This is a genomic window from Xylophilus rhododendri (assembly GCF_009906855.1).
Lineage (GTDB): Bacteria > Pseudomonadota > Gammaproteobacteria > Burkholderiales > Burkholderiaceae_C > Xylophilus > Xylophilus rhododendri.
Genome location: NZ_CP047650.1, coordinates 1,744,395 through 1,799,532 on the forward strand (window position 1 = coordinate 1,744,395; position 55,138 = coordinate 1,799,532).

Genomic DNA, 55,138 nt, shown 5'->3' on the forward strand with positions numbered 1-55,138 from the left:
ATTCATCATGCGATACCCCTAAAGGTGGGTTTCCCCATTCGGAAATCTCCGGATCAAAGCTAATTTGCCAGCTCCCCGAAGCTTATCGCAGGCTATCACGTCCTTCGTCGCCTATCATCGCCAAGGCATCCACCACATGCTCTTATTCACTTGACCCTATAACTTTGACGTCTCTCATCGAAACATCGCCGCACTATCAAGGAATTGTCAGGTCTTTCACCTGACGCGTTATGCCGTATGACCCTTGCGGATCGATACTTTGAATTTCCAGACTTAGTCTGAATATTCGTTTTGACGCAATCAAAAATTCATGTCACCGGCGGCACGGTGAGGGATAACCCTCTTTCCGCCGGCAACACTGATTAGACTCTATGAATTTTTAAAGAACAGCCGATCAATCGCACTATCACGATCAACAACAAAACAGCCTCTTGCAAAGCTGCTTTGGTATTGAACCCAGAATTTCATTCCAGAATCATAAGTATCTATTGTTGACTTCGAAGAAGAATGGTGGAGGATGACGGGATCGAACCGACGACCCCCTGCTTGCAAAGCAGGTGCTCTCCCAGCTGAGCTAATCCCCCAAGTGGCCTCACGCCATATCTCTTCTATCCAGTCACCCGAAATGGTGGGTCTAGTTGGGCTCGAACCAACGACCCCTGCGTTATCAACACAGTGCTCTAACCAGCTGAGCTACAGACCCATTCGCCGAGTGACTCGACTTCTTCCAACAACCGATAAGTGTGGGCGTTCAATAACGCTAAACCTGCTAGTTTTTCCAGAAAGGAGGTGATCCAGCCGCACCTTCCGATACGGCTACCTTGTTACGACTTCACCCCAGTCACGAACCCTGCCGTGGTAATCGCCCTCCTTACGGTTAGGCTAACTACTTCTGGCAGAACCCGCTCCCATGGTGTGACGGGCGGTGTGTACAAGACCCGGGAACGTATTCACCGCGACATTCTGATCCGCGATTACTAGCGATTCCGACTTCACGCAGTCGAGTTGCAGACTGCGATCCGGACTACGACTGGCTTTATGGGATTAGCTCCCCCTCGCGGGTTGGCAACCCTCTGTACCAGCCATTGTATGACGTGTGTAGCCCCACCTATAAGGGCCATGAGGACTTGACGTCATCCCCACCTTCCTCCGGTTTATCACCGGCAGTCTCATTAGAGTGCCCAACTAAATGTAGCAACTAATGACAAGGGTTGCGCTCGTTGCGGGACTTAACCCAACATCTCACGACACGAGCTGACGACAGCCATGCAGCACCTGTGTTACGGTTCTCTTTCGAGCACCAAGCCATCTCTGGCGAGTTCCGTACATGTCAAAGGTGGGTAAGGTTTTTCGCGTTGCATCGAATTAAACCACATCATCCACCGCTTGTGCGGGTCCCCGTCAATTCCTTTGAGTTTCAACCTTGCGGCCGTACTCCCCAGGCGGTCAACTTCACGCGTTAGCTTCGTTACTGAGTCAATGAAGACCCAACAACCAGTTGACATCGTTTAGGGCGTGGACTACCAGGGTATCTAATCCTGTTTGCTCCCCACGCTTTCGTGCATGAGCGTCAGTGCAGGCCCAGGGGATTGCCTTCGCCATCGGTGTTCCTCCGCATATCTACGCATTTCACTGCTACACGCGGAATTCCATCCCCCTCTGCCGCACTCCAGCAATGCAGTCACAAATGCAGTTCCCAGGTTGAGCCCGGGGATTTCACATCTGTCTTACATTACCGCCTGCGCACGCTTTACGCCCAGTAATTCCGATTAACGCTTGCACCCTACGTATTACCGCGGCTGCTGGCACGTAGTTAGCCGGTGCTTATTCTTACGGTACCGTCATCGACCCATCGTATTAGGACAAGTCTTTTCGTTCCGTACAAAAGCAGTTTACAACCCGAAGGCCTTCATCCTGCACGCGGCATTGCTGGATCAGGCTTGCGCCCATTGTCCAAAATTCCCCACTGCTGCCTCCCGTAGGAGTCTGGGCCGTGTCTCAGTCCCAGTGTGGCTGGTCGTCCTCTCAGACCAGCTACAGATCGCAGGCTTGGTAGGCCTTTACCCCACCAACTACCTAATCTGCCATCGGCCGCTCCGTCCGCGCGAGGTCTTGCGATCCCCCGCTTTCATCCGTAGATCGTATGCGGTATTAGCACAGCTTTCGCTGCGTTATCCCCCACGATCGGGCACGTTCCGATGTATTACTCACCCGTTCGCCACTCGTCAGCATCCGAAGACCTGTTACCGTTCGACTTGCATGTGTAAGGCATGCCGCCAGCGTTCAATCTGAGCCAGGATCAAACTCTACAGTTCGATCTTGATTGTTTTACTCATAAAAACGGAATTGAAGTGACTTCACTTCTATTCTCATGAGCGTTTGATGAGAGTCAGTTAAGACTCTCTGGTTCTGTGAACCTTGGCAAGTCGCCTCTCAAACGCCCACGCTTATCGGCTGTAAGTTTTTAAAGATTTCCCGCAAAACCCGGCAGCGTTTGCTACCCTGTTTTGCCTGCTAGCTGCGATCAGCTGAGCCTTAAATTCTACACCGTTTTTGAAGTTCGTGTCAAACTTTTTTTCACTCGCTTCGAACAACTCGCTGAATTTCTTCTAACTCGCCGTTTTCTGCTGAGCCTCGAATTCTATACTGCTTTTTCGACTTTCGTCAAACAACCGTAAAAAACTTTTCGACCCGCTCAGCGCAACCAACTTGCTGCAAAAGCAGCGCACTGTGTTGTGCTGAGCCAGCGACTATAGCACAGGAAATTCAGCCCGCAAGCGCTTTGGACCGGATAATGTCCCCATGGCTCTTCTTACGCTGCTTGATGCACAACTGGCCTTCGGCCATGTCCCCCTCCTCGATCACGCCGACTTTGCCCTGGAGTCCGCCGAACGCGTCGGCCTCATCGGGCGCAATGGTGCGGGCAAGTCGTCCCTCCTCAAGATACTGGGCGGCCTGGAGAAGGCCGACGACGGCAACTTCCAGGTGCAAAGGGGGATTCGCACTTCCTATGTGACGCAGGAGCCGGTCCTCGATCCGGAGTCCACCATCTTCGAGGCGGTGTCCCAGGGCATCGCGCCGGCCATCGCCGCGCGCGATCGTTATCTATCAGGCGATCCGGAGGCCGACCTGGATTTGCTGCAGCAGGAGATCGAGGCCTACGACGCCTGGAACTGGGAACAGCGGGTGGAAGAAACCCTGCACCGCCTGCGCCTCTCGCCCGAAGCGCGCATCGCGACCCTTTCTGGCGGCATGCGCAAGCGTGTGGCCCTGGCCCAGGCGCTGGTGGCGCGGCCCGACGTGCTGCTGCTCGACGAACCCACCAACCACCTGGACCTCGATGCGATCGAATGGCTGGAGAACCTGCTGATCGACTTCAAGGGCAGCATCATCACCATCACCCATGACCGCTCCTTCCTGGACCGTGTCGCCACCCGCATCGTGGAACTGGACCGTGGCCAGCTGCGTTCCTACCCCGGCAACTTCGCCGCCTACGTGACGCAGAAGGCCGACCAGCTCGCCCAGGAAGCGGTGATCAACGCCAAGGCCGACAAGCTGCTGGCCCAGGAAGAGATCTGGATCCGCAAGGGCGTCGAGGCCCGCCGCACCCGCAGCCAGAGCCGCATCGAGCGCCTCAAGGACATGCGCAGCCAGCGCGCCGTGCGGCGGGACGCGGTCGGCCGCGTCAACATGGATGTGGCCTCCGGCCAGTCCTCCGGCAAGATCGTCGCGGAGCTGACCGACGTCAGCAAGCGTTACGGCGACCGCGACATCGTGCGCGGCTTCAGCGGCACCATCCTGCGTGGCGACAAGATCGGCCTGGTGGGCTCCAACGGCGCGGGCAAGACCACGCTGCTCAAGATGATCCTGGGCGAACTCGCGCCCGACAGCGGCAAGATCCGCCAGGGCTCCAACCTGGAAGTGGCCTATTTCGACCAGATGCGCGACAAGCTCGACCTCGACGCCACGCTGGAGGACTTCATCAGCCCCGGCAGCGAATGGATCGAGATCGGCAACCAGCGCAAGCACGTCAAGAGCTACCTGAGCGACTTCCTCTTCGCGCCCGCACGCGCCAACTCGCCGGTGCGCTCGCTCTCGGGCGGTGAACGCAACCGGCTGCTGCTGGCGCGCCTCTTCGCGCGTCCGGTCAATGTGCTGGTGCTCGACGAGCCGACCAACGACCTGGACATCGACACCCTCGAACTGCTGGAAGACCTGCTGCAGAACTACGAGGGCACGGTGTTCCTGGTCAGCCATGACAGGACCTTTCTGGACAACGTGGTGACCAGCCTGGTCGTGGCCGAGGGCAACGGGCTCTGGCGCGAATATGAAGGCGGCATCGAGGACTGGCTGCTCCAGTCGCGCCGTGCGCGCGAGATCGCCCAGCGCCAGACCAGCGCGCCGACGCCGCCGGCCGCCGCGCCCAAGGCGGCACCTGCCCCCGCACCGGCCCCGGCGCCCGCCGCGTCCAAACGCAAGCTCAGCTTCAAGGAGCAGCGCGAGTTGACCGAGCTGCCGCAGACCATCGCCACGCTGGAAGCCGAGCAGAAGGAGATCGCCGATGTCCTGGCGGACGGCTCCATCTATGCCAAGGATGCGGCACGCGCCACCACGCTGGCGCAGCGCACGGCCGAGATCGACGAACTGCTGCTGGGCGCGCTGGAACGCTGGGACCAGCTGTCGGCCTGAGGCCCGGGGGCGGCTGGCGCATCGTCCGACAGACCGGGCGGCCGGCCGTCCCTACAGTCGGCGGACCGCTCCGGCCAGCTCCCCTCGCCTCCCATGCCCGTCGCTTCCGTTCTCTCCCCGCACCTGCGCCGGGCCTCCTGTTCTGCTCTTGCCGCCCTCGGGTTCGCAGCCCTCCTGTCGGGTTGCGCCGGGCTGCCGGCCAACGAGGGCCGCGTCGAATCCAAGGCCCTGCAGGATCCGTCGGCGACCACGCTGGCGACCCGCATCGCGGCCGACGCCCCCACCGACACCCAGGCCCGCCACCGCGCGGGCTTTCGTTTGCTGGGCGATGTCGAAAGCGCCTACGGTGCGCGGCTGGCCCTGATCGACACGGCCGAGAAGACCATCGACCTGCAGTACTACAGCATCCACTACGACCGCTCCACCGAAGCGCTGCTGCAGCGCGTGCGCGCGGCCGCCGCGCGAGGCGTGCGGGTGCGCATGCTGATCGACGACTTCAACGCCGGCGGCGAGAACGCCAGGGTGCTGCGCATGGACGAGGTGCCGGGCATCGAGGTGCGCCTGTTCAACCCGGTGCAGGGCCCGCGCAACTGGCAGCCCGGGCGCCTTTTCACGGCCCTGTTCGACTTCCAGCGCATCCAGCAGCGCATGCACAACAAGGCCCTCATCGCCGACAACGTGCTGGCCGTCACCGGCGGCCGCAACCTGGGCGACGAGTACTTCGGGCAGGACAGCAAGAGCAACTTCCTCGACCTCGACGTGCTGGTCGCGGGCGCACTGGTGCGCCAGATCTCCGGCACCTTCGACGCCTACTGGAACAATCCGCTGGCCTATCCCGCCGCGACGCTGCTCACGCAGCAGGAACGCCAGTCGCTGGACCGCAAACGCAAGCCGCAACCCGACGCCGCACCGGCGCAAGGCGGCGAGAGCCATCCGGCAGACACATCCGCCGCCGCCGCCCCCGCGGAACCGGACTCCGCACGCCCGGTACCCGGCTCGGCCGGCATCGCCCAGGACATCGAAAAAGGCACGCTGAAACTGAACTGGGCGCCGGCGACCTACGTGGCCGACCACCCCGAAAAGATCAGCGGCGACGAACCGGACGACGAAGACGAAACCGTGGTCGACGGCATGATCAACCTGATCCAGCGGGCGAAGTCCGACCTGCTGATCGTCTCGCCCTACTTCGTGCCCGGCGCCGAGATGATGAAGGCCTTCGAAGGCATACGCGCCCGTGGCGTGCGCATCCGGGTGCTCACCAACTCGCTTGCGTCCAACGACGCGCCGCTGGCCCATGTGGGGTATGCCCGCTACCGCAAGGCGCTGCTGGCCCTGGGCATCGAACTCTACGAACTGAAGGCCATGGGCGAGACCGAGCGCCGCTTCCTCGGCTCCACGCCGCAGTCGCGCTCCAGCCTGCATGCCAAGACGCTGGTGATGGATGGGCGGCTGCTGGTCGTCGGCACCATGAACCTGGACCTGCGCTCGGCGCTGCAGAACACCGAGCAGGCCATCGTCATCCGCAGCCGCAGCCTGTCGGGGGAACTCACGCCGGCGATCGAGCAGGCGCTGCAGGACAGTTACCGCCCGGCCATGCAGGACGGAAGACTCGTCTGGCATGTGCCCGCATCGGACAAGGAGCGCGCCGGCCAGGTGCTCACTTCCGAGCCCGATGCCAGCACCAGCCTCAAGCTGATGGTGGATATCGCCGGCCCCTTCGCGCCGGAAGAAATGCTCTAGCCCGCGGCGGGCGCAACAGGCGGCACGCTCAGACGCGGTGCCGAACCTCGTTGCCCGAGCGCAGCTTCAGGATCAGCGCCGCCGCGATCTGGTCCAGCGGCAGCACCTCGTTGGCGGCTCCATGGGCGATCGCCTCGCGCGGCATGCCGAAGACGATGCAGCTGGCCTCGTCCTGCACGTAGTTGTAGCTGCCGGCGTCCTTCATCTCGCGCATGGCCTTGGCGCCGTCGGCGCCCATGCCGGTCAGCATGATGCCGTAGGCATTGCGGCCCGCCACCCGCGCCGCCGACTGGAACAGCACCTCGACCGAGGGCTTGTGGCGGTTGACCGGCTCGGTGTCCTGCACCACCGCCACATAGTTGGCGCCACTGCGACCGATGCTGAACTGCCGGCCGCCCGGTGCGATGTAGGCATGGCCGGGCAGGATGCGCTCGCCGTCGACGGCTTCCTTCACCGAGATCCTGCACTGCGAGTCCAGCCGCTGCGCGAAGCTGGCGGTGAAACCCGGTGGCATGTGCTGGGTGATGGCGATGGCCGGGCAGTCGGCCGGCAGCGCCACCAGGATGTGGCGGATCGCCTCGGTGCCGCCGGTCGAGGCACCGATGAAGATGAGTTTCTCGGTCGAGACCCGGCCCAGCAGCGCCGCGCTCGAAGGCGGCGCCGCTACCGGCGCCGCACCCGGTGCCGCGGCCGCAGGCGTTGCCGCCACCGGTGCACGCCGCACCTTGGCCTTGGCGGCGATGCGGATCTTCTCCACGATCTGCTCGGACAGGTCCTTCAGCCCCGAGGCCACGCCGACACGCGGCTTGGCCACGAAATCGACCGCGCCCAGCTCCAGCGCCCGCATCGTCACTTCGGCGCCGCGGTCGGTCAGGGTGGAGATCATCACCACCGGCATCGGCCGCAGCCGCATCAGCCGGCCCAGGAAGTCGATGCCGTCCATGCGCGGCATCTCCACGTCGAGGGTGATCACATCCGGATTGCGTTCGCGGATCATCTCGCGCGCCACCAGCGGATCATTGGCCGTGCCTATGCAGCTCATGTCAGGCTGGCGGTTGATGATTTCCGACAGCAGGCTGCGCACCAGGGCCGAGTCGTCCACGACGATGACACTGATCTTGTTCATGGGAATTCGTTATTTTTAGAACAGGTCGACCGAGCCACCCGAGGTGGTCTGCGCGACCGTCGCCGCGTTGCCGCGCCGTTCCTGGCTGAGCAGGGATTCGGGATGGGCATGCGCCAGGCGCTTGACCATGGCCTTGCCGGTCGTCGGAAAGAAGCAGACCTTGCGCGGGCAGATGTCCAGCACATCCTCGGCCAGCAGCGGAATGCGTTCGGTGCGCAGGTACTCCTGCACGAAGGCGGTGTTGCGCTCGCCCACGTTCATGGTGGTGAAGCCGGCCATCACCTGCGCGCCGCCGAAGATCTTGGCCTGCAGGCTCTCGCGCCTCGCGCCGGCCTTCATCATCTCGTTGATCAGCAACTCCATCGCATAGGAGCCGTAGCGGCCGGACACGTCCGACGCATCGCTCTCGGGCAGCATGAAGTGGTTCATGCCGCCGACCCCGGCGCGGCTGTCCCACAGGCAGGCGGCGATGCAGGAACCGAGCACGGTCATGATGACCACCTGCTCGTTGGAGACGAAGTACTCGCCCGGCAGCACCTTCACCGCGTTGTGCTGGAAGTGGTGGTCGAAGTAGAAGAAGGAGGCCTCGCCGGCCTTGCGCCGGGTCGACTTCAAAACCTCCAGCGAAGAGCCGGGCGCGCGCGATCCGGGACGTTGGGCCAGTGCCTCAGCGGCGTTCATAGACGGTCTTTCCGCGCAGGGTGAACAGGTCACGCGAGTCGCTGAAGTTCTCGGCATGGCCGACGAAAAGCATGGCGCCGGGTTTCATCACACGGTGGATGCGTTCGAGCACGCTGCGCTGGGTGGGTCCGTCGAAATAGATCATCACGTTCCGGCAGAACACCACGTCGAACGGGTCCTTGAAGGGCCAGTCGTCGCGGATCAGGTTGACACTCAGGAAGTCGATGGCCGAGCGCAGCTCGGGCCGCATGCGCACCAAGCCCGCATTGCCGTTCTTGCCGCGCAGGCAGAAGCGCTGCAGCTGCGCCTGCGAAAGGCCCTTGATCGCATCGGCCCGATACACGCCGTTGGCGGCCGTGGCCAGCACCTTGGAATCGATGTCGCTGGCGCTGAGCTTGAACTTGCCGCCGTTGCCCAGCGCCTCGGCCGCCGTCATCACGATGGAATAAGGCTCCTCGCCGGTCGAGGCCGCGTTGCACCACATGTTCCATGGTCCGGCAGGCCGCTGCCTGAGCAGGTCGGCCAGGATCTCGAAATGGTGCTGCTCGCGGAAGAAGGAGGTCAGGTTGGTGGTGAGCGCGTTGACGAACTCCTGCCACTCCGGCCCGTCGGTGCGCTCCAGCCAGGTGAGGTATTCGGCGAAGCTCGAATGCCCCGTCTCGCGCAGCCGGCGCGACAGCCGGCTGTAGACCATCGCATGCTTGCCCGCCTGCAGGTCGATGCCGGCGCGCTGGTAGATGAGTTCGCGGACGCGGTCGAAGTCCCGGTCGGTCCAGGTGAACTCACGGTTCTGGGTGGGCACCGATCCGCCGGTGGAGGGAGCAGAGCGTTCGCGCACGGCGGCCATGGGTGACGGGGCTCGGAAAGATCCGGCCTTCAGGCTTCGGCCGGCACGAGGCCCATGTCGACGCTCGACATGAGTTTCTCGATGTCCAGCAGGATCAGCATGCGTTCGCCGACCGAGCCCAGGCCCAGGATGCAGCCGTTGTCGATCACGCTTTCGATCTCGGGCGCGGCCTTGATGTTGTCCGGGCTCAGCTCCAGCACGTCGCTCACCGAGTCCACCACGATGCCGACCACGCGGTTGCGCAGGTTCAGGATGATGACCACGGTGAAGCTGTTGTAGTCGGCCTGCTCGCAGTTGAACTTCAGGCGCATGTCCACGATCGGCACGATGGTGCCGCGCAGGTTGACCACGCCCTTGATGAAGGCCGGCGCATTGGCGATGCGGGTCGGCGGCTCGTAGCCGCGGATCTCCTGCACCTTCAGGATGTCGATGCCGTACTCTTCCTTGTCCAGGCGGAAGGTCAGGTACTCCCTGGTGCCCTTGGCCGCGCCTTCGTCCATTTTTCCGTTCAAGCTCATCTGATCTTCCTTTCTTGCGCTATGGGGTCGTCGGCGCTCAGTGGCGCGCGCGGCGGACCAGGCCGCCGGTATCCAGGATCAGCGCCACCTTGCCATCGCCCAGGATGGTCGCGCCCGAGATGTTCGACACCCGCCGGTAATTGGTTTCCAGGTTCTTCACCACCACCTGGTGCTGGCCCAGCAGTTCGTCCACCGCCAGCGCCACTCGGCTGCCGTCGGCCTCGATCACCACCATGATGGTGCTGTCCGCAGCGCCGGCCGGGCGCGGCACCTGGAACAAACGTTCCAGCGCCACCACCGGCATGTAGTCGGAGCGCACCTTCACCAGCTGCGAGCCCTGGGCGATGGTGCTGACCGTCTCGGGTTCGACCTGGAAGGATTCGATCACCGAGGACAGCGGCAGGATGTAGACCTCCTCGCCGACACGCACCGACATGCCGTCCATGATGGCCAGCGTCAGCGGCAGCCGCACCGAGACCTTCATGCCGTAGCCGTCCACCGAGTCGATGTCGACCGAGCCGCCCAGCGAGTGGATGTTCTTCTTCACCACGTCCATGCCGACACCGCGGCCGGACACGTCGGTGACCTGCTCGGCCGTCGAGAAGCCGGGCGCGAAGATCAGGTTCCAGACATCGCTGTCGGACATCTGGTCCGACACCTCGATGCCGCGCTCCTGCGCCTTCTGCAGGATCTTCTGGCGCGACAGGCCGCGGCCGTCGTCGCGCACCTCGATCACGATGGAGCCGCCCTGGTGGGAGGCCGACAGGGTGATGGTGCCGGTCTCGGACTTGCCGTTGGCCAGCCGCACTTCCGGCAGTTCGATGCCGTGGTCGCAGCTGTTGCGCACCAGGTGGGTCAGCGGATCGGTGATCTTCTCGACCAGGCTCTTGTCCAGCTCGGTGGCTTCGCCCTGCGTGACCAGGTCCACCTTCTTGCCCAGCTTGTTGGCCAGGTCGCGCAGCATGCGCGGGAAGCGGCTGAACACGGTGGACATCGGGATCATGCGGATCGACATGACCGATTCCTGCAGATCGCGGGTGTTGCGGTCCAGGTCGGCCAGGCCGCTCATCAGCTGCTGGTACTGCGCAGGATCCAGGCCCTGGCTGTTCTGCGCCAGCATGGCCTGGGTGATCACCAGTTCGCCGACCAGGTTGATCAGCTGGTCGACCTTGCTCACCGCCACGCGGATGCTGCTGGCTTCGAGCTGCGTCTGGTTCGACTTGGCAGTGGCGGCGGCGGCGCGCGGCGCGGCCACGGCGGTGGAGCTGGTCGGCTCGCCCTCGGGCACGCCGGGCGCGCCCTCGAACAGGCCGAAGGAAGCGATCGGCGAGCCGGGCGCGTCGTGGAAGAAGCCGAAGGGGCGCTTGGCCGCGGCCTCCGCCTCGACCACATCCGGGTCCACCGGCTCGGCGGGCTCCGCCGGATTCTCCGAAGCCACCGGCTCCTGCGGCGCGCGCGGCAGGATGCGCACCTGCTCCTTGGCCACGTGAAAGACGAACAGGTCGAGCAGGTCGGCGTCGGAAGAGGCGGTCTCGACCGCGAAGGAGCGCATGTCCGGCTCCACCGAAGGCAGCGCCTCGATGGTGCCCAGGCCCGGGATGTCGCGGAACAGTTCGCGGATCGCATCGGCCTGGTCGGGCCGCTCCAGCGGGCCGACGTGGATCTCGATCGAACGCTGGCCGCTGGCCGCGGCGGGGGCCGGTGCAGCAGCTGCGGGCGCTGGCGCGGGCGCCGGAGCGGCTGCCACCGGTGCCGGTGCCGGCGCGGGCGCCGCCACTGGCGCGGGTGCCGGCGCGGCGGCGGCTTGCGGCGCCTGGCCGGCGGCCAGGCCGGCGATGCGGCGGACCAGGTCCGAGGTGTCGGGCGATTCGCCTTCATCGCCCGACTGGTGGCGCGCCAGCAGGCTGCGCGATGCGTCGGCCGATTCCAGCAGCACATCCACCATCGCCGGCACCGGCTGCAGCTCGTGGCGCCGCAGCTTGTCCAGCAGCGACTCCATGTGGTGGGTCAGCTCGGCCACATCGGAGAAACCGAAGGTCGCCGCACCGCCCTTGATCGAATGCGCGCAACGGAAGATGCCGTTGAGCTCCTCGTCGTCCGCATGGGCGAGGTCCAGGTTGAGCAGCATCTGCTCCATCTGGTCGAGGTTCTCGCCGGCTTCCTCGAAAAAGATTTCGTAGAACTGGCTCAGGTCGAAATCGGCCCCGCCGCCAGCACTTTGCACGTCAGCCATTGAAGGCTCCCAAGTTCTTCATCTTCTACGCTCCCGGCGCCGCGCTCAGCGGATGACTTTCTGGATGACTTCGATCAGGCGGTTCGGATCGAAAGGCTTGACCAGCCAGCCGGTGGCACCGGCGGCGCGGCCGGCCTGCTTCATCTGGTCGCTGGACTCGGTGGTCAGGATCAGGATGGGCGTGGTCTTGAATTTCGGGTTCTCGCGCAGCAGGCGGGTCAGGCCGATGCCGTCGAGGCGCGGCATGTTCTGGTCGGCCAGCACCAGGTCGATCTTCTCGGTCTGGGCCTTCTCGAAGGCGTCCTGGCCGTCCACCGCCTCCACCACGTGGTAGCCGGCGCCGCTCAGGGTGAAAGAAACCATTTTTCGCATGGATGGTGAGTCATCAACAGCGAGGATCGAAAACATGTATTTGGCTCCAGCTAACGTATGGGCGATGCGTGAGGGCGGTCAGAACAGCTCGATGGAACCGGCGTCCATCTCGCTCTGCGTGACCGGATTGGGGCGTTCGGGCTGGATGTCGGTGAAGGGGCTCGCCTCCTCGCCCTCTTCCTGCCCCATCGATTCGGCTGCCAGGCGGAAGGCACAGCCCTGCAGCACCCGGGTGGTATGGACGATGAGCTGCGAGGCCATGTCCTGGAACTGCAGCTCGGTGATGGCGGCGCGCAGCGAATCCAGCGCGCCGGGCACGCCGTCGGCCTGCGTCTGGATCGGCGCCAGATGCGTGTTGGCCTCGCCGAAGCGGTCCATCAGGTTGTCGCAGGCGTGGGACAGAAGCCCTTGCAGGCGTTGCAGGTCGTGCATGACGACCAACAGCGAATCCTGCACTTCGGCGACCACCATCAGCGGTATTTGCACGGCAGGACCGCCATCGGGGGCGAGCGGTGTTTGCATCGAATCTCCATCCTTGCGGGACGCCTTGCAGCGGGGCTGCGACTGCGTCCTGAGCAAATGCCACGGGTGTCGGTGGGTCGAGGCAGACCGGTTACGGATGCCTCTATCTTACGCATACATATCGGCACAATTAAGGCAGACTTCACGCATTTTTATATGGTTTGTTGTAATCACCCACTAGCAACCATGCGCATGAATGCGCCTTCGTGAAATGATGGCCTCGCGTCAGGAAACTTCATGCATGGCAGATGACCCCCTCTCCCCCTGCGCATCCTGCACCTGGAGGATTCGCCGACCGACCATGCGCTGGTGCGCATGACGCTGCAGCGCGCCGGCCGGCCTTTCGAGCTGAAGCGGGTGGAGACCCTGGAGGCCCTGCTGCAGGCGCTGGACGAGCACAGCTTCGACGTGCTGATCGCCGACTACAACCTGGCCGGCTTCACCGCCCTGGATGCCTGGAACGCCATCGGCACCAGCCAGCGCGACACCCCGCCCTTCGTGGTGCTGTCGGGCGCCATCGGCGAGGCGGCCGCGGTCAATGCGATCCGCCGCGGCATCAGCGACTACCTGCTCAAGGACGACATCGCCAAGCTGCCCCACGTGATCGCCCGGGCCATCGATTTCCGCAGCGCGCAGCGCGCCCGGGAGCAGGCCGACCGCGAACTGGCGGTGTCGGAGCGCCGCCTGGCCGAACTCACCGAACACCTGCAGCAGAGCATCGAGCAGGAGCGCGCCGCCATCTCGCGCGAGATCCACGACGACATCGGCGGATCGCTGGCGGCTGTCAAGTTCGACCTGGCCTGGATCGTGCGCCATGCCGAGAACGAGGAGATGCAGCGCCATGCCCAGGCCGGCGTCGACATGCTGCGCCACGCCATGGACGCCAGCCAGCGCATCATGATGAACCTGCGCCCGCCGGTGCTGGAGCAGGGCATAGGCGCCGCCATCCAGTGGCTGGCCGACAATTTCACCCGCCGCACCGCCACGCCGGTGCGCATCCTGGCGCCTGCCGAACGCATCGCCCTGCCCCCCACGGTCGAACTGGCCGCCTACCGCACCGCGCAAGAAGCCCTGACCAACATCATCAAACACGCACCCGAGAGCACCGAAGTCCGCATCGAACTGACCGACGGAGAAGGCGTGCTGACCCTGGAGATCGCCGACAACGGCGCCGGCCTGCCCGCGCAGATGCTCGACAAGCCGCGCGCCTTCGGCCTGCGCGGCCTGCAGGAACGCGCCCGCACCGTGGGCGGCTGGATGGACGTCAGCGCCCGCCCGGGCGGCGGCACCTCCATCATCCTGTCGGTGCCGCTCGATCCCGCCTCCGCTGCCGCCGCCACCGAAGGAGAAGCGCCATGATCCGCGTCATGCTGTGCGACGACCATGCGCTGGTGCGCCGCGGCATCCGCGACACCCTGGCCGACGCGGTCGACGTGACCGTCACCGCCGACGTCGGCAGCTATGCCGAGCTGCGCGAAGCCCTGCGCACCCAGCCCTGCGACGTGCTGCTGCTGGACCTCAGCATGCCCGGCCGCGGCGGCCTGGAAGTGCTGGCCACGCTGAAGGAAACCGACGTCACGATCCGCGTGCTGGTGGTCTCCATGTACCCGGAAGACCAATACGCCATCCGCTGCCTGCGCGCCGGCGCCTTCGGCTACATCAACAAGGCCGGCGACCCGGCCGAGCTGGTCGCCGCGGTGCGCACCGTGGCCTCGGGCCGCAAGTACCTGACGCCCGAGGTGGCGCAGATGCTGGCCGAGAGCGTGGCCAAGCCGGTGGCCGAATCGCCGCACTCCACCCTGTCGGAGCGCGAGCTGCAGACCCTGCTGAAGATCGCCTCCGGCCGGCGCCTGTCGGACATCGCCGAGGAGCTGATGCTCAGCCCCAAGACGGTCAGCGTCTACCGCAGCCGGGTGATGGAGAAGCTGGGCCTGTCGAACAATGCCGAGCTGACGGTCTACGCGATCCGCAACGGGCTGGTCTGAGGGCTAGCGGATGAAGAGGTCGATGACCTTTTCCATCAAAGCCAGCAAGGGCGTGTCCAGCATCGGCAGGGTCGCGGCGATGCCCACCATGCCCACGCTCAGCGTGATCGGAAAACCGATCGCATAGATGTTCATCTGCGGCGCCACCCGCGAGATGATGCCCAGCGCCAGGCTGGTGAACACCAGCAGCGCGATCATCGGCAAGGCGATCCACAGCGCGCTGGCGAACAGCTCGGTGCCCAGCTGGTAGAGCTGGATCTTGGCCAGCACTTCCAGGATGTTGCCGTCGGCCGGAAAGGTGCGGAAGCTGCGCACCACCGCCATCACCAGCGTCAGGTGGCCGTTGACCACGATGAAGAGCAACAGCGAGATCTGGCCGAAGAAGGCCGAGACCGCGCTGGCCTGCCCGCCCGAGGCCGGGTTGAAGAAGGAGGCGAAGTTCAGGCCCATCTGCAGGCCGATCAGCTCGCCCGCCAGCTCCACCGCTGAAAACACCAGCCGCACCGCGAAGCCGATCGCCATGCCCACGCCGACCTGCTGCACCACCGCGCCCATCGCGCCGGGGCTGTTCACGTCGATGATGGGTTGGCCGGTCAGGCTGGGCTGGGCCGCGATGGCGATCAGCAGCGCCAGGCCCACCTTGGCCCGCACCGGGATCGAACGCATCGAGAAGATGGGCGCCACCGAGAACATGCCCAGCACCCGCAGGAAGGGCCAGAGAATGGGCGACAGCCAGGCCGCGATCTGGGCTTCCGAGAAGGAGATCACCGCGGATCAGGCCACGTAGCTGGGGATCGCCTCGATCATGCGGCGCAGGTAATCGACCAGGGTGGTCAGCATCCAGGGGCCGATCATGGCGAACACCGCGATCGCCGCGATCAGCTTGGGCACGAAGGACAGCGTGGCTTCGCTGATCTGGGTGATGGCCTGGAAGATGCTCACCACCAGGCCCACCACCATCACCACGCCGAGCAGCGGCATGGAGACCGTCAGCAGCATGACCAGGGCGTCCTGCCCCGTCGTCAGGACCATTTGCGGATTCATTGGGCGAAGCTCGCGGCGAGCGAGCCGATCAGGAGGTTCCAGCCGTCCGCCAGCACGAACAGCATCAGCTTGAAGGGCAGCGCCACCAGCACCGGCGACAGCATCATCATGCCCAGCGACATCAGCACGCTGGCCACCACCAGGTCGATGACCAGGAAGGGGATGAAGATCATGAAGCCGATCTGGAAGGCCGACTTCAGCTCGCTGGTGACGAAGGACGGCACCAGCACGCGGAAAGGCGCGTCCTCGATCTTCACGCCGGCCTCCAGCCGCGCCAGGCGGGCGAAGAGCGCGTAGTCGGACTGGCGGGTCTGCCGGGTCATGAACAGGCGCAGCGGCGCTTCGCCGCGGTCCAGCGCCTGGTCGAAAGTGATCTGCTGGGCGGTGTAGGGGGCGTAGGCCTCGCGGTAGACGCGGTCGAGCGTCGGCCCCATGACGAAGAAGGTCAGGAAGAGCGACAGCCCGATGACGATCTGGTTGGGCGGCGCCGACTGCGTGCCCATGGCCTGCCGCAGCAGCGAGAGCACGATGACGATGCGGGTGAAGGACGTCATCATCAGCAGCACTGCCGGCAGGAAGGACAGCGCGGTGAAGAACAACAGCGTCTGGATCGGCACCGAGAAGCTGGTGCCGCTGGCGCCGGTGCCCAGCAGCAGCGGCAGCTGGCCGTTGGGCGGCACGGTCTGCGGCCAGGCCAGCGCCGGCAGGCCGGCCAGCAGCAGGGCCGCGAGGGCGAAATAGCCCTTACGCATGGCCCGGGTTCCGGTAATCGTGGGCAGCGGCGGCCGCGGGAGTGGTGGCCTCGACCAGGCGGGCGGCCTGCGCGAAGCCCGGTGCCGGCATGTTGTGCAGCGGCGTGATCGATTGCTGGGTCACGCCCAGCACCAGCCAGACACGTGCCTCGGGCGGGCCGACCTCCACCGTCACCACCCGCTGCGTCGGGCCCACGCCCAGGGCCGACACCACCCGCGAGCCGCTGCCGGCCATGCCGCCGAGCGTCCCGCCGTTGCGCAGTTTCAGCTTGCGCAAGCCCCAGGGGATCATCGCCAGCACGGCGATGAAGACGGCGACGGACAGCAGGGACTGGGTCATGGAACTCATCGGCCGGACTGTAGCGCCTGTTTCAGTTCTTGCTGACGCGGCGCAGGCGTTCTGACGGGGTGACCACGTCGGTCAGGCGGATACCGAACTTGTCGTTCACCACCACCACTTCGCCCTGGGCGATCAGGTAGCCGTTGACCAGCACGTCCATCGGCTCGCCGGCCAGCGCGTCGAGCTCGACCACCGAGCCCTGCGCCAGCTGCAGGATGTACTTGATCGGCACCTTCACCCGGCCGAGCTCCACCGACAGCTGCACGGGAATGTCCAGCACGCGGTTGATGTCGCCGAGCGCCGCATCGGCCGTGGCCGAGGCCGAGACGCTGGATTCGGGGAACAGCGGGCCGCCGTTGTCGGAGCCGTCCGGCCGGGCCGGCGCGGACTTGGCCTCTTCCAGCGCCTCCGCCCAGGCCGACATGTCGTCGTCGCTATTGCTGGTGGGATCTTCAGCCATTGTTTTCTCCAATCCAGGTGCTGTCGTTGTTGCGCAGGTGTTCGTCCACGCGGATGGCGTACTTGCTGTTGTGGGTGCCGTAGCTGCAGCTGAACATCGGCACGCCGCCGATGGTGGCCTCGATGCGCGGCGCCCGGTCCAGTTCGATGAAATCGCCGACCTTCATGGCCAGCAACTGCTCGACGGTGGCCTGGGCCTGGGCCAGCTCGGCCACCAGCGTCACCTCGGCGGCCTGGATCTCGCGCGAGAGCAGCTTGACCCAGCGCCGGTCCACCTCGATCGAGTCGCCCTGCGTCGAGGAGAACAGCACATCGCGGATCGGCTCCAGCGTGGCGTAAGGCATGCAGATGTGGATCATGCCGACGATGTCGCCGATCTCCAGCTGGAAGGCACTCGACACCACGATCTCGCTCGGCGTGGCGATGTTGGCGAACTGCGGCTGCATCTCCGAGCGCTGGTACTCCAGCTCCAGCGGATAGATGCCGCTCCAGGCCTTCTTGTATTCCTCGCAGACCACATCGACCAGGCGGTTGATCACACGCTGCTCGGTGGGCGAGAAGTCGCGGCCCTCGATGCGGGTCTGGAACTTGCCGATGCCGCCGTAGAGCGTGTCGATCACGCCGAACAGCAGCGCGGGTTCGCACACGATCAAGCCGCTGCCGCGCAGCGGGCGGATGGCCACGATGTTGAAGTTGGTCGGCACGGCCAGCTCGCGCAGGAAGGCGCTGTAGCGCTGCACGGTGACGGTGCCCACCGAGATCTCGGGATTGCGGCGGGTGAAGTTGAACAGGCCGACGCGCAGGTTGCGGGCGAAACGCTCGTTGACGATTTCCATCGTCGGCATGCGCCCGCGGACGATGCGTTCCTGGCTCGACAGGTCGTAGTCGCGGATGCCGCCGGCATCGGTGGCCTCCTCGACCGTCTTCTGGCTCTCGCCGGTGACGCCTTCGAGAAGGGCATCGACTTCTTCCTGGGAAAGAAAGGCTTCACTCATGCGGAATCTCCGACTGTGCGAGAAGGGAAAGTCTGAGGGCTGCCAGCGTCACTGGACGATGAAGCTGGAAAAGAGCACACCCTGGACGGGGCTTTCGGGGGCGGCCTTGCGTTTCTTCTTTTTCTTCTTGGGCGCGGCGTCTTCGTCCTCGTCCTCGTCTTCCGGCTCGATGCCGAAGGTGCGCGAGGCTTCGTCGGCGATGTTCTTGGCCAGCTTTTCCTTGCCTTCGCGCGAGAGCAACTCGGCCGAGGTGCGCTGCGAGGTCATCATCAGGATGGCGCTGCGCACCCGCGGCATATTGGTCTTGAGCGCATCGGCGCTGTGGCCGTCGGCCATCTGGAAGGTGATGCCGACCTGGGCGAAACGCTCGCCGCCGGGGTCGGCCAGGTTCACCACCAGGTTGTCGATCGGCAGGAAGGTCGGCGGGTTCTTGTCGTCATGCTTGGCATGGGCGGCGGGCGCCGCGGCGGCGCCCTCCTCGCCGTCCTCGTCGCCGCCGGACTTCTTCTTCATCATGAACATGGCGCCGGCACCGGCGATGGCCAGCACCACGACGGCCGCGATCACGATGACCATCAGCTTCTTCTTGGACTTGGGCTTGGGCGCAGCGGCATCGGACACGGGGGGATTCCTCAAGTGGCGGTATCGGACGCTGGCGGAAGATCCGCAGCGGATACGCGATTATTGAGGAGCCGGCCCCGGACGGTCCCGCGAATAGCCGGCAAAAATGCCTGCTATCGATTCGAAGGCTAGGCGTAGAGGTCCAGCGCACCCCGGCCGGCGCTGGGGCGCGGCGTGCCGGTGGCGGCAGCGGCGACTTCGATGGAGGGCTTGTCGGCGCGCTGCGAACGGCGCGATTCGCCGCGGCTGCCGCCCTCGCCCGTCGCCTGGCCATTGGCCTGGGCGCCGGAATCGCCCACGGTGACGTTGGACAGCACCAGGCCTTCGCGCTGCAGCAGGTTCTGCAGTTCGGAGACCGCGCCGCCCAGCATGGCGCGGGTGTCGGCCTGGTCGCTCTGGAAGGCCACCTGGGCCTCGGAACCCTGCAGCGAGATGCGCACATCGACCGGCGCGCCGAAGGCGTCCACCGTGAGTTCGGCGTTCTGCACCTCGCGCGAATGCAGCGAGGGGGTGGTGGCGGCCAGCAATTCGTCGGTGGACATGGCGCCGTCGCCGGGCACGCCCTGGGCGCCGGCCGCCGAGGCGGTCGACTGGAAGCCGTTGTCGCCCGCGCTGGCGGTGGGGGCGAAGCCGATGGCGGCGGAAGCCAGGCCATCGCTGCCCTGCGATTGCGCGCCACCGCCCTGGCCGGAACGGGAACCGCCGCCAGAGAAACCGCCCGCGCCGGCCTCGGCCTGCGGACGCGCGATCTCCGACAGCACGCTGGCCCAGCGGGCGGCATTGCCGTCGGCCAGGGACATGGTGGAGGCGGCGCCGCGCACGCCCTGGTCGGCGGCCACCGGTGTCGTCGAGGTGCTGAGCGCGACCGCGCCGAGCGCCGAGGCATCGGCCGCGGCACCCGCGGCGCCGGTGCCGACCGCTGCCTGCGCCCGGTCGGTGGCGGCCTGGGTGGCGAGCTGGTTCACCCGCAGCTGCTGGGCGCCAGCCAGGGTGGCGCGGGCATTGCCATCGGCCAGCAGGGCCGCGGCGGCGCCCTTGCCGGCCTGGTTGGCGGCGGCGGTGGGATCGGCCGGGACGGCGGTCTGGGCGCCCAGGTCGGCGGGGGTCTGGGATGTCGGCTTGCCGGCCTTCAGGCCCTGGAGCTTGTTGCGTGCCTGTGCCAGACCAGTCAGGCCATTGGCATCGGTGCCGCCGGCGGCCGGCGGGGCATGCAAGGCGAAACGGCCACCCAGCACGGCGCCGGCGGTGGCGAGTGCCGCGGCGTCCGCATCGCTGGTGGCGGTACCGGCACCGGTGGCCACCGCGGCGGGCGGGTCCACCGGCGTCTTCGGCATGGCGCCCCAGGCGGCCAGGGCCGCCGCATCGGCGGGCGCGGCACCGTCGGCGCCGGCCTGGGCGGCGCGCCGGCTGCGGCTGGCGCGTTTGGTGTCGTCATCGCTGTCGTCGCCGGATTCACGGTCGGCGCTGTTGTCCGGCGCGGTGGGCTCGGGCTCCGGCGCCTCGGCGGCGGCGCCGAGCAGGGCCGAGAAGCCGGTGGCGGGTGTGTCGCTATCGGCCGGCGTGGACGGATTGCGGGCCATGCGCTCGGTATGGGCCGCGCGGCTGCGCGGCGCGGCGACGGCGGTGCTGGTTTCGATGCTCATCTGGAACTCCCCTCGATTGCGGCGGCCGCTGTCCTGCGGAACAGGTTCGCGGCCATTTCGTCAGTCTGTTTCTGCTCGCGCTTCTGCATCAGGCGCTCGGCCTCCAGGCGCTGGCGGTCTATCACCATCTGCAGGCTGCACAGGCGCAGCTCGGCCTCGCGCACGCGGGCGGTCAGCAGCTCGATCTGCCGGCCATGCTGCTGCAGCACGTCGCGCTGCAGGTGGATGGCATGGTGCAGCCGGGTCATGAACTGGTAGTGGTGGCTCATCAGCTCGGGCGTGGCGAGCACGCGGGCCTGCTCGGTCCAGCGCGATTCGGTTTCCCGGGCGTAGGCGGTGAGCTGCTCGAACTGGTTGTGGGCTGCGCGCTCGGCGGCGCGGCCGCGGCTGAGGTCGGCTGCCGCCGCGTCGCGCTTCCTGCGCGCCATGTCGGTGGCGATCTGCATGCCACGGCCCTTGTTCGCGCTCATCGGAAGCCTCCCGCGGCCTGCTGCTGCGGCGCCAGCAGCGTGCCCATCTCGTGCACGCATTCGTCGAGGTTGGCCGCGTCGAACATGCCCTGCTGCAGGAAGGCGACCATGGAGGGCTGCAGCGAGATCGCCTCGTCGAGCTGTGGATCGGAGCCGGGCGCATAGGCGCCGACCTGCACCAGGTCCTTGGCCTGCTGGTAGCGCGAATAGGTGGCGCGGAACCGGCGGGCCACGTCGAGGTGCTCGCGCGAGACCACGTTGTGCATCACCCGCGAGGCGGATTGTTCGATGTCGATGGCCGGATAGTGGGCCGCCTCGGCCAGGGTGCGCGACAGCACGATGTGGCCGTCCAGGATGGCGCGCGCCGCGTCGGCGATCGGGTCCTGCTGGTCGTCGCCCTCCGACAGCACGGTATAGAAGGCGGTGATCGAGCCCACGCCGTGCAGGCCGTTGCCGCTGCGCTCGACCAGCGCCGGCAGCTTGGCGAAGCAGCTCGGCGGATAGCCCTTGGTGGCCGGCGGCTCGCCGATGGCCAGGGCGATCTCGCGCTGGGCCATGGCGTAGCGGGTGAGCGAATCCATCAGCAGCAGCACATGCTGGCCCTTGTCGCGGAAGTATTCGGCCACGGCCGTGGCATAGGCCGCGCCCTGCATGCGCAGCAGCGGCGGCGCATCGGCGGGCGCTGCCACCACCACCGAGCGGTGGCGGCCGTCCTCGCCGAGGATGTCCTCGATGAATTCCTTGACTTCGCGGCCGCGCTCGCCGATCAGGCCGACCACGATCACATCGGCCTGGGTGTAGCGGGCCATCATGCCCAGCAGCACGCTCTTGCCCACGCCGGAGCCGGCGAACAGGCCCAGGCGCTGGCCACGGCCCACGGTGAGCAGGCTGTTGATGGCGCGCACGCCGGTGTCCAGCGGCTCGCGCACCGGGTCGCGGTCCATGGCGTTCAGCGGCGAGCGGTCGAGCGGCTGGGCCGTCACGTTCTCCAGCGGGCCCTGGCGGTCCAGGGGCTCGCCGCAGGAATCGACGACACGGCCGAGCAGGCCGTCGCCCAGCGGCAGACGCAGCACGCTGGCGCCGGCCTGGCCGGGGCGCGGCGTGGGCGGGGTCTCGCGGCCCCAGCGCAGCATCGGCGGCTCGACGCTGGTCGGGGTGACGGTGGCGCCGCTGGACAGGCCGTAGATATCGCCGGCCGGCATCAGAAAGGCCTTCTCGCCGGAGAAACCGACCACCTCGGCCAGCACCTGCGGCTGCGTGCCCTGGCGGATGTAGCACTGGGCACCGACCGGCACCTTCAGGCCCGAGGCCTCCAGCACCAGTCCGGTGAGTTTGGTGAGCGTGCCGCTGGAAGGCAGCGACACCGGCTCGGCCGTGCGTGCGACGGCCGCGGCCATGAAACGGTCCCAGGCGCCGACCTGGGCCTGCGTGGCGACTTGAGCGGACAGCGGATCCATCAGGCGGCCTCTTCGTCGGCCGCGCCAGCGGACGCTTCGGGTGCTTCGTCGCCGCCTTCGAGCGGCATGTCCACACCCAGGGCGGAGATGGCGCGCTGCCAGCGCGTCTGGAGCCGGCCGTCGATCACCGTGCCGCTTGATTCGACCTGGCAGCTGCTGGCCGGCATGGCGGCATCGGCCACCCAGGCCACGGCCACGCCAGTGAATTCTTCCTGCAGCGGCACACGCAGCCGCTCCAGGTCGGCCGGATGCATACGCACCGTGGCCGGGCGGCCGTCGGCGATCAGCTGGCCCATGGCTTCGCGCACCACCGGCAGCAGGGCGTGCGGATCGGCCGCCAGCTCGCGCCGCAGCACCTGGCGCGCCATGGCGACGGCCATTTCCAGCACCTGCACCGCGATGCGGTCCTGCGCCTGGCCGAGGCTGTCGCCCATGGAGCCGGTCAGGCCCGCCAGGCGTTCGGCCGAGGCCTGGGCGTCGCTGGCGATATAGGCTTCGAGCTTCTTCTCGGCCTCGGCCAGCGCTTCGGCGTGGCCGTCCTCGTAACCTTGCTGGCGGCCGGCTTCGTAGGCATCCTGGATGCGCTTCAGATAGACCGGCTGGCGCTCCGCCGCCTGGGCCTCGCGCACGCGCAGGGCCTCTTCCTCGGCCAGGCGAGCACGCTCGTCGACCGCGGCGAAGAGCCAGGGCGCGGCCCGGTCGATCTCCTCGTCCGGGATGAAGCGGGTGTAGCGGTGGCTGCCGGAATCAGACAAAGCTGTCGTCTCCGCCGCCGGCCAGCATGATCTGGCCTTCGTCGGCCAGGCGGCGCACCACCTTCAGGATTTCCTTCTGCTGCGCTTCCACTTCGGACAGGCGCATCGGCCCGCGCGATTCCAGGTCCTCGCGCATCGCCTCGGCGGCGCGGGAGGACATATTGGCCAGGAACTTCTCGCGCAGCTCGGGCGCGGCGCCCTTGAGCGCGACGACCAGGGTCTCGGAGGCGATTTCCTTGAGCAGCAGCTGGATGGCCTTGCCGTCGAGCTTGCCGACGTCGTCGAAGACGAACATCTTGTCCATGATCTTCTGGGCCAGGTCGGCGTCGTAGCCGCGGATGGCGTCCATCAGCGGCGCCTCGACGGCCGTGCCCATCAGGTTGACGATCTCGGCCGCGGTCTTGATGCCGCCGAGCGAGGTCTTGCGGATCTTGTCGCCGCCGGCCAGCACCTTGAACAGCACCTCGTTGAGGTCCTTCAAGGCGGTCGGCTGGATGCCTTCGAGCGTGGCGATGCGAACCATCACTTCACCGCGCTGGCGCTCGGACAGGTTGCGCAGCACGCCGGCGGCCTGTTCGTAGTCCAGGTGCACCAGGATGGCGGCGACGATCTGCGGATGCTCGTTGCGCAGCAGCTCGGCCACCGACAGCGGGTCCATCCACTTCAGGCTTTCGATGCCGGAGACATCGCCGCCCTGCAGGATGCGGTCGATCAGCAGCGAGGCCTTGTCGTCGCCCAGCGCGCGGCGCAGCACGGCGCGCACGTAGTCGCTGGTGTCGTTGACCAGCAGGCTCTGCTGTTCGGCGGCGAGAATGAATTTCGAGACCACCTCGTCCACCCGGTCGCGCGAGACCACCCGCATGCGGGCGATGGTTTCGCCGAGCTTCTGCACTTCCTTGGGCGAAAGATGCTTGAAGACCTCGGCGGCTTCTTCCTCGCCGAGAGACATCAGCAGGATCGCGGCGTCGTTGAGTCCTTGATCGTCCATGGTGCTAGATGGTGCTCGTAAATGGGGGGGATGAAAAGCGCAGCAAGGGGATTAAGCCGGCGCTTCTCCGTTGACCCACTCCTTGACGATGTTGGCCACGGCGATCGGATTGCTGCGTGCCAGGCCGCGGGCTTCGTCCAGCCGGGTCTGCTCGGGCGACGCCGGCAGCAGCGCGGTGGTGTTGTCGCCGGGGCCGCCGAGCGCGGCGCGCGCCACGTCGCCTTCGATCGACAGGTCGATCTGGCCACCGGCGCGGCTGCCCGGGCCGCCGCTGCCGTCCAGGGCGATGAAGCCCGGGTCGCCGGGCGACAGCACCTTGACCTGCGGAGCCCGCATGGCCTTGAGCGCCGGCCGGATGAAGCCCAGCAGCACCAGGGCGCCGAACAGGAAGGTGCCGACCGGCCAGGCCATGCTGCGGGCCAGCTCGATCATCTCGGGCTGCTTCCACAGCGGCAGGGTCGAGGTGTCGGCCACCGGCGCCACGAAAGGTGCGTTCATCAGGTTGACCGAGTCGCCGCGGTCCTTGCTGAAGCCGATGCTCTCGCGCACCAGGGCGGTCATCTGGTCGATCTGTTGCTGGGTCAGCGCGGTCGGGCCGCCTGCCTTGGCATCGACCGGGGGCTGGTAGTTCACCACCACCGCCGCGCTCAGGCGCCGCACGGTGGGCGTGCCGCCGCGCACCACCCGCACGGTCTTGTCGACCTCGTAATTGGTGACGGTCTCGCGCTTGGTATTGGCCGAGGTCGGCGTGCTGTTGCCGGTGTTGCCGTTGCCGGCGGTCAGGGGCGGGTTCTGGCCGTTGATCGGCGCGGCCGGCTGGGCGGCGGGCTGGTTGCTGGTGGCGCCGGGCACGCCGGTGGGCGGGTTGTTGCCGGCGCCGTTGCTGCCGCTGCTCTCCAGCACCTGCTGGCTGCGCACCGCGCCGGTGTCGGGGGTCTGGTTGGGTTTGTGCTGCTCGGAGGTCTGCTCGCTGAGCGAGAAATCGACGTCGGCCGTGACGGTGGCCTTGACGTTGCCGCGGCCGACCACCGGCTCCAGCATGTCCATCACCCGGCGGGTGTAGTTCTGTTCGAGCTGCTGCACGTACTGCAGCTGGGTGGCGTCGCCGCCGCCGGCGCCGGCCGCGTCGGGCGACTGCGACAGCAGCTTGCCGCTGTCGTCGAGCACGCTGACGGCCGAGGGCACCATCTCCGGCACGCTGGAAGCCACCAGGTGCACGATGCCGGCGATCTGCGCGCGGTTGAGTTCGGCGCCCGACTGCAGGGTGATCAGCACCGAGGCCGAGGGCTTCTGCTGCTCGCGGAAGAAACCGTTCTGGTTGGGCAGGGCCAGGTGCACCCGGGCGCTCTGCACCGAGGACAGGGACTGGATGGAGCGGGTCAGCTCGCCTTCGAGGCCGCGCTGGAAATTGAGCCGCTCCTGGAACTGCGTCATGCCGAAGCGGTTGCCCTCCATCAGCTCGAAACCGGTGATGGAACCCTTGGGCAGGCCTTGCGATGCCAGGCGCAGGCGGATGTCGTGCACGCGGTCCGCCGGCACCAGGATGGCGCCGCCACCTTCCGAGTACTTGTAGGGCACGTTCATGGTGGCCAGCTGGGCGACGATGGCGCCGCCGTCCTTGTCGCCGAGGTTGCTGAAGAGCACGCGGTAGTCGGGCGCCCGGCCCATCACGATGCCGGCGATGCCGGCGATCACCAGCACCGCCACGCCCAGGCCCAGGCGGATGCGCTGGGCACGGTCGAGCTTGGACAGGCGCTCGGCCCAGGCAGGCAGGGCGGCGGCGGGAGCGGCAGGGACGGGCAGTTCGGCAACGGCGGTGGACATCGGCGGATCCAAGGGTTGAGGGCGGCATTACCCCGAGACCGGATTATTGGTTTTCGCCGCCGCGCCGTTCGCCGGGATAAGCCGCCCTTTGCCCCGCTTTTCCCCCCTCGGCACCCGCGCCTGAAACTTTAGGATCGGTCCATCGAAAAATCCTCTAGCGAGGAGGACCCCCATGGACGCCATCTCCCGCCTTTCCCTGCCGCTCGACACCCAGGCCCTGACCGGCGCCCGCGCCGCCAAGACGCTGGGCGCCCAGTCGGGCGTCGCCGGCACGCAAGGCGGCAGCTTCGGCACCGCCCTGCAGAGCGCACTGAAGTCAGTGAGCGCTTCGCAGAACGAGGCCACGTCCATGCAGCGTGAGGTGCAGCTGGAGAACCCCTCGGTCAGCCTGGAGCAGACCATGGTGGCGATCCAGAAGGCGCAGATCGGGTTCCAGGCCACGGTGCACGTGCGCAACCGGATGGTGCAGGCCTATACGGACATCATGAACATGCAGGTCTGACGGCAACGCCCGCCCAGAAACGCAAAAGCGCCGGTCCAGCCGGCGCTTTTTGTTTTGGCGCGCCGGATCGCTCCGGCGCCGCTCTCTCTCTCAGTGCATCGTCTGCGGCTGACCCTGCATCAGCTTGTCGAACTGCGCCAGCCAGGGCTCGGCCAGGGTGCGGATCTGTGCGTCGTTGCGCAGAATGCGCTGCATGATCTTGATCTTCTCGGTGCGGTGTTCCGGCGGCAGGTCTTCGGTCTGCGCGCGGAAGTGCAGCTGCTCGATCAGCACCGCGCAGGCGCCTTCGTAGCGCACCACTTCTTCCCAGTCCTTGGCCTTGGCGGCGTCCAGCATCTTGCGGCTGCTGTCCTCGATGGCCTTGTAGTAGTCAATCAGCATTTCGGTCATTTCAGGCTCCAACGGACAGGGAAGGCATGGCACGCACCTGCTGGGCTTCGTTGGCGATGCCGCGCCAGCCTTCGGCGATCTGCTCGACCAACTGCTGCACCTCGGCCACGGGCGTCTCGTCGCTGCGCAGATTGCCCAGGGTGAGCTGGCGCACGCAGTAGTCGTACAGGCTGCTCAGGCGGTTGGCCAGGTCGTCGTTGCGGTCGGGGTTCAGGCCCAGCTTCAGGCCTTCCTCGATGTAGCGAACGGCCATGCCGATGTGCTGGCACTTGCCGTCGACGTCGCCCTGCTGGATGCTGAGGCGGGCCGAACGCACCGACTGCAGGGTGCGTTCGAACAGGATGTTGATCAGCTGGTACGGGCTCGCGCCGTCCACGCTGGCTTTGCGGTAACTGGAGGCGGCGCGGGCGCTGGCGGGGGAAAACATGATTGCTTCCTCTATCTATCTGTTGCTCTTGTAGTCTTTATCGGTTGCGTATCCGCAAAATGAAGAGCCGTTACGACGAACTTGTCGAATTCAGTGGATCGACTGGCCGATCGGCTACTTGTTCCAGGCCGCGACCTGCTGGGTCACGTAAGCGCTGAGCGAGTTGAGGCTGGCCATCTGGGTGTCCAGCGCCGTGTACTGGGCGTTCAGGCGCGCTTCCAGGGCGGCAGCGCGGGCATTGACCTTGTCCTGGTCAGCCAGGTTGGCCTTGTCCTCGGCGGCCAGCGAGTCCGACTTGGTGTTGAAGGTGCCGTCGTAGGACAGCATGGCGGTGGTCAGCGCCTTGAACTTCACCGCGATGCCGTTGCCGCTGTCGGTGGCCGCCTTGGTGGCGAACAGGGCCTTGACGTCGGCCGCGCCGCTGGTGGTGGACAGGGCCTTGTCGAGCTTGGTGGAGTCCAGGCTCAGATCGCCGCCGCGCAGCACCGAGATGCCGACGTCCGACAGGCGCGAGAAGGCGCCGGTGGTCGCGGTGACCGAACCCACCATGGCGCGCAGGGTGTTCTGCAGGCCGACGGCGGTGGAGTCGCCCTGCAGGTCGCCGGCCACCTTGCTGTCCGGGTCGTACTTGACCGCGGTGGTGAGCAGATCGTTGATCGCGTTGTAGGAGTCGACGAAGGCCTGGATGTTCTTCTTGGTGGTGGCCGTATCGGCCGCCACACTCACATCCACCGCCGAGGTGGTGACCTGCGAGGCGGTGAAGGTCAGGCCCGGCACGGTGTCGGTGAAGTTGCGGGTGGACGAGGTCACATCCACGCCGTTGATCTGGGCCTTGGTGTCCTGCGCCGCCTGCTTGACATCGAAGCTCAGCGAGCCCAGCGCGCCCGAGCCGCTGGCGCTGACGGTGAAACCGCTCGACGCACCGGTGGTGGCCGAACGCAGCACCAGGCGCTGGCCGGAGGAGTCGGTGACCACCGAGGCGTTGACGCCGGTCTTGGCGTCGTTGATCTTGGAGGCGATGCCGGTCAGCGAGGTGTCGTCGCTGTCGCCGATGTTGACGGTGACCGCCGTGCCGGTGCCGACCTGGATGGTCAGCGAGCCGGTGCCCATGCTGGTGCCGGCGGCGATCACGCCCGAAGCGCTGGTCTGCGCCTGCGCCAGCTGCGACACGGTGAAGCTGTAGTTGCCCGGCGAGGCCACGCCGCTGACGGTGGCGTTCACCGCCGAGCTGTTGCTCGAGGTGATGCTCATCGCGTTCCAGCCGCTGTCCAGCGAAAGCTTGGAGGCCGCGTCCGAGAAGGTGGACACCAGGGCCTTGATCTGGGCGAAGCTGCTGATCTTCGTTTGAATCGAGGCTTCCTTGGTCTGCAGCGTGGTGAGCGGCTGCTTTTCCAGCGCCACCAGCTGGCTGACGATGGACTTCACGTCCAGGCCGCTGCCCAGACCTACCGAAGTGATGCTTGCCATGGGAAACCTCGATTCAAAAGGGGATCATGCCGCGCAAGGCGGCAAGCACAAAAGGCGACGAAGGCCCAAGACCTTCGTCGCCTTGAGGAAAAGGGCGATCAAGCCCCTCGCCTCATGTCGATCAGCGCAGCAGGGAGAGAACACCTTGCGGCAGCTGGTTGGCCTGCGCCACCATGGCGGTGCCGGCCTGTTGCAGGATCTGGGCACGCGACAGGTTGGCCGTTTCCGTGGCGAAGTCGGCATCCACGATACGGCCGCGGGCGGCTGCGGTGTTTTCCGACTGGATCGCGATGTTGGACACAGCGTTCTCGAAGCGGGTCTGCAGGGCGCCCAGGTTGCCGCGGGACTCGTTGACCGAGTCGATGGCGGCGTCGATCTTCTTCAGGGCGGTCCAGGCGCCGGCCTGGGTGCCGATGTCGATCGACGAGATGCCCTTGGTGTCGTCCGTGGTGCTGGCGGCCGTCAGGGTGGAGATCGAGAAGCCGGCGTTGGTCGCGGTGAAGCCGCTCAGGGACACGGCGCTGGCCGTCGGCGTGGAGGCCGAGGCGTCCAGCTGGTCCGAACGCAGCTCGATGTTGAAGGTGCCGTCCGTCTTCTTGGTGACGAAGGCGGTCACATTGGTGTCGGCGGTCTTCGCGTTGATTGCGGCGGCGATCTGGCCCAGGCGTTCCGCACCGGAGGAAGCAGCGTCGATCTTGTCGAGGCTGATGGTGGTGGAGCCAGCCGAGATGGTCAGCGTGCCGGCGGCGATTTCGCTGTTGTAGCCGGTGATGGTGGTGGCATCGATCGAGGTCGTGCTGGCCTGGGCGAAAGCCACGGTGCCGAGGTCGGCGCCCTTGGCGTTGGCCAGGGAGCCGACGGTGATGTTGTCACCGGCGCTGGCGCCGACCTGGAACACGGCACCGGCGAAGGAACCGTCGAGGATCTTGCTGCCGTTGAAGGAGGTGGTCTTGGCGACGCGGTCGATTTCCGAGGACAGCTGGCTGACTTCGGTCTGCAGCGCCTTGCGGTCGCTGTCGCTGTTGGTGGCGTTGCCCGACTGCACGGCCAGTTCACGCATCCGCTGCAGCATGTCGCCGACCTTGCCGAGGGCGCCTTCAGCGGTCTGCGCCAGCGAGATGCCGTCGTTGGAGTTGCGCGAGGCAACTGCCAGGCCCTTGACCTGGGAGTTCATGCGCTCCGAGATGGCGAGGCCGGCGGCGTCGTCCTTGGCGCTGTTGACACGCAGGCCGGAGGACAGGCGTTGCATGGCGGTGGCCAGGGAACCCTGGTTGGCTGCCAGATTCCGTTGAGCGGTCAACGAGGCGACATTGGTGTTGATAGTAGAGGCCATTTAGAAGCTCCTGACTGAAAAAAATCCGGCAAAACCGCCGATCTCAACGCTCCCTCCCTTATTAGAGAGAGCACCCAGACCGGTTTGCCCCGGTCAACGGACCCTGTGTTTGCGGATCCCTTGCACCTGTTTTCGGGCTCCTGTGGGAAAACTTGAGGGCCATCGCATCAAAAAGTTGACAAATGGACCGTCCACAGGGGGAGGCGGCTTTTTTCAGCTCCGCCATCTTCGCGGCTCCGCGCCGGGCCCAGCAGCCGAACTGGGCAGATTTCCTGGCGCTTTTCCAGCCCTTGTATCGGCACGGTATCGGGAGAATTCACTGGCACCAGCGATGAGCCAGCGTAATAGCCGGCTTGCCCCTCCGGCGGTAAGCCGGGTTTTCTTCACTAGGAATTTCCGTCATGGCATCCACCATCAACACGAACATCGCCTCGATGACCGCCCAGCGGAATCTGTCGGCGTCCCAATCCACCCTGGCCACGGCCATGCAGCGCCTCTCCTCCGGCCTGCGTGTCAACAGCGCCAAGGACGACGCCGCCGGCCTGGCGATCGCCGAGCGCATGAACACCCAGGTCAAGGGCCTGACCGTCGCGGCGCGTAATGCCAACGACGGCATCTCGCTGTCGCAGACCGCCGAAGGCGCGCTGGGCAAGGTCGGCGACATGCTGCAGCGTATGCGTGAACTGGCCGTGCAGGCCGGCAACGCCACCAACAGCGCCAGCGACCGCAAGGCCCTGCAGTCCGAGGTCAGCCAGCTGTCTTCCGAAATCGACCGCGTGGCCAAGACCACCTCCTTCAACGGCACCAAGATCCTGGACGGCTCCTTCGCAGGCGCCGTGTTCCAGGTCGGCGCCAACGCCGGCGACAACATCTCGGTCGGCTCCCTGGCCAACGCCAAGGGCGCGGACCTGGGCAACATCGCCTTCGCCCAGGCCAGCGTCACCGCCATCGACTCGTCCACCATCACCGGTTTCACCACCGCCCTGGCCGCCGGCGACATCAGCATCACCGTCAACGGCACCACCGTCGCCCTGGACGCGATTCCCGCGGCATCCTCCGGCGCCGAGCGCCTGGGCCAGGTCGCCGCCGCAATCAACTCGAAGACGGTGGACACCGGCATCACCGCCTTCGTCACCAAGCAGGACAACGGCAGCTTCGACATCGAGTTCCGCTCGGAAAAGCTGGATTCGACGGCCGCCCTGCCGACCGCCACCATCCCGACGATCACCATGGGCGGCGCCGCCAGCGCGACCTCGGTCGGTTTCTCGACCCCGAGCTTCGCCGCCGCCGCCACCGCCGCCGAGACCCAGGGCATCGACAGCATCGACATCGGCTCGCAGGCCGGCGCCTGGACTGCGCTCAAGAAGATCGACGCGGCCATCGACTCGGTGAACACCTCGCGTGCCAACCTCGGCGCCTTGCAGAGCCGCTTCGAGACGGCGATCTCCACGATCTCGGTGCAGAACGAGAACATCTCCGCCTCGCGCGGCCGCATCGTGGACGCCGACTTCGCCATGGAAACCGCCAACCTGTCGCGCGCCCAGATCCTGCAGCAGGCCGGCACCGCCATGGTGGCGCAGGCCAACCAGCTGCCGCAGAGTGTCTTGTCGCTGCTGAAGTAAGCAGGCGGCCCCGGCCGTGAGGCCTGGGTTTAGCTACTAAACTGTTTGGTTACGCCAATCGGCAACGGGCGTGCAGCGTGCTCGCACGGTGCGCGCCCTTTCACTTTTTGAAGAGCCACCATGAGCACCATCACCATCGACGCTTTCATCGAAAACTTCCTGACCGCGGTCGACTTCCAGGACCCGGTGGAGCTGACGGCCGACACCGAGCTGCGCAGCCTGTCCCAGTGGGACTCGCTGGCCGCGCTCGGCGTGATCGTCATGTTCGATGTGGAGTACGGCAAGACCATCGTCGGCGACGACCTGAAGGCAGCCAACACCGTGGGCGATCTCTACAAGCTGCTCGGCTGAGCGACCGGGGAACGCCATGGGCCTGTCCACGCTGAAGAACGTTCGTTTCGCCGGCATGGCGACCAGCGTTCCCAAACGCATCCTGCACAACATCGACGACGCACCGCCCAAGATCCGCTCGGAGCGGGAACGGCTGGTGCGCAACATCGGCATCCACCAGCGCCGCATCTGCCAGGAATGGCAGACCTTCTCCGATCTGGCCTTCGACGCGACCGAGAAGCTGCTGGCGACCCTGGACTGGAAGCGCGAGGAGATCGATGCGCTGATCATCGTCACCCAGTCGCCCGACTACCTGATCCCGGCCACGGCGATCATCATGCAGGATCGCCTGAAGCTCTCCACCGCGACCATCGCCTTCGACGTGAACCTGGGCTGCTCGGGCTATCCCTTCGGCATCCAGATCCTGGGCGGGCTGATCGCCTCGGGCGTGGTCAAGAAAGGCCTGGTGCTGGTGGGCGACCGCTGCGCCACCCTGAACGACCCGCTGTTCTCGGATGCCGGCACGGCCACCGCGCTGGAGTTCGACGAGAACGCGCCGCCGATGTACTTCGACATGAACAGCGACGGCAGCGGCCACCGCGCCATCATGCTGCCGGTGGGCGGCCACCGCGAGCCTTTCGGCTTCCAGCACACCATTCCCAAGCGCGACGAGGATGGCACCCTGCATTGGCCGGCCGAACTCATGCTCGACGGCCCGGCCGTGCTGAGCTTCTCCACCCAGCAGGTGCCGCCCTCGGTGCGCCGCGTGATGGAGTACGCCGGCATGACGACGGACGACATCGACTACTTCGTCTTCCACCAAGCCAACCGGATGATCAACGAGACCATCCGCAAGAAGCTGGGCCTGGCGGTGGAGAAGGTGCCCACCACCCTGCACGACTTCGGCAACACCAGCGGCGCCTCGCTGCCGGTGACCATGACGGCGCGTATCCACGAACAGCTGGCCCAGGGCCGCAAGCGCCTGGCGCTGGCGGGCTTCGGCATCGGCCTGTCCTGGGGCACCTGCATCCTGGATGTGGAAGGCGCGGTGTTCCCGCCCCTGCTGATCTCGTGATGGACCTGCCGACCGACGCCTTCGGCCTGCATGGCAAACGCATCCTGGTGACCGGTGCCTCCTCGGGCATCGGCGCCGCCGTGGCCCGGCTGTGCGCCGAGCTGGGCGCGGAACTCGTGATCAACGGCCGCGACGCCGACCGGCTGGAGGCCACCCGCGCCAGCCTGGCCGGCGCAGGCCATCTGGCAGTCGCCGGCGACATGACCGACAGCGCCACCCACGACGCCCTCCTGCAGGCCGCCCCCTTCTACGACGGCCTGGCCTCCTGCGCCGGCGCCGCGGCCCTGGTGCCCATGCGCATGGCCAGCGAAAAATACCTGCAGCAGATGCTGGCGATCAATTACCTGGCGCCCATCGGCCTGGCCCAGCGCCTGCTGCAGAAGAAGAAGCTGCGCGACGGCGCCTCGCTGGTCTTCGTGAGTGCACTCTCGGCTCGCGCCGCGCCGCAGGCCGCCGGTGCCTACGCGGCATCGAAGGCCGCGCTGGAAGCCGCCTCCCGCACCATCGGCCTGGAGCATGCCCGCCAGCGCATCCGCGCCAACTGCATCGCCCCGGGATATGTCGACACACCCCTGCTGCAAAAGCTCGGCAGCGCCGCCGACATGAGCGAGAAGATCGGCCTGACGCCGCTGGGCACCGTCACGCCCGAGGACGTGGCGCCGGCCGCGGCCTGGCTGCTGTCTTCGGCCAGCCGCTGGATCACCCGCACCACCCTCACACTCGATGGCGGCATCTCGCTGCCGATCCGCCAATGACCGTAGATCTCGCAACCAGCCTCGCAGCGGCCCAAAAGATCTTCGGCCTGGCGGGCAAGACCATCCTCGTCACCGGTGCCTCCAAAGGCATCGGCCAGGAAGTCGCACGCCAGTGCGCCGCCGCCGGTGCGCAGCTGATCGTCGCCGGCCGCGATGCCGACCGCCTGGCCGAAACCCTGAAGTCCCTGCCCGGCGAAGGCCACCGCGCCCTGGCCGCCGAACTGACCGACGCCGACGCCCGCAAGCAATTCGCCGCCGACTGCGGCCCGCTAGACGGCGTGGTGCACAGCGCCGGCATCCGCGGCCTGGCGCCGATGCGCATGGTGAGCGACGCCTTCCTGGCCGAGGTGATGGCGACCAATTACCTGGCGCCGATGATGCTCACCCGCCATCTGCTGGCCAAGAACCAGATCCGGCAGAACGGCTCGCTGATCTTCCTGTCCTCCATCGCCGCCCTGACCGGAACCGTGGGCGTGGGCCCCTATTCCGGCTCCAAGGCCGCCCTGGTCGGCACCATGCGCCCGCTGGCGCTGGAACTGGCCAAGCGCGGCATCCGCGCCAACGCCCTGTGCCCCGGCCTGGTGGAAACCACGCTCATCACCGAGGACAAGGACTGGTTCGAGGAAAGCCGCAAGCGTTATCCCCTGGGCATCGGCCTGCCGGCGGACGTGGCCCAGGCCTGCCTGTATTTCCTGAGCGATGCCAGCCGCAAGGTGACCGGCGCCGTCTTCAGCATGGACGGCGGCGTGGAGTTCGTATGAGCCAGCCACCGGTCGCCGCCGTACCCAACCGCATCCTGGTGGTCAGCGCCGGCGGCTTCGGCCGGGCGGTGGCCAGCCTGGCGCGCTCCGACATCGCCTTCGGCACCGCATGGGATGTGAAGGGTTTCCTCGACAACCGCGCCGGCCTGCACAACCCCAGCGACCTGCCCATCGTCGGCGACCCGCTGACTTACAAGATCCAGACCGGCGACATCTTCGTCTGCGCCCTCGGCGACCCGGCCGCCAAACGCAAGTACACCGAGGCCCTGCGTGCGCAGGACGCCAACTTCATCGTCCTGCGGCCCGACCTCACCACCGGCGAGCGGGTCGAGTTGGCCCTGGGCGGCATCTTCGAACGCAAGGTCTCGCTGGGTCCGGACGTGAAGGTCGGCTTCATGGTGACCATCCTGTCGACCACCATCGTCGGCTATGACGTCACCATCGGCGACTACTGCCAGATCGGCAGCTTCGTCTTCATCGGCGGCGGCGCGCGCATCGGCCACGACGTGGTGATCCATCCCCACGCCACCATCCTGCCCGGCGTTACCGTGGGCGACGGCGCGGTCGTCGGTGCCGGCGCGGTGGTGATCCGCAACGTGGCGCCCGACACCACCGTCATGGGCAATCCCGCCAAGCCTTTTTCCTTCCGCTAGCCGATGCTGTCGAGACTGTCGCCGTCGCACTACCTGGACGCGGACGTCTTCGCACGCGAACAGACCCATGTCTTTCGCAAGCTCTGGCTGTTCGCGGCCTTTCGCACCGCACTGAGCGAGCCCAACGCCTTCGCCACCCGCGAACTCGGCGGCCTGCCGGTGCTGCTCCAGAACTGCGAGGGCGAGATCCGCGCCTTCGAGAACCTCTGCCCGCACCGCCAGATGCCGCTGCAGAAGGAGGCCTTCGGCCAGGCCCGCATGGTCTGCCCGTACCACGGCTGGGTGTTCGATCCCGAGGGCCAGGTCAAGACGATTCCGCACGAGCAGCGCCTCTACGCCTATCCGCCCGAAGAGCGTGCGGGGCTCTGCCTGAAGCGCTATGCGGTGCGGGTGGTGGGCGAGCTGGTCTTCGTCAACCTCGACAAGAACCCCCTGCCCTTCGACGAGCAGTTCACGCCCGAGCTGCAGCAGGCGCTGGCCGACATCACCAGCCACTTCGGCGCTCAGGCGATCCACGCCGACCTGCCGGCCCGCTACAACTGGAAGCTGAACTACGAGAACGTGCTGGACTACAACCACGTCCCGTACATCCACCCCAAGACCTTCCAGCCGCTGCTGCGCGAGGGCATATCCGATGCACGCCAAGGCCAGCCCGCCGCCGAGGCAGCGCCCGCGCAGGACGGCGCGGAACTGCCGCCCCCGCCCACCGCCGGCCTGGCCGCGCAGAGCTTCTGGACCCGCTCGCCGATCCGCATCGAGGCCTGGCCCTGGCACGGGCTGGTCGAGCGCTACGGCGAAGGCGACCTGTACTACAACTTCTTCCTCTATCCCAACGTCAACTTCATCTCGCTGGGCGGGCTGACCTTTCTGCTGCAGCAGTTCCATCCGGTCGCGCCGGACCGCACCGAGGTGCGTTTCACCCTCTGCGCGGCCCGGGAGAAACGCCGGCTGGCCGGGTTGCCCGCCATCCTCTGGGGCCATCTGAAGAGCGAGGTCGCGGTGCTGCACGAGGACCTGGGCCATCTCGAAGCCCTGCAGGCCGCCCTGCACCGCGACGCGCCGCGCGCGAACCACGGCATCTACGAAGACCGGCTGACCGCCGTGGCCGACACCTACCTCGGCTTGATGGGCGAGGAGCGGTCATGAATCTCTGCCTGATCGGCGTCGGCAGCGTGTTCGACACCATTGCCGGCGATGCCATAGGCCACGGCCTGCCCGAAGGCTGGAGCCTGCGCCGCGCCGAGAGCGTGGCCGTCCTGTCGTCCTCGGTGGAAACCTTGCTCGAAGGCCTGCTGCCCACGGAGACCCAGCTCTTCGTCGCGGTGGACCAGAACGCCCTCAACCACGCCCGGCTGGAACTCTACGGCGCGGCCCGCCTGCGCGGCCTGCGGCTGGCCACGCTGGTGCATGCCCGGGCCATCGTGGCGCCGGACGCCAAACTGGCCGACAACGTCTGGATAGGCGCGGGTGCGCTCATCGGCAGCGCCGCGCGGATCGACAGCAATGTGATGGTGAACCCCGCCGCCCGCATCGACGGCGGCGCACGCATCGGCATGCACGGCTGGATCGGCCCCGGCGCCGTGGTCGGAGCCGGCGTGGAGATCGGCCAGCACGGCGTGATCGGCGCGGACGTGCGCCTGCGCGCCGGCCTGCGCCTGGGCAAGCACTGCGTGGTCGATACCGGCGCGGCGCAGACCGAGGACCTCGCCGCCGGCAGCTTCCTCGCCCCGCATTTCCCCAGCCCCGCACGCATCGTCGGCGCCGGCTACAGCCACCAGAAGCAGCGCTGATGCGATCCCTCATCCCCGCCGAGGCCTATACCGACGAAGCCTGGTTCGCCCGCGAACGCGAGCTGCTGATGCGGCCGCTCTGGCAGTTCGTGGCGCCGCGCATGCTGCTGGGCAAGCACAACGCCTTCGTCACCCGCAGCATCTGCGGCATCGAGGTGGTGGTGCAGAACTTCGACGGCGAACTGCGTGCCTTCGAGAACATCTGCCTGCACCGCCAGAACCCCTTGCAGCAGCAGCCCCAGGGCGTGCGCCCGCTGGTCTGCAGCTACCACGGCTGGGGCTACCGGGCCGACGGCGCGGTGGACAACATCCCCTTCCACGACTCGGCCTACCGCCTGCCGCCGCAGGAGCGCGAATGCCTGCGGCTGCGGCGTTTTCCGGTCGAATGCATAGGCCAGCTGGTCTTCGTCAACGTGGGCGACAAGCCGGTGGCCATCGAGCAGCAGTTCTCGATGGACGCGCTGGCCAGCCTGCGCGCGGCTTCGGAGCTGTTCGACAGCGAGGTGCTGATCGCCACCATTGCGGGCCGGCTCAACTGGAAGCTGGCCTACGAGAACCTGCGCGACAGCCTGCATCCGCGCTACCTGCACCAGCAAAGCGTCTACCAGCAGGTGAAGTTCCAGGTGCAGATGGACGAGACCGCCGTCGCCGCCGCCAAGGCGTACCACGCCCAGGGCAGCGCAGACCGGGATCAGCACATGGACGTGCTGCGCGGCTTCAGCAACGGCGGCCTCAACGAACCCATCGCCCAGATGCCGCACTACGCCTGGCACGAGAACGTGGAGCGCTACGGGCAGGACGACTGGTACCTGAACTGGCTGGTCTATCCCAACCTGCACATCGCTTCCGGCTCGGGCGGCTACTCCTTCATCATCGAACACCACCAGCCTGTCTCGGCCGGGCGCACCGACCTGCAGATCTACTACGTCACCGCCCGCAAGAAGAAGCGCTACCCCACCTCGGCGGCGGTGCTGATGGCCCACCTCGAAGGCGCGGAGAAAGTGCTGCGCGAGGACATCGATGTCATGGAAAAGGTCCAGTCCGCCCTGCGCCCCGGCGCGCCGCGCGCCCAACTGGGCGACTTCGAGTTCGGCAACATCGCCGTCGAGCGCTGGTACATGGACGTGATGGAGGGCCGCCATGCCCTCTGAGAAATACGTGCTCGGCAGCGGCGCGCTGCTGGCCTGGGCGCTGGCCGGCTGGGCCGAGATCGAGCCTCAGACCCAGCTGCACGCCATCGACATCGGCCAGGACAAGGACTACCGCTTCGACCTCGCCGCGCTGCAGGGCGCCAGCCCCGAAACGGCCACCGCCTTCGTCGCCTGGGGCCCGCAGTTCCTCAACTTCCGCCGGCTGGAGCTGATGGGCGAACTCAAGGGCCGCGGCTTTCGCCTGCCGCCGCTGGTCTGCCGCGGCGCGCTGGTGGCGTCCGGCGTGGCGGTCGGCGAGAACTGCAGCATCGGCGCGGGCAGCATCGTGGGCGCCGACAGCAAGATCGCCTTCAACACCGTCATCGGCGCGGGCTGCATCGTCGGCACCGGCGTGCAGATCGGCGCCTCGGCCTGGATCGCCGACGGCGTGCAGATCGGCGCGGCCGCACGCATAGGCGCCAACGCCACGCTGGGCCGCGGCGTGATCCTTGAGGACGGCATCGCCATCGGCAAGCAGGCCGTGCTCGACCTGCCGGGCCGGCGCGCCACGCCGCTGGCCGACAAGACTTTCATCACCCCCGCATTCCCCACCGCCGTGACCATCGTCGACGGCGGCGGCCCCATCTGATCCAGGAGAGACACCATGACCCCGAATCTCAGCGAATCGCTGCGCCAGCAACTGCTGGCGATGGCCGCGCAGGCCCAGGAGCCGGTCATCGCCGACATGGCCACCCGCCCCGTGTTCTTCCTGGCGCCGTTGTCGCTGCTAGGCAGCATCCACGGCCCGCAGATCGCGCGTTCGGCCGCGGGCCTGGTGGCGGTGGTCGATGACCATTCGGCCGAGGCCACGATCCACGGCGCGCCGCGCTGGACCAGCGCCGAATTCCTGCAGCGCATCGGCCAGCATCCCGGCGCGGTGGCGATCGACTTCTCGGAAAGCCCCGGCGACCGCTCCGATGCCGCGGAACTCTGCCGCCTGGCCAGCGTGGAACGCGCCGACTGCGTGGTCGCCCAGGCGCAACTGGGCATGGTGTCGGTCTACGAATATGCCGCCGACTACCGCAGGAAGACCCTGGAGCGCCTGGACGACTTCCTGCGCCTGGCCGAGCGTTTCGCCGACGACCATAGCCGCGCCACGCTCTACGCCAACCTGCTGTTCCGCCTGAGCTACGACCGCAGCCACATGCTGGCGACCTGGGCCAATCCGATCGAGGAGTACTTCTCCAGCTACGCCGCGCCGGCCACCTTCCGCCTGGGCACCCAGGAGCATTACTGCGACTGCGGCGCCTTCCAGGGCCCCATCGTCTCGAAGTTCCTGGGCGCCACCGGCCACCGCTACGGCAGCATCACCGCCTTCGAGCCCGACCGCGCCAACTTCGAGGTGCTGCAGAAGGTCTCGCCCCTGCCGCTGCCCAACTACCGGCCGGTCAACAAGGCGGTGTCCAGCCGCCGGCAGACCTTGCGTTTCATGGAGACCGGCACGGTCTCCAGCTATGTCTCGGCCGAAGGCACGGCCATCATCCAGACCACCCGGCTCGATGACGAACTGGACAAGCTCACCTTCCTGAAGATGGACGTGGAGGGCTTCGAGGCCAAGACCCTGCAGGGCGCCTCGCGCCTGCTGGGCGAGCAGCGCCCGCGTGTGGCCGCCTGCGTCTACCACTACGCCCACGACCTGCTGGACGTGGTCGCCCAGCTCGACAAGAGCGTGGACGACTACCACCTGCGCCTGCGCCAGCACAACGGCAGCTACTACTACGACCTGGTGCTCTACGCATCGCCGATCGCGGGTGTCGAAGCACCGGCGTGGGCGGCCTGACCGCGACGAAGGCAGACAAGATGGCTTACGCACGCGGCGGCATGTCCCGCGCACTGCTGAAGTATCCGGACCTGGACCTGTCGCGCACCCGCCTCATCGGCTGGGGCGCGGGCCAGGCCTTTCGCGACTACTTCCCGCTGACGGGGCTGCAGCTCGAATACACGCTGTGCCCGCGTCAGGAGAACCACGGCAGGACCATCCATGGCGTGCCGGTGCGCTCCACCGAGGCCCTGCGCGAGGAGTCGCCGCAGGACGTTCTGGTGGTGATCTTCTCGGCCTACTCCGCGGAAATCATGAACGAGATCCGCGACCGCATCGGCCCCTACCGGGCGGTGCGCGCGGTCGAGTTCGGCGACAACGCCGCGCAGATCAGCGAGCTGGAGGCCCTGGCCGGAGCCCTGCGCGGCGGGCTTTCGCTGCACAAGGCGCCAGCGGCCGAACCGGCGGAGGTGGGCATGTTCATGCAGGGGCCGCTGACCGGCTTCACGCCCATGGCCCTGGCATTTCATCGCATGCGGTATCCGGGCATGCACCTGAGTGTGGTCACCTGGAACGGCGAGGATCCGGCGCTGGTCGCGCAGTGCCGTCCGTGGTGCGACGAACTGGTGCAGATCGAGCCGCCGCCGCCCAACGGCTACGACACCCGCAACCTGATCACCCGCTCCTGCAAGGAAGGCGCCCGGCTGCTGCAGCGGGCCGGCGTGCGTTATGCCATCCGCGCGCGCACCGATGCCGTGATCTTCGGATCGCCCTATCGCACGCTGGAGCGCATGTTCGGCGACGGCAGCCGGGGCGCGGGCAAGATCGGCGTGCTGCTGGCGGCCTCCTGGGCCTATGTGCCCTTCCACTTCTCGGACAAGCTGATGCTCTGCCGCACCGAAGACATGGTGGCCCTGTGGTCGCTGCCGGAAGACCCGCGCGGCAAGGCCGACTTCCCGCCGGCAGGGCTCACCGATCCCGGGCTGCTGGGCTGGAATTTCCTCGACTACCGGCATATTTCCTGGGAGTCGCGCCTGTGGGGCTCGCATGCCCGGCAGCTGGGCTATCCGGCCGACACGCTGGAGGATGCCTACCGCTTCGCCCGCGACCGCCTGCTGGAACTGGACTCCGACAGCCACATGTTCTCCATCAAGCACGTGCCCATGTTCAACCTGAAGCTGCGGCCAATGCTGGAGCCGACGGTGGAGTGGTGGAAGGAGATGCAGAGCGACTTCGACGGCACGCTCGACCATCTGCGCCAAGTGTCTTCCTCCGGCATGACGCTGCAGGACTTCTTCGCCAAGCGCGTGGGATGAAGCCGGCGCTGACCGTGCTGGGCGCCGGCATCGCCGGCCTGGCCGCCGCCGCGGCAGCACGCGGGCTGGGCCGCTCCTGCGTGGTGTACGAGGCGGCAACGCGGGCTGGTGGCCTGCTCGACGCCATCGAGGTCGAAGGCTACCGCTTCGACCAGGCGGTGCATGTCTCCTTTGCCGACAAGCCCGAGCTGCGCGCGGTATTCGACCGCACGCAGCAGCACCGCTACAAGCCGCAGCCCCTGTGCGTGGATCATCCGTACTGGCTGCGCCATCCGGTGCAGAACCATCTGTACCCCTTGCCGGCGGAGGAACGCGTCGCTTTGATCGAAGGCTTCGTCGCCAGGCCGGACGGCCCCGTGCGCCACTACGGCGACTGGCTGGCCCAGCAGTACGGAGAGCCCCTGGCACGGCGCTTTCCCGAGCGCTACACACGCAAGTACTGGACCCTGCCGGCGCAAGAGCTGGGCACCGCCTGGATCGGCCAGCGCATGAACCGGCCCGCCCTGGCCGATGTGCTGCGCGGCGCACTCACCGACACCGACAGCCACGCCTATTACGTGAGCGAAGTGCGCTATCCGGAAAAAGGCGGTTTCCGTGCCTTCATCGAGCCGCTGATGGCCGAGGCGGACATCCGCACCGGCCACCGTCTGCAGGCCATTGACACCCGCGCGCGGCGGCTGCGGTTCGGCAACGGGATCGAGGCGGACTATGAAAAGCTGGTCTCGACCCTTCCCCTGCCCGAGCTGGTGCGCCTGGCCACCGATGTGCCCGACCAGGTGTGCGAGGCGGCCCGCCATCTCGTCGCCACCTCGGTGGACCTGCTGAGCTTCGGGGTGCAACGGCCCGATGCCTTTTCCGAGCTGTGGTTCTACATCTATGACGACGATGTGCTGGCAGCACGCGCTCACAGCCCCAGCGCGAAGTCGGCCGACAACTGCCCGCCGGGCTGCTCGTCGATCCAGTTCGAGATCTACAGCTCGGCCGCGCGGCCGCACGGGCTGAGCGCCGACGCCCTGGCCGCCGACTGCGTGCGCGCGCTGGAGAAATGGGGCATGGCACGAGGCGAGGAACTCAGGCTGCTGGACCACCGTTGCGTGCGTTGGGCCAATGTGCTGTTTCCGACCGGCATGGAGGCGCAGCGCCAGATCGTGCTCGACTGGGCGGAGTCCGCGGGCATCGCTTGCGCCGGCCGCTTCGGTGCCTGGGAATACCTGTGGAGCCACCAGGCCTACGCCAGCGGGCAGGCCGCGGCGCAGCGGGTGCTGGCGGCCGCCTGAACCCGGCCGGTCAGTCGGCGGGCCAGACGTCGTCGTCGATGCGCGGCACGAAGCGCATCGGCTCATGGGGCCGGTAAGGCAGGCTGCCGGCCAGCAGGCGGCCGGGCGCCTGCCAATGCCGCCACCAATGCTCGGCGAACTGCCGTACCGATACGGGCTGACCCGAACCCACATTGCGCACCCAGGGCTGGCCCGGGCGCAGATCCTGCCGCCGCACCGCGTGCACGAAGGCGGCGGCCACGCGAGCCACGGGAACATAGTCGCGCAGCTGTTCGCCGGCGGTCATGGCGAAGTCGCGCCCCTCCAGCGCCGCATCGCGCAAGGCGGGCCACAGATTGTGCGCATGCTGGCCTTCGCCGAAGGCCGGGCACAGCCGCAGGTAGGCCAGCTCCACCCCACGCTCGACGGCCAGGGCGTGTGCCAGCACGAAGCCGGCAGCCTTGGATGCGGCATACCCCTCGGTAGGCAAGAGCGGCGCATCGGGCGGGATCGCATCGCCGCCGTCGGCCGAACGGCCATATTCCGCCACGCTGCCGGCCAGCACCCAGCGCCGCACGCCACCGTCCGCCGCGAGCGTGAGCAGGCGCGTCTGCTCCTCGACGTTGATGCGCAGCAGGGTCGGCGCATCGGCAAGCTGAGGCGGAACGCCGGCCGAGGCCAGGTGGACCAGTACATCGACGTCGGCGAGGTCGGCGGGACCGATTTCATGCAGCGCGCGCGGTAGCCAGGCCAGCGCAGCGCCGGCGGGCGCCACCGCGAGCCCGGCCCGGTCAAGCGCACGCACCGAATGGCCGTCCGCCAGCAGGGCGGCCAGGACATGGCGACCGACGAAACCGGTCGCGCCGGTCAGGAAAATGCGCATCGAGCGCTCAGGCCGACAACTGCGCGATCGCCAGGGCCTGCACTGCCAGCGTGTCCCCCATCGCACGCGCCACCGAAACGATCTGCGCGGACTCGATCCCGGGGAAAAACGGCAGGCCCACCATATCCGCCGCGATGGCACCGGCGACCGGCGTCGGCAGGCAGATGCACTCCGGCGCGATCTGCAGCATGCTGGTTAACAAGGGCTGGTACCAGCGCCGCAGGCCGATGCCGCGTTTGGCACACAGGGCTTCGAGCCGCTTGCGCTGCGCGGCGCCCGGCAGCCTCACGCACAGCAGTGTGGGCGCCGCGACCGGCACATCGGTGGCCTGCCAGCGCAGGGCGCCGGGGGCGGCGAGTTCCAGCGCCTGATGCATGTCGGCATAGCGGCTTCGGCGCAGGGCGGCGCAGGCCTCCCAGCGGTCCAGCGAGGCCAGGCCGACGGCAGCGTGGTATTCGCTCATCTTGGCGTTGCTGCCGATGCGCGCCAGCATGCCCACCGGCAGTTTGGCCGCCGGGTTCAGGTTGATGCCGAAGTTGGACAGCTGGCGGACCCGGGCGACCAAAGCCGCGTCGGTGGAGACGACAAAACCGCCCTCGCCCGCCGGCAGCGACTTGGTGGCGTGCAGGCTGAACACGGCCGTGCCGGTGGGCGCCTCCAGCCACTGGCCGCCGAATGCAGCTGCGGCATCGATCACCACCGGAATGCCCGTCTCCTGCTGGAAGGCGTGCCAGCCCGCCATGGCATGAGGGGCGCCGAAGGCAGCCACCGGCATCACCGCGTCGAAGCGGGCCTCGCGCAGGGCGCGGCGGGCGATCTCGGGGGTCAGCAGCCAGCTGTCGGCGTCCACGTCGGCCAGCACCGGGATGTGGCCGGCGCGCAGCACTGCGGTGGCCGTGGCCACGAAGGTCAGCGAGGGCAGCAGCACCCGACTGTGCGGCGGCAGCTCCAGGGCGGCGAGCACCAGTTCCAGGCCGAGCGTGGCGTTGGCCACCGTGCTGAGCGCCAGGGGCACGGCCGCGTTTTGCGCGAAGTGGCCCAGCAGCCGCCCTTCCATCTCGCGCAAGAGCGGCCCGAAGTTGGAGTACTGCTGCGCGGCGTGCATGCGCTGCAGGTAAGGCATCAAGGCCTCGGGTGCCGGCAGGTCCGGCACCAGGAGGGGGACCGGGACATGGGCGGTCATGCGGCGCTCCTGGTGGCCGTGCTGGCCTCGTAGGCCTGCAACTCGAGTTCCAGGTCGGCGCTGTAGTCCAGGCTCTTGCGGTCGCCGCGCAGGTAGTTGAGCCACATCAGGCGAAACGCCTTCTCCAGCTCGGCGGTACGGGTGCGGTAGTCCATGAGGGCGGTGCCGCGCAGGAGATCGCGGGCGCGGGCGCGGTGGGCGATCAGCAGTTCGGGATCGTCCATGAACTGCAGCGCGCGGGCCACATAGGCATCCTCGTCGGCCGCCACCCAGTCGCCCAGGCCGATGCCCTGCAACGTGCGGGCGGTGGCGGCATCGGTGCCGCGTTCGGCGTCCAGCGCGACGATGGGCAAGCCCATCCACAGTGCATGCAGGGTGGTGGTGCCGCCGGAGATCGGCGAGGTGTCCAGCGCCACGTCGGCGATGTGGCCCATCTCCATGAACTGCTCCAGCGGCTGCTGGTGCAGCACGAAGACGCGGTCCACCGGCATGCCGGCGGCTTCGATGCGGCCCTGCATGGCGTCCTGCGCGGCGTCTGCCGTCTGCTCCTTGACCATGATGATCAGGCGCGCGTCGGTGCGTGCCTCCAGGATGCGGCGCCACACCTGCAGCATGTGCGGCGTGAGTTTGACCGAGTTGTTCAGCGAGACCAGCGTGGGATAGCCGGCCTCCAGCATCGGCGGGCTCTCGCGCAGCGGCGCATGCAGCGGCGGCGCGTAGCTGGCCATGCATTCGAGGCGGAACAGCGTCTCGACGTAGTACTGCTCGCGGCCAACGGGGTCCATGCCGTAGTCGGTCAGCCGGTAGTCCATGCCCTTCATGCCCAGGGTGTTCATGAAGCCCAGCCAGGTGGTCTGCACCGGCGCGGCACGCATGGCGAAGGTGAGCAGCCGGTCGCCCAGGGTATGGCCGGACAGGTCCACCAGCACATCGATGCGCTGGGCGCGGATGTATTCGCAGAGCGATTCCTGGCTCAGCTCGCTGATGTTGTGCCAGTGCGGCACGAAGGGCCGCATGGCCACCGTCACGTCGTCGGCCGCGCCGGTGGAGAACACATGCAGGTCGACTTCCTCGGGGTTGTGGTGCTGCAGCACCGGCATCATGAAGAAGGCGATCGAGTGACGACGGAAGTCGCCGGTGACATAACCCAGGCGCAGCTTGCGGCGCGGCGAACGGTCGGCCACCACCAGCGGCCTGGCGCGAGCAGTGAAGGGGTCGGCCACCCGCTGGCCCCAGTCCCGATAGACCCGAAGCGTGCGCGCCGGGTCCTTGTCGATGCTGCTGTGGATCCAGGCGCGCAGCACCCAGGTGGCGGATTCGTTGCTGCGGCTGGCGGCGCGCTCGATCAGGCGGCGGCCTTCTTCCAGCCGGCCGAGGTTGAATTCGGCGAAGGCCATGAAACGCAGGGCATCCGGCGAATCGGGCTCCAGTTCCAGAGCCGTCTGCAAGGCCTCGATGCCGCGCTGCCATTGCAGGGCCACCAGGAAGATGTAGCCCATGCGCAGCCAGGCGTGCACCAGGCGCGGCTCAAATGAAAGCGCCTGCATGTATTGCAACAATGCTTCCTCGGGCTGCTGCCTGCGCTCGAATGCATCCGCACGTTGCAAGGCGGCGCTGGCTTCCGGCGCGATGGCCGGCGCGGCTGCTTTTTTGTTCGCCACGCGGGGCGTTCCGGCCTGAAGCGATTTTTTCATTCAACCCATTGTGATGCGAGTTTCCAACGGGAACAGCGGGATGAGCCCGACAAAGCCACGGTTTTTCCGGCGAGCCAACCAAATTAAGCTAAGTTAGCATCCGGATACATTTATTGGTTACGCTTGGCGGTTTTTCATCGCGCCGGGCTCGCCCCACCCGCCTCCGCCACCGGCTTTTCTACAGGACCACATGCTCGTCATCATCGGCTACGTCGTATGCCTGGGCTGCATCTTCGGGGTGTACATCGCGCACGGCGGGAACATCAGCGTGATCCTGCACGCGCTGCCGTTCGAGATCATCACCATCATGGGTGGGGCGCTCGGCGCCTTCGTGGTCAACAACCAGGGCAAGGTGCTGAAGGCATCGCTGAAGGCGCTGCCCACGGTGATGAAGGGCAGCAAGTACACCAAGGCGCGCTACATGGAGCTGATGTCGCTGCTCTACGACATCCTGCAGAAGGCGCGCAAGGACGGCCTGATGGCCATCGAGAAGGACGTGGAGACCCCGCACGAGTCGGAGATCTTCAAGAAATACCCCCAGGTCGGCCATGACCACCACGTGGTGGAGTTCATGACCGACTACCTGCGCATGATGGTCTCGGGCAACCTGAATTCGCACGAGATCGAGTCGCTGATGGACAGCGAGATCGAGACCCACCACCAGGAAGCCCATGCCCCCATCGCCGCCCTGGCCCGCCTGGCCGGCGCGCTGCCGGCCTTCGGCATCGTGGCCGCCGTGCTGGGCGTGGTCAACACCATGGGCTCGGTGGGCCAGCCGCCCTCGGTGCTGGGCGGCATGATCGGCTCGGCGCTGGTCGGCACCTTCCTGGGCATTCTGCTGGCCTATGGCGTGGTGGAGCCGCTGGCCGGCCTGCTGGAGCAGAAGTCCGAGGATGCGGCCAAGGAATTCCAGTGCATCAAGACCACCCTGCTGGCCAGCATGCAGGGCTACAACCCGTCGACCGCGATCGAGTTCGGCCGCAAGGTGCTGTTCTCCACCGAACGGCCCACCTTCGCCGAACTGGAAGCCCATGTGAAGGGCAAGAAGTAGGCGCACCGCCATGGCAGAGAAGAAGCTCCAGCCCATCATCGTCAAGAAGATCAAGAAAGGCGGCCACGCCCCGCATGGCGGCGCGTGGAAGATCGCCTACGCCGACTTCGTGACGGCCATGATGGCCTTCTTCCTGCTGATGTGGCTGCTGGGCTCCACCGCCAAGGGCGAGCTGCAGGGCATCGCCTCCTACTTCAGCAACCCGATGCAGGTGGCGCTGGGCGGCGGCGACGGCTCGGGCAACAGCTCCAGCATCCTGCCCGGCGGCGGCAACGACCTGACGAAGGTGCATGGCCAGGTGCGCCGCTCCGAGTCCGACGAGGACAAGAAAGTGAAGATGTCGGCGCGCATGGAGCGCCGCCGCCAGGCTCAGCAGGACGCCCAGCGCATGGCCGAGCTGCAGAACAAGATCGAATCGCTGATCACCGAGAGCCCCAAGCTGCGCGAATACAAGTCGCAGATCAAGATCGAGGTGACGCCCGACGGCCTGCAGATCCAGATCGTGGACGACCAGAACCGCCCCATGTTCGACAGCGGCAGCGCCCTGGTGAAGCCCTATATGCGCGACATCCTGCGCGAGATCGGCGCGGCGCTGGGCAATGTCGAGAACAAGATCAGCCTGGCCGGCCATACCGACGCCACGCCCTACGGCAACGGCGAGCGCGGCTACAGCAACTGGGAGCTGTCCTCCGACCGCGCCGCCGCCACCCGGCGCGAACTGGTCGGCGCCGGCATGCCCGACGCCCAGCTGGCCCGCGTGGTGGGCCTGGCCGCCAGCGACCCCTTCGACAAGAACGACCCCAAGGCGCCGGCCAACCGCCGCATCACCGTCACCGTGCTCACCCGCGAGGCCGAGCAGCGCCTGCTGGGCCACGGCCTGCCCGCCGTGCCGCCGGAAGACCTGACAGACGCCGTCGAAGGCATGGATGCCGCCGACGGCAAGGGCGGCAACGGCGCGACCACCACCCCTGCCGCCGCCTCCACGAACAACAACAACGGCGCACAGGCACTCCCGCTGCGCAAGCCCATGATCGATCTACCGGCGCGGCCGCCCCGCAACCAGGCCGAGGCCCCGGCCGCACGCTAGCCGCACCGGTCCGACATGCATATCCAAACCCTGTTTTCCCACTGAAAGGGTCCTCCGTGGCCACAGCATTGCGTTTCCTCATCGTCGATGACTTCTCCACGATGCGCCGCATCGTCCGCAACCTGCTCAAGGAATCGGGCTTCACGGATGCCGACGAGGCCGAAGACGGCGCCGCCGCGCTGCAGAAGCTGCGCAACGGCCGCTTCGACTTCGTGGTGACCGACATCAACATGCCCAACATGAACGGCTTCGAGCTGCTCACCAGCATCAAGGCTGATGAAAAACTCAAGCACCTGCCGGTGCTGATGGTGACCGCCGAAGCCCGCAAGGAAGACATCGTGGCGGCCGCCCAGGGCGGCGCTGCGGGCTACATCGTCAAGCCCTTCACCAAGGCGACGCTGGAAGACAAGGTGAACAACATCCTGAAGAAGACGGGGCTGGTGGCATGAACACGACGACGAACCCGCCCGCCGGCGACAACGGCGCCCAGCCTCTGCCCACGGTGTCCTCCGAGATCGTGCACATGCGCATCGGCCAGCTCACCCGCCAGCTGCACGACTCGCTCAACGCCCTCGGTTTCGCCGACCGCCTGCGCGAGAGCGTGGGCGAGATGCCCGATGCCAAGAGCCGCCTTTCCTACATCGCCCGCCTGACCAGCGACGCGGCCGAGAAGGTGCTCAACCGCGTGGAGCTGGCCAAGGCCAACCACGAGTTCATCCTGAACGAGGCGCGCCAGATGGTCGCCAGCGTCAAGAAGGACCCGGTCGCCGCCGTGGCCAGCGGCCGCATCATGAACTTCCTGGAAGACATGGAGCGCACCACCCAGGAGGCCGACAGCCACCTGACCGAGATCATGATGGCGCAGGACTTCCACGACCTCACCGGCCAGGTGATCGCACGTGTGGTGAGCCTGACGGCCAACATCGAGGACCAGCTGCTGCAGCTGCTGATCCAGACCGCTCCGCCCGGCAGCGCCGCGCCGGAAGCCGCTGCCGCCGCCACGGCCGCATCGGCCGCAGCCGTGTCCGCCGCCGAAGCCGCCGAAGCCGAGGTGGAAGGCCTGCCCGAGCCCTCGCATCCGCGCCTGAACGGTCCTGTCGTGGAGCCGGAAAAACTGGCCGGCGAGGTGGTGACCAGCCAGTCCGAAGTGGACGATCTGCTGGCCAGCCTGGGTTTCTGAGCCGCTTCGAAGCCTGCCCGATCTAGGCCCAACGGCCTAGCAGGCGCCCGCATCCTGCCTGGCCTGCCGGCCAGGCACCAAGAACAATGGCTGCCTCCCAACAGTGGAAACGGAGCCCGGTTCATGGCATTCACCCGACGCGGCTGCGCATGCTTATTCGCAGCGGCTGCTTTCCTCGTCGCCGCCACACCCGCCGCCTTCGCGGCCCAGTGGAAGACCTTCCGGCTCGAATGGAGCGGCGCCGAATTCCAGAACGGCGCCCGGGCCACCGGTTCGATCACGCTCGACACCGGCCAACTGCCCGACCCGCGTGACAACTTCATCGCGCTGCCGAACCGGGCCGTGCGCGCCTTCACCATGCAAGTCGTCGGCTCCAAAGGCGGCAACGGCAAGTTCAGTCAGAACGATTTCAGCGCGCTGGCCTTCTACAGTTTCCAGCCGCTGGATCTCTCCAGGGAACTGATAGGCCAGTCGGTGGGCAAGGGCAAGACCTTCGGTCAGTCCAGTGACCAGGCCGATTTCAACCTCGTGGCCAAGGAATCGAAGACGCGGCGCACGCCGGTCGACATGGACTCCTTCATCATGAAAACGCATGGCGGCGCGCTGATCCGGCTGACCTCCATGGTGCCCGTGCCGACTCGCCCGGGCCGGCGCTGAAATCGGATTCAACATCCGGGCTGGGCTGGGCGCGAACGGGAGCGGCAACAGAGGAACCACGACGCTGGTGTTGAGATGGCCGAGCAGATCGGCCTGAATATCCAGCAGATAGCCTTGGCCTTCGGCGTTGCGATAGACGTGGAAACGGGCCAAGGTCAGAAGTTCCGGTGCTGCGCCAGCGCAAGGCCGTGCTGCTCCACGTAGGCATTGGAACTCTCCAGGGCGGCACGGTTTTCGGCGAGCCAGTGTTCCTGCCGACGCTGCGCAACCGCCGCGGCAATACCCGTTTCGGCCGCCTGCGAAATGTTCACGCCCAGCGCCCGGGCCTCCCTCACCAAATCGCCCGTCAACGTCAGGTTGGTCGATTTTCGCGCTGGCGAAATCTGCGCGGATGGTGAACCAGGCGCTGCGGGAGAGGTTTGGGAAGCGCGCGCAAACATAGGAACCTCCTCGAAGACCTGCACAGCCTAACCCCACGGAAAACGCGCATTCTTCATGCGCGTATCTGATGAAGAAGCGCGAGGGCTTGTAGTGAAGAAACCAAGAACCCCGCTTTATCGAGCTTTAGCCTGGCCCACGGATTCCGACAATGGCGCCACCCCAGCCCCAAGCCGCCATGGACTCCAGCTCAGACCGCAACCTACCCGCCACCGCGCACAAGCTCAAGCAGGCCCGTGACGACGGCCAGGCGCCGCGCTCGCGCGACCTGACCAACCTGGCGGTGCTGGGCGCCGGCGCCTTCGCGCTGGTCACGCTGACGCCGACCGCCTTCCAACTGCTGCAGCAGGGCCTCATCAAGCAGCTGCATTTCGACCACGCCACCCTGGCCGACCCGGCCACCATGATGGAGCGGGTACAGGACATGGGCGGCATGGGCCTGATGATGTGCCTGATCTTTGCCATCCTGGTCGGCGCGGCCTCGGTCGCCAGCGCCATCGCCTCCGGCGGCTGGATCGCCAGCCTGAAACCCATCATGCCGGACTTCAGCCGCATCAACCCCATCTCCGGCCTGGGCAACCTGATCAGCAAGCAGCAGATGTTCAACATTGCCAAGCTGTCGGTGCTGACCGCCATCCTGTTCTTCGTCACCTGGATCTTCATGCGCGATAGCCTGCAGCGCGTGACCTCGCTGGTGATGCAGCCCTCCTCGCTGGCCTTGCGTGACCTGGCCGACTGGCTGGTCTCGGGTGTCACCATGATGCTGCTGGTGGTGTTCGCCGCCGCGGCGATCGACGTGCCGCTGCAGGGCTTCTTCATGAAGTCGCGCCTGAAGATGTCGCACGAGGAAGTCAAGCAGGAGCACAAGAACGCCGAAGGCAACCCGCAGATCAAGAGCAAGATCCGCCAGCGCGCCCGCGAGATCGCCAACCGCGCCAGCGTGGCCAAGGTGCCGCAGGCCGACTTCATCGTGATGAACCCCACCCACTACGCCGTGGCGATGCGCTACGACGAAGTGAACATGAACGCACCGCAGGTGATCTCGAAGGGGTCGGACCTGCTGGCCCTGCGCATCCGCGACATCGCCAAGCACCACGACATCCCCGTTCTGCAGTCGCCGGTGCTGGCCCGTGCCCTGTATGCCCACGCCGAACTGGACCAGCCGATTCCCACCTCGCTGTTCAACGCCGTGGCGCAGGTGCTGGCCTATGTCTACCGCCTGAAGGCCGCCAAACGCGGCGAAGCGGCCATGCCGGGCGTGCTGCCTGAGCCGACCGTGCCGCCGGAACTCGATCCGCACAACACGGCGGCCATCCAAGCGGCCAAGGCGGCGAAGGTCGAGGCAGTGCGGCTGTAACGCGAGCGTGGCGGCTCACTAGTGGGCGCCGAAAAAATCCCGCAGCAGGGCGGGCAGATAGAGGTCCGCATCGATTGCCGGAAAGTGCAGGCCCAGACCCGATGGCGAAATCTCGATCTCATCGAGATCTTCCAGCCTGGCCGCTTCCAGCCCGCGGACGTCATGCGGCCTGAAGGCGATTTCGACTCCGTTGCTGAGTTCGATGACGATGCGGCCGGCACTGCAGTCGTGGTGTGCGGCCATGACGGTTACCACACCGGCCAGGCGCGCGGCCTGATGGGCATTGGCGATCTGTTTCTTGCTGAATGTCATCCCGCGATCTTGATGTGAGCACCCGCCCGCCTATCGGCTGCCGCCCAATTCCCGAAGACACCACCCGAACCCCCGCTTATCGCGCTTTAGAAAAGTCGGACGATTCCGACAATGGGCAGGCACCACCACCGCCCCCATGACCACCTCCACCGACCGCCGAAACTCCGCCGCCGCGCGCCAGCTCCAGCACGTCAACGTCGCAGGAGCGTGCGCATGAAGGCCCGCGTCACCTCCGCCCGCAACTGGATGGGCGCCAACGGCGCGGCCATCAAGGGCATCGCCGCGCCGCTGTTCGTGGTGATGATCCTGGCGATGATGGTGCTGCCGATGCCGGCCTGGCTGCTGGACACCTTCTTCACCATCAACATCGCCGTCGCGCTGATGGTGATGATGGTGGCGGCCTATATGGTCAAGCCGCTGGACTTCGCCGCCTTTCCGCTGGTGCTGCTGCTGACCACCCTGATGCGCCTGTCGCTCAACGTGGCCTCGACGCGGGTGGTGCTGCTCGAAGGCCATTCTGGCGCGGGCGCGGCCGGCGCGGTGATCGAGGCCTTCGGCCACTTCCTGATCGGCGGCAATTTCGCCGTCGGCCTGATCGTGTTCGCCATCGTGGTGGTGATCAACTTCGTGGTGGTGACCAAGGGCGCCGAGCGTATCGCCGAAGTATCCGCCCGCTTCACCCTCGATGCCATGCCCGGCAAGCAGATGGCGGTGGACGCCGACCTGAACGCCGGCGTGATCGACGAGAAGGAAGCCCGCAAGCGCCGCGCCGAAGTCGGCGAGGAAGCGGCCTTCTTTGGCTCCATGGACGGTGCCAGCAAGTTCGTGCGCGGCGACGCCATGGCCGGCATCATCATCCTGCTGATCAACATCATCGGCGGCTTCACCATCGGCGTGCTGCAGCACGACCTGACCGCCGCCAAGGCCGCCGACACCTACATCCTGCTGGCCGTGGGCGATGCCCTGGTGGCGCAGATCCCGGGCCTGTTGATCTCGGTGGCCGCAGCCATGGTGATCTCGCGGGTGGGCAAGGAAAACGACGTCGGCCAGCAGGTGATCGCCCAGCTGTTCAATTCGCCCCGCGTGCTGGGCATCACCGGCGGCATCCTGCTGTCCCTGGGCCTGATCCCGGGCATGCCGCACCTGGTGTTCCTGGCCATCGGCGGACTGGTCTCCTACGGCGCCTGGCGCATGTCCAAGCGCCCGCCGCCGCCCACCCCCGAACAGCTGGCCGCCGCCGAAGCCGCCGCCAGCGCCCAGGCCGCTCCCGGCAACGACGGCGAAGCCAGCTGGGACGACCTGCAGCCGGTCGACCTGCTCGGCCTGGAGCTGGGCTACCGCCTGATCATCCTGGTCGACAAGAACCGCCAGGGCGACCTGCTGACCCGCATCAAGGGCGTGCGCCGCAAGTTCGCCCAGGAAGTGGGCTTCCTGCCGCCGGCCGTGCACGTGCGCGACAACCTGGAATTGAAGCCCAGCGGCTACCGCATCACCCTGCGCGGCGTGGTGGTGGGCGAAGGCGAGGCCTTCCCCGGCATGTTCCTGGCGATCAACCCCGGCGGCATCAGCACGCCGCTGATCGGCACCCCCACCACCGACCCCGCATTCGGCCTGCCGGCGCACTGGATCGACGAACGCCAGAAGGAAGCGGCGCAAATGGCGGGCTTTACCGTGGTTGATTCAGAAACCGTCATGGCCACGCATCTCTCACACTTGATGCAAGTCCAGGCAGCCAAGTTGCTGAGCCGGACGGAAACCCAGCAACTGGTCGAACATGTCGCCAAGCTGGCCCCGAAACTGATCGAGGAAGTGGTTCCGAAAATGGTGACTATCGCCGTGTTCCAGAAGGTGCTGCAGCTGCTGCTCGACGAGTCGGTGCACATCCGCGACATCCGCACCATCATCGAAACCCTGGCCGAGCATGCCGCCGCCACCCAGGACCCGGTCGAACTGGCCCGCCGCATCCGCATCGCCCTGGCGCCCTCGATCGTGCAGCAGATCTACGGCCAGGCACGCGAACTCAGCGTGATCGCCATCGAACCCCAGCTGGAGCGCCTGCTGGTGCAGGCCCTGGGCAGCAACAACGGCCCCTCGCTCGATCCGGGCGTGGCCGACATGCTGACCCGCTCCGCCGCCGAGGTCGCGCTCAAGCAGGAAGAAATCGGCCTGCCGGCCTGCCTGCTGGTGCCCGACCAAATCCGCAGCGCCATGGCCCGCCTGGTGCGGCGCGTGGCACCCCGCCTGCAGGTGCTCGCCCACAGCGAGATCCCTGAAACCCATTCCATCCGCATCGGCCCGATCCTCCGGGGAGCCAACGCATGAACATCCGCCGTTTCACCGCCGCCACCGCCCGCGAAGCCCTGGCCAAGGCCCGTCACGCCTTCGGCGACGGCACGCTGATCCTGTCGAACCGCCCCGTGCCCAATGGCGTGGAAGTGGTGGCGACCGCGGAAGAGTCGCTGTCGGACCTGCAGGACGGCGCACAGGCCGAACCGGCCGTGCCCGCCCGCATCGCCGCCCGCCCCGCCGCAGCCGCCCCCGCCAAGCCTTCCAAGCCCGCCGGCAGCCCGCTGCAGGCCCGCGCCGCCGCGCAGATGGACCGCCCCGCC

Annotated in this window: 55 protein-coding genes, 2 tRNA genes, 2 rRNA genes and 3 pseudogenes (2 of these 62 only partly in view); 28 read left to right on the forward strand and 34 right to left on the reverse strand. The window is 67.0% G+C overall.

What is annotated here, in order from left to right; translation table 11 throughout:
- The 4 genes from GT347_RS07905 to GT347_RS07920 form a co-directional block, all read right to left on the reverse strand.
- Window positions 1-156, reverse strand: a 23S ribosomal RNA gene (locus GT347_RS07905); it reaches 2,722 nt to the left of the window's first position.
- Between the two features lie 352 nt (window positions 157-508).
- Window positions 509-584 (reverse strand) — tRNA-Ala (locus GT347_RS07910).
- 42 nt (window positions 585-626) lie between these two features.
- A tRNA-Ile gene (locus tag GT347_RS07915) sits at window positions 627-703 on the reverse strand.
- 79 nt (window positions 704-782) lie between these two features.
- Window positions 783-2,315: ribosomal RNA gene (locus tag GT347_RS07920) — 16S ribosomal RNA — on the reverse strand.
- The 16S and 23S rRNA genes sit together here with 2 tRNA genes alongside, the layout of an rRNA operon.
- A 487-nt stretch (window positions 2,316-2,802) precedes the next feature.
- Between GT347_RS07920 and GT347_RS28035 the strand changes: the two are divergent.
- The 4 genes and pseudogenes from GT347_RS28035 to GT347_RS07930 all read left to right on the forward strand — a co-directional run.
- A pseudogene (locus GT347_RS28035) lies at window positions 2,803-3,606 on the forward strand (ABC-F family ATP-binding cassette domain-containing protein); the annotation flags it as partial.
- 201 nt (window positions 3,607-3,807) lie between these two features.
- Window positions 3,808-4,119, forward strand: a pseudogene (locus tag GT347_RS28040) (ATP-binding cassette domain-containing protein); the annotation flags it as partial.
- A 177-nt stretch (window positions 4,120-4,296) separates the two neighbouring features.
- Window positions 4,297-4,689 (forward strand): hypothetical protein, encoded by a 393-nt coding sequence (locus GT347_RS28045; RefSeq protein ID WP_407704160.1) that lies wholly within the window; start codon window positions 4,297-4,299, stop codon window positions 4,687-4,689.
- 93 nt (window positions 4,690-4,782) lie between these two features.
- Window positions 4,783-6,429: a phospholipase D-like domain-containing protein gene (locus GT347_RS07930; protein WP_160551443.1), complete on the forward strand. Its 1,647-nt coding sequence runs from the start codon at window positions 4,783-4,785 to the stop codon at window positions 6,427-6,429.
- A 28-nt stretch (window positions 6,430-6,457) separates the two neighbouring features.
- On the opposite strand, the gene GT347_RS07935 is transcribed toward GT347_RS07930, so the two are convergent.
- Genes GT347_RS07935 through GT347_RS07965 form a run of 7 tightly spaced genes read right to left on the reverse strand, consistent with a single transcriptional unit; the run spans window position 6,458 to window position 12,728 of the window.
- A complete protein-coding gene (locus GT347_RS07935) occupies window positions 6,458-7,555 on the reverse strand; it encodes a protein-glutamate methylesterase/protein-glutamine glutaminase (RefSeq protein WP_160551444.1) in 1,098 nt (365 codons plus the stop codon).
- Window positions 7,556-7,570: 15 nt separating this feature from the next.
- The gene (cheD, locus tag GT347_RS07940; RefSeq protein ID WP_229722791.1) at window positions 7,571-8,236 is read right to left on the reverse strand and encodes a chemoreceptor glutamine deamidase CheD; all 666 of its coding nucleotides are present in this window, start codon (window positions 8,234-8,236) and stop codon (window positions 7,571-7,573) included.
- On the reverse strand, window positions 8,223-9,083 hold the full coding sequence (locus GT347_RS07945; protein WP_160551446.1) for a CheR family methyltransferase: 861 nt from the start codon (window positions 9,081-9,083) through the stop codon (window positions 8,223-8,225). Before GT347_RS07945 ends, cheD begins: the two co-directional genes overlap by 14 nt.
- 29 nt (window positions 9,084-9,112) lie before the next feature.
- Window positions 9,113-9,601, reverse strand: a complete 489-nt coding sequence (locus GT347_RS07950) for a chemotaxis protein CheW (RefSeq protein ID WP_160551447.1) — start codon at window positions 9,599-9,601, stop codon at window positions 9,113-9,115.
- A 37-nt stretch (window positions 9,602-9,638) separates the two neighbouring features.
- Window positions 9,639-11,834: a chemotaxis protein CheA gene (locus GT347_RS07955; protein ID WP_160551448.1), complete on the reverse strand. Its 2,196-nt coding sequence runs from the start codon at window positions 11,832-11,834 to the stop codon at window positions 9,639-9,641.
- Window positions 11,835-11,879: 45 nt separating this feature from the next.
- Window positions 11,880-12,242: a response regulator gene (locus GT347_RS07960; protein WP_160551449.1), complete on the reverse strand. Its 363-nt coding sequence runs from the start codon at window positions 12,240-12,242 to the stop codon at window positions 11,880-11,882.
- A 42-nt stretch (window positions 12,243-12,284) separates the two neighbouring features.
- The gene (locus tag GT347_RS07965) at window positions 12,285-12,728 is read right to left on the reverse strand and encodes a hypothetical protein (RefSeq protein WP_160551450.1); all 444 of its coding nucleotides are present in this window, start codon (window positions 12,726-12,728) and stop codon (window positions 12,285-12,287) included.
- A 315-nt stretch (window positions 12,729-13,043) separates the two neighbouring features.
- On the opposite strand from GT347_RS07965, the gene GT347_RS07970 reads away from it, so the two are divergent.
- Window positions 13,044-14,087 (forward strand): hybrid sensor histidine kinase/response regulator, encoded by a 1,044-nt coding sequence (locus tag GT347_RS07970; protein WP_160551451.1) that lies wholly within the window; start codon window positions 13,044-13,046, stop codon window positions 14,085-14,087.
- Complete coding sequence (locus GT347_RS07975; protein ID WP_160551452.1) at window positions 14,084-14,713, forward strand: response regulator; 630 nt, start codon at window positions 14,084-14,086, stop codon at window positions 14,711-14,713. The genes GT347_RS07970 and GT347_RS07975 overlap by 4 nt, the downstream gene beginning before the upstream one ends.
- Before the next feature lie 3 nt (window positions 14,714-14,716).
- On the opposite strand, the gene fliR is transcribed toward GT347_RS07975, so the two are convergent.
- The 13 genes from fliR to fliF all read right to left on the reverse strand — a co-directional run bounded on the left by fliR (window position 14,717) and on the right by fliF (window position 26,061).
- Window positions 14,717-15,481 carry a flagellar biosynthetic protein FliR gene (gene fliR / locus GT347_RS07980; protein WP_160551453.1) on the reverse strand — a complete coding sequence of 255 codons (765 nt, stop codon included), beginning with the start codon at window positions 15,479-15,481 and terminating at the stop codon, window positions 14,717-14,719.
- Between the two features lie 6 nt (window positions 15,482-15,487).
- Complete coding sequence (gene fliQ / locus GT347_RS07985) at window positions 15,488-15,757, reverse strand: flagellar biosynthesis protein FliQ (RefSeq protein WP_160551454.1); 270 nt, start codon at window positions 15,755-15,757, stop codon at window positions 15,488-15,490.
- Window positions 15,754-16,509, reverse strand: a complete 756-nt coding sequence (gene fliP / locus GT347_RS07990) for a flagellar type III secretion system pore protein FliP (RefSeq protein WP_160551455.1) — start codon at window positions 16,507-16,509, stop codon at window positions 15,754-15,756. Before fliP ends, fliQ begins: the two co-directional genes overlap by 4 nt.
- Window positions 16,502-16,858: a FliO/MopB family protein gene (locus GT347_RS07995; RefSeq protein ID WP_229722792.1), complete on the reverse strand. Its 357-nt coding sequence runs from the start codon at window positions 16,856-16,858 to the stop codon at window positions 16,502-16,504. Before GT347_RS07995 ends, fliP begins: the two co-directional genes overlap by 8 nt.
- Before the next feature lie 22 nt (window positions 16,859-16,880).
- Window positions 16,881-17,309, reverse strand: coding sequence for a flagellar motor switch protein FliN (gene fliN, locus GT347_RS08000; RefSeq protein ID WP_160551456.1), 429 nt, complete (start codon window positions 17,307-17,309; stop codon window positions 16,881-16,883).
- Window positions 17,302-18,303 carry a flagellar motor switch protein FliM gene (gene fliM, locus GT347_RS08005; protein WP_160551457.1) on the reverse strand — a complete coding sequence of 334 codons (1,002 nt, stop codon included), beginning with the start codon at window positions 18,301-18,303 and terminating at the stop codon, window positions 17,302-17,304. The genes fliN and fliM overlap by 8 nt, the downstream gene beginning before the upstream one ends.
- Before the next feature lie 48 nt (window positions 18,304-18,351).
- Complete coding sequence (locus tag GT347_RS08010) at window positions 18,352-18,924, reverse strand: flagellar basal body-associated FliL family protein (RefSeq protein ID WP_229722793.1); 573 nt, start codon at window positions 18,922-18,924, stop codon at window positions 18,352-18,354.
- A 128-nt stretch (window positions 18,925-19,052) separates the two neighbouring features.
- Window positions 19,053-20,567, reverse strand: coding sequence for a flagellar hook-length control protein FliK (gene fliK, locus GT347_RS08015; protein WP_160551458.1), 1,515 nt, complete (start codon window positions 20,565-20,567; stop codon window positions 19,053-19,055).
- Window positions 20,564-21,037, reverse strand: a complete 474-nt coding sequence (fliJ, locus tag GT347_RS08020) for a flagellar export protein FliJ (protein ID WP_160551459.1) — start codon at window positions 21,035-21,037, stop codon at window positions 20,564-20,566. Before fliJ ends, fliK begins: the two co-directional genes overlap by 4 nt.
- On the reverse strand, window positions 21,034-22,434 hold the full coding sequence (gene fliI / locus GT347_RS08025; protein WP_229722891.1) for a flagellar protein export ATPase FliI: 1,401 nt from the start codon (window positions 22,432-22,434) through the stop codon (window positions 21,034-21,036). The genes fliJ and fliI overlap by 4 nt, the downstream gene beginning before the upstream one ends.
- 59 nt (window positions 22,435-22,493) lie before the next feature.
- On the reverse strand, window positions 22,494-23,249 hold the full coding sequence (locus GT347_RS08030) for a FliH/SctL family protein (protein WP_160551461.1): 756 nt from the start codon (window positions 23,247-23,249) through the stop codon (window positions 22,494-22,496).
- Entirely contained in the window at window positions 23,242-24,237 is a 996-nt protein-coding gene (fliG, locus tag GT347_RS08035) for a flagellar motor switch protein FliG (RefSeq protein WP_160551462.1), read from the reverse strand. The genes GT347_RS08030 and fliG overlap by 8 nt, the downstream gene beginning before the upstream one ends.
- 51 nt (window positions 24,238-24,288) lie before the next feature.
- Window positions 24,289-26,061, reverse strand: a complete 1,773-nt coding sequence (gene fliF, locus GT347_RS08040) for a flagellar basal-body MS-ring/collar protein FliF (protein WP_160551463.1) — start codon at window positions 26,059-26,061, stop codon at window positions 24,289-24,291.
- A 172-nt stretch (window positions 26,062-26,233) separates the two neighbouring features.
- Here fliF and fliE point away from each other — a divergent pair, with 172 nt between their 5' ends.
- Entirely contained in the window at window positions 26,234-26,563 is a 330-nt protein-coding gene (fliE, locus tag GT347_RS08045; protein WP_160551464.1) for a flagellar hook-basal body complex protein FliE, read from the forward strand.
- 90 nt (window positions 26,564-26,653) lie between these two features.
- Here the strand turns inward: fliE and GT347_RS08050 are convergent, their stop codons facing one another.
- The 4 genes from GT347_RS08050 to GT347_RS08065 form a co-directional block, all read right to left on the reverse strand.
- Window positions 26,654-26,953 (reverse strand): flagellar protein FliT, encoded by a 300-nt coding sequence (locus tag GT347_RS08050; RefSeq protein ID WP_160551465.1) that lies wholly within the window; start codon window positions 26,951-26,953, stop codon window positions 26,654-26,656.
- A gap of 1 nt (window position 26,954) precedes the next feature.
- Complete coding sequence (fliS, locus tag GT347_RS08055) at window positions 26,955-27,380, reverse strand: flagellar export chaperone FliS (protein ID WP_160551466.1); 426 nt, start codon at window positions 27,378-27,380, stop codon at window positions 26,955-26,957.
- A gap of 114 nt (window positions 27,381-27,494) precedes the next feature.
- Complete coding sequence (gene fliD, locus GT347_RS08060) at window positions 27,495-28,847, reverse strand: flagellar filament capping protein FliD (RefSeq protein ID WP_160551467.1); 1,353 nt, start codon at window positions 28,845-28,847, stop codon at window positions 27,495-27,497.
- A 121-nt stretch (window positions 28,848-28,968) separates the two neighbouring features.
- Window positions 28,969-30,180 (reverse strand): flagellin N-terminal helical domain-containing protein, encoded by a 1,212-nt coding sequence (locus GT347_RS08065; protein WP_160551468.1) that lies wholly within the window; start codon window positions 30,178-30,180, stop codon window positions 28,969-28,971.
- 401 nt (window positions 30,181-30,581) lie between these two features.
- Between GT347_RS08065 and GT347_RS08070 the strand changes: the two genes are divergently transcribed.
- The 13 genes from GT347_RS08070 to GT347_RS08130 all read left to right on the forward strand — a co-directional run bounded on the left by GT347_RS08070 (window position 30,582) and on the right by GT347_RS08130 (window position 42,708).
- Entirely contained in the window at window positions 30,582-31,802 is a 1,221-nt protein-coding gene (locus GT347_RS08070) for a flagellin (RefSeq protein WP_160551469.1), read from the forward strand.
- A gap of 120 nt (window positions 31,803-31,922) precedes the next feature.
- The gene (locus GT347_RS08075) at window positions 31,923-32,153 is read left to right on the forward strand and encodes an acyl carrier protein (protein ID WP_160551470.1); all 231 of its coding nucleotides are present in this window, start codon (window positions 31,923-31,925) and stop codon (window positions 32,151-32,153) included.
- A gap of 16 nt (window positions 32,154-32,169) precedes the next feature.
- Complete coding sequence (locus GT347_RS08080; protein WP_160551471.1) at window positions 32,170-33,207, forward strand: ketoacyl-ACP synthase III; 1,038 nt, start codon at window positions 32,170-32,172, stop codon at window positions 33,205-33,207.
- Window positions 33,207-33,962, forward strand: coding sequence for an SDR family NAD(P)-dependent oxidoreductase (locus GT347_RS08085; protein ID WP_160551472.1), 756 nt, complete (start codon window positions 33,207-33,209; stop codon window positions 33,960-33,962). Before GT347_RS08080 ends, GT347_RS08085 begins: the two co-directional genes overlap by 1 nt.
- On the forward strand, window positions 33,959-34,723 hold the full coding sequence (locus tag GT347_RS08090) for an SDR family NAD(P)-dependent oxidoreductase (RefSeq protein WP_160551473.1): 765 nt from the start codon (window positions 33,959-33,961) through the stop codon (window positions 34,721-34,723). Before GT347_RS08085 ends, GT347_RS08090 begins: the two co-directional genes overlap by 4 nt.
- Complete coding sequence (locus GT347_RS08095) at window positions 34,720-35,376, forward strand: PglD-related sugar-binding protein (protein ID WP_160551474.1); 657 nt, start codon at window positions 34,720-34,722, stop codon at window positions 35,374-35,376. Before GT347_RS08090 ends, GT347_RS08095 begins: the two co-directional genes overlap by 4 nt.
- 3 nt (window positions 35,377-35,379) lie before the next feature.
- Entirely contained in the window at window positions 35,380-36,522 is a 1,143-nt protein-coding gene (locus GT347_RS08100) for an aromatic ring-hydroxylating oxygenase subunit alpha (protein ID WP_160551475.1), read from the forward strand.
- Window positions 36,519-37,166, forward strand: a complete 648-nt coding sequence (locus GT347_RS08105; RefSeq protein ID WP_160551476.1) for an LbetaH domain-containing protein — start codon at window positions 36,519-36,521, stop codon at window positions 37,164-37,166. The genes GT347_RS08100 and GT347_RS08105 overlap by 4 nt, the downstream gene beginning before the upstream one ends.
- Complete coding sequence (locus tag GT347_RS08110; protein ID WP_160551477.1) at window positions 37,166-38,317, forward strand: aromatic ring-hydroxylating oxygenase subunit alpha; 1,152 nt, start codon at window positions 37,166-37,168, stop codon at window positions 38,315-38,317. Before GT347_RS08105 ends, GT347_RS08110 begins: the two co-directional genes overlap by 1 nt.
- Entirely contained in the window at window positions 38,307-38,945 is a 639-nt protein-coding gene (locus tag GT347_RS08115; RefSeq protein ID WP_160551478.1) for a DapH/DapD/GlmU-related protein, read from the forward strand. The genes GT347_RS08110 and GT347_RS08115 overlap by 11 nt, the downstream gene beginning before the upstream one ends.
- Window positions 38,946-38,960: 15 nt before the next feature.
- Complete coding sequence (locus GT347_RS08120) at window positions 38,961-40,136, forward strand: FkbM family methyltransferase (protein ID WP_229722794.1); 1,176 nt, start codon at window positions 38,961-38,963, stop codon at window positions 40,134-40,136.
- 20 nt (window positions 40,137-40,156) lie between these two features.
- Complete coding sequence (locus tag GT347_RS08125; RefSeq protein WP_160551479.1) at window positions 40,157-41,431, forward strand: hypothetical protein; 1,275 nt, start codon at window positions 40,157-40,159, stop codon at window positions 41,429-41,431.
- Window positions 41,428-42,708: a protoporphyrinogen/coproporphyrinogen oxidase gene (locus GT347_RS08130; RefSeq protein WP_160551480.1), complete on the forward strand. Its 1,281-nt coding sequence runs from the start codon at window positions 41,428-41,430 to the stop codon at window positions 42,706-42,708. Before GT347_RS08125 ends, GT347_RS08130 begins: the two co-directional genes overlap by 4 nt.
- A gap of 10 nt (window positions 42,709-42,718) precedes the next feature.
- On the opposite strand, the gene GT347_RS08135 is transcribed toward GT347_RS08130, so the two are convergent.
- From GT347_RS08135 to GT347_RS08145, 3 genes are read right to left on the reverse strand one after another with little or no spacing between them, the layout of a single operon-like run.
- Window positions 42,719-43,570 (reverse strand): NAD-dependent epimerase/dehydratase family protein, encoded by an 852-nt coding sequence (locus GT347_RS08135; RefSeq protein WP_160551481.1) that lies wholly within the window; start codon window positions 43,568-43,570, stop codon window positions 42,719-42,721.
- Between the two features lie 7 nt (window positions 43,571-43,577).
- Window positions 43,578-44,753 (reverse strand): DegT/DnrJ/EryC1/StrS family aminotransferase, encoded by a 1,176-nt coding sequence (locus GT347_RS08140; protein ID WP_160551482.1) that lies wholly within the window; start codon window positions 44,751-44,753, stop codon window positions 43,578-43,580.
- Window positions 44,750-46,414, reverse strand: a complete 1,665-nt coding sequence (locus GT347_RS08145) for an O-linked N-acetylglucosamine transferase, SPINDLY family protein (RefSeq protein ID WP_229722795.1) — start codon at window positions 46,412-46,414, stop codon at window positions 44,750-44,752. The genes GT347_RS08140 and GT347_RS08145 overlap by 4 nt, the downstream gene beginning before the upstream one ends.
- A gap of 223 nt (window positions 46,415-46,637) precedes the next feature.
- Between GT347_RS08145 and motA the strand changes: the two genes are divergently transcribed.
- The 5 genes from motA to GT347_RS27470 all read left to right on the forward strand — a co-directional run bounded on the left by motA (window position 46,638) and on the right by GT347_RS27470 (window position 50,422).
- A complete protein-coding gene (motA, locus tag GT347_RS08150; protein ID WP_160551484.1) occupies window positions 46,638-47,498 on the forward strand; it encodes a flagellar motor stator protein MotA in 861 nt (286 codons plus the stop codon).
- 10 nt (window positions 47,499-47,508) lie between these two features.
- Window positions 47,509-48,585, forward strand: a complete 1,077-nt coding sequence (motB, locus tag GT347_RS08155; protein ID WP_160551485.1) for a flagellar motor protein MotB — start codon at window positions 47,509-47,511, stop codon at window positions 48,583-48,585.
- A gap of 56 nt (window positions 48,586-48,641) precedes the next feature.
- Complete coding sequence (cheY, locus tag GT347_RS08160) at window positions 48,642-49,034, forward strand: chemotaxis response regulator CheY (protein WP_160551486.1); 393 nt, start codon at window positions 48,642-48,644, stop codon at window positions 49,032-49,034.
- Between the two features lie 74 nt (window positions 49,035-49,108).
- Window positions 49,109-49,765, forward strand: coding sequence for a protein phosphatase CheZ (locus GT347_RS08165; RefSeq protein WP_229722892.1), 657 nt, complete (start codon window positions 49,109-49,111; stop codon window positions 49,763-49,765).
- Between the two features lie 123 nt (window positions 49,766-49,888).
- Window positions 49,889-50,422, forward strand: coding sequence for a hypothetical protein (locus GT347_RS27470; protein WP_229722796.1), 534 nt, complete (start codon window positions 49,889-49,891; stop codon window positions 50,420-50,422).
- A 60-nt stretch (window positions 50,423-50,482) separates the two neighbouring features.
- On the opposite strand, the pseudogene GT347_RS28050 reads toward GT347_RS27470, so the two are convergent.
- Together GT347_RS28050 and GT347_RS08175 are read right to left on the reverse strand one after the other, a co-directional pair.
- A pseudogene (locus GT347_RS28050) lies at window positions 50,483-50,575 on the reverse strand (hypothetical protein); the annotation flags it as partial.
- Between the two features lie 2 nt (window positions 50,576-50,577).
- Window positions 50,578-50,862 carry a type II toxin-antitoxin system CcdA family antitoxin gene (locus tag GT347_RS08175; protein WP_160551489.1) on the reverse strand — a complete coding sequence of 95 codons (285 nt, stop codon included), beginning with the start codon at window positions 50,860-50,862 and terminating at the stop codon, window positions 50,578-50,580.
- Window positions 50,863-51,038: 176 nt separating this feature from the next.
- On the opposite strand from GT347_RS08175, the gene GT347_RS08180 reads away from it, so the two are divergent.
- Complete coding sequence (locus GT347_RS08180) at window positions 51,039-52,217, forward strand: EscU/YscU/HrcU family type III secretion system export apparatus switch protein (RefSeq protein ID WP_160551490.1); 1,179 nt, start codon at window positions 51,039-51,041, stop codon at window positions 52,215-52,217.
- Between the two features lie 18 nt (window positions 52,218-52,235).
- Here the strand turns inward: GT347_RS08180 and GT347_RS08185 are convergent, their stop codons facing one another.
- Window positions 52,236-52,529: a DUF2442 domain-containing protein gene (locus GT347_RS08185; RefSeq protein WP_160551491.1), complete on the reverse strand. Its 294-nt coding sequence runs from the start codon at window positions 52,527-52,529 to the stop codon at window positions 52,236-52,238.
- A 213-nt stretch (window positions 52,530-52,742) separates the two neighbouring features.
- On the opposite strand from GT347_RS08185, the gene flhA reads away from it, so the two are divergent.
- Both flhA and flhF read left to right on the forward strand, forming a co-directional pair.
- The gene (flhA, locus tag GT347_RS08190) at window positions 52,743-54,851 is read left to right on the forward strand and encodes a flagellar biosynthesis protein FlhA (protein ID WP_160551492.1); all 2,109 of its coding nucleotides are present in this window, start codon (window positions 52,743-52,745) and stop codon (window positions 54,849-54,851) included.
- Window positions 54,848-55,138, forward strand: partial view of a flagellar biosynthesis protein FlhF gene (gene flhF / locus GT347_RS08195; RefSeq protein WP_160551493.1) — the beginning only. The gene runs 1,353 nt beyond the window's last position; 291 of the gene's 1,644 nt are visible here — the first part of the coding sequence; it begins with the start codon at window positions 54,848-54,850; its stop codon lies beyond the right edge, outside the window. The genes flhA and flhF overlap by 4 nt, the downstream gene beginning before the upstream one ends.

Bases quoted from the DNA above. Each gene is read 5' to 3' on its own strand.
- GT347_RS07930 (WP_160551443.1), top strand. From the start codon at position 4,783: ATGCCCGTCGCTTCCGTTCTCTCCCCGCACCTGCGCCGGGCCTCCTGT.
- GT347_RS07935 (WP_160551444.1), bottom strand. From the start codon at position 7,555: ATGAACAAGATCAGTGTCATCGTCGTGGACGACTCGGCCCTGGTGCGC.
- cheD (WP_229722791.1), bottom strand. From the start codon at position 8,236: ATGAACGCCGCTGAGGCACTGGCCCAACGTCCCGGATCGCGCGCGCCC.
- GT347_RS07945 (WP_160551446.1), bottom strand. From the start codon at position 9,083: ATGGCCGCCGTGCGCGAACGCTCTGCTCCCTCCACCGGCGGATCGGTG.
- GT347_RS07950 (WP_160551447.1), bottom strand. From the start codon at position 9,601: ATGAGCTTGAACGGAAAAATGGACGAAGGCGCGGCCAAGGGCACCAGG.
- GT347_RS07955 (WP_160551448.1), bottom strand. From the start codon at position 11,834: ATGGCTGACGTGCAAAGTGCTGGCGGCGGGGCCGATTTCGACCTGAGC.
- GT347_RS07960 (WP_160551449.1), bottom strand. From the start codon at position 12,242: ATGTTTTCGATCCTCGCTGTTGATGACTCACCATCCATGCGAAAAATG.
- GT347_RS07965 (WP_160551450.1), bottom strand. From the start codon at position 12,728: ATGCAAACACCGCTCGCCCCCGATGGCGGTCCTGCCGTGCAAATACCG.
- GT347_RS07970 (WP_160551451.1), top strand. From the start codon at position 13,044: ATGACGCTGCAGCGCGCCGGCCGGCCTTTCGAGCTGAAGCGGGTGGAG.
- GT347_RS07975 (WP_160551452.1), top strand. From the start codon at position 14,084: ATGATCCGCGTCATGCTGTGCGACGACCATGCGCTGGTGCGCCGCGGC.
- fliQ (WP_160551454.1), bottom strand. From the start codon at position 15,757: ATGAATCCGCAAATGGTCCTGACGACGGGGCAGGACGCCCTGGTCATG.
- fliP (WP_160551455.1), bottom strand. From the start codon at position 16,509: ATGCGTAAGGGCTATTTCGCCCTCGCGGCCCTGCTGCTGGCCGGCCTG.
- GT347_RS07995 (WP_229722792.1), bottom strand. From the start codon at position 16,858: ATGAGTTCCATGACCCAGTCCCTGCTGTCCGTCGCCGTCTTCATCGCC.
- fliN (WP_160551456.1), bottom strand. From the start codon at position 17,309: ATGGCTGAAGATCCCACCAGCAATAGCGACGACGACATGTCGGCCTGG.
- fliM (WP_160551457.1), bottom strand. From the start codon at position 18,303: ATGAGTGAAGCCTTTCTTTCCCAGGAAGAAGTCGATGCCCTTCTCGAA.
- fliK (WP_160551458.1), bottom strand. From the start codon at position 20,567: ATGAGCATCGAAACCAGCACCGCCGTCGCCGCGCCGCGCAGCCGCGCG.
- fliJ (WP_160551459.1), bottom strand. From the start codon at position 21,037: ATGAGCGCGAACAAGGGCCGTGGCATGCAGATCGCCACCGACATGGCG.
- fliI (WP_229722891.1), bottom strand. From the start codon at position 22,434: ATGGCCGCGGCCGTCGCACGCACGGCCGAGCCGGTGTCGCTGCCTTCC.
- fliG (WP_160551462.1), bottom strand. From the start codon at position 24,237: ATGGACGATCAAGGACTCAACGACGCCGCGATCCTGCTGATGTCTCTC.
- fliF (WP_160551463.1), bottom strand. From the start codon at position 26,061: ATGTCCACCGCCGTTGCCGAACTGCCCGTCCCTGCCGCTCCCGCCGCC.
- fliE (WP_160551464.1), top strand. From the start codon at position 26,234: ATGGACGCCATCTCCCGCCTTTCCCTGCCGCTCGACACCCAGGCCCTG.
- GT347_RS08050 (WP_160551465.1), bottom strand. From the start codon at position 26,953: ATGACCGAAATGCTGATTGACTACTACAAGGCCATCGAGGACAGCAGC.
- fliS (WP_160551466.1), bottom strand. From the start codon at position 27,380: ATGTTTTCCCCCGCCAGCGCCCGCGCCGCCTCCAGTTACCGCAAAGCC.
- fliD (WP_160551467.1), bottom strand. From the start codon at position 28,847: ATGGCAAGCATCACTTCGGTAGGTCTGGGCAGCGGCCTGGACGTGAAG.
- GT347_RS08065 (WP_160551468.1), bottom strand. From the start codon at position 30,180: ATGGCCTCTACTATCAACACCAATGTCGCCTCGTTGACCGCTCAACGG.
- GT347_RS08070 (WP_160551469.1), top strand. From the start codon at position 30,582: ATGGCATCCACCATCAACACGAACATCGCCTCGATGACCGCCCAGCGG.
- GT347_RS08075 (WP_160551470.1), top strand. From the start codon at position 31,923: ATGAGCACCATCACCATCGACGCTTTCATCGAAAACTTCCTGACCGCG.
- GT347_RS08080 (WP_160551471.1), top strand. From the start codon at position 32,170: ATGGGCCTGTCCACGCTGAAGAACGTTCGTTTCGCCGGCATGGCGACC.
- GT347_RS08085 (WP_160551472.1), top strand. From the start codon at position 33,207: ATGGACCTGCCGACCGACGCCTTCGGCCTGCATGGCAAACGCATCCTG.
- GT347_RS08090 (WP_160551473.1), top strand. From the start codon at position 33,959: ATGACCGTAGATCTCGCAACCAGCCTCGCAGCGGCCCAAAAGATCTTC.
- GT347_RS08095 (WP_160551474.1), top strand. From the start codon at position 34,720: ATGAGCCAGCCACCGGTCGCCGCCGTACCCAACCGCATCCTGGTGGTC.
- GT347_RS08100 (WP_160551475.1), top strand. From the start codon at position 35,380: ATGCTGTCGAGACTGTCGCCGTCGCACTACCTGGACGCGGACGTCTTC.
- GT347_RS08105 (WP_160551476.1), top strand. From the start codon at position 36,519: ATGAATCTCTGCCTGATCGGCGTCGGCAGCGTGTTCGACACCATTGCC.
- GT347_RS08110 (WP_160551477.1), top strand. From the start codon at position 37,166: ATGCGATCCCTCATCCCCGCCGAGGCCTATACCGACGAAGCCTGGTTC.
- GT347_RS08115 (WP_160551478.1), top strand. From the start codon at position 38,307: ATGCCCTCTGAGAAATACGTGCTCGGCAGCGGCGCGCTGCTGGCCTGG.
- GT347_RS08120 (WP_229722794.1), top strand. From the start codon at position 38,961: ATGACCCCGAATCTCAGCGAATCGCTGCGCCAGCAACTGCTGGCGATG.
- GT347_RS08125 (WP_160551479.1), top strand. From the start codon at position 40,157: ATGGCTTACGCACGCGGCGGCATGTCCCGCGCACTGCTGAAGTATCCG.
- GT347_RS08130 (WP_160551480.1), top strand. From the start codon at position 41,428: ATGAAGCCGGCGCTGACCGTGCTGGGCGCCGGCATCGCCGGCCTGGCC.
- GT347_RS08135 (WP_160551481.1), bottom strand. From the start codon at position 43,570: ATGCGCATTTTCCTGACCGGCGCGACCGGTTTCGTCGGTCGCCATGTC.
- GT347_RS08140 (WP_160551482.1), bottom strand. From the start codon at position 44,753: ATGACCGCCCATGTCCCGGTCCCCCTCCTGGTGCCGGACCTGCCGGCA.
- motA (WP_160551484.1), top strand. From the start codon at position 46,638: ATGCTCGTCATCATCGGCTACGTCGTATGCCTGGGCTGCATCTTCGGG.
- motB (WP_160551485.1), top strand. From the start codon at position 47,509: ATGGCAGAGAAGAAGCTCCAGCCCATCATCGTCAAGAAGATCAAGAAA.
- GT347_RS08165 (WP_229722892.1), top strand. From the start codon at position 49,109: ATGCGCATCGGCCAGCTCACCCGCCAGCTGCACGACTCGCTCAACGCC.
- GT347_RS27470 (WP_229722796.1), top strand. From the start codon at position 49,889: ATGGCATTCACCCGACGCGGCTGCGCATGCTTATTCGCAGCGGCTGCT.
- GT347_RS08175 (WP_160551489.1), bottom strand. From the start codon at position 50,862: ATGTTTGCGCGCGCTTCCCAAACCTCTCCCGCAGCGCCTGGTTCACCA.
- GT347_RS08180 (WP_160551490.1), top strand. From the start codon at position 51,039: ATGGACTCCAGCTCAGACCGCAACCTACCCGCCACCGCGCACAAGCTC.
- GT347_RS08185 (WP_160551491.1), bottom strand. From the start codon at position 52,529: ATGACATTCAGCAAGAAACAGATCGCCAATGCCCATCAGGCCGCGCGC.
- flhA (WP_160551492.1), top strand. From the start codon at position 52,743: ATGAAGGCCCGCGTCACCTCCGCCCGCAACTGGATGGGCGCCAACGGC.